The organism is Pseudomonas sp. P105, from assembly GCF_032614175.1.
In the GTDB taxonomy this organism is placed as follows: Bacteria; Pseudomonadota; Gammaproteobacteria; order Pseudomonadales; family Pseudomonadaceae; genus Aquipseudomonas; species Aquipseudomonas rhizophila.
Map to the genome: position 1 here is coordinate 4,320,094 of NZ_CP126693.1, position 57,671 is coordinate 4,377,764.

Sequence of the window (57,671 nt, forward strand, 5' to 3'; positions counted from 1 at the left end):
GCAAGTGATGTCTGGCAGCGCCCTTTGAATAATCAGGAGCTGCACCATGTTCAAGATCACCCCCAATCCCCCCGAAGACGATTCCAAAAAACTCAACGAAGCCGCCGACCGCGCCCTCGCCTTTTACCTCGACCCCAAACCTGAAAACCCCACTCTACCGCCGGGCCAGTTGTTCACCGTTGCGGAAGGTGCGGACCTGGAATGCCTGTTGGCCAACCTCAGCGAAACCCTTTCCTCGGTCAATGTCATGGCCAACGAACTGGCCTTTGATCTGGAAGGCGCGCGACGGAGTTTCGCCCTGGGGATCCAGCAGATGGTCGAGCTGAGTGAGCTGCTGGCGAACCGCGCCCTGGACATCGCAGTGCCGCGCTGACACCTCACAAAAATTCTCAAGCCAAGTGATACCTGTGGCGAGGGAGCTTGCTCCCGCTGGGCTGCGCAGCAGCCCCAATGGCCAGCACCTCGGTGGGTCAGATTTTTTTGAGGGGGCTGGTTTGGGGGCCGCTTCGCAGCCCAGCGGGAGCAAGCTCCCTCGCCACAAAAGCAGTCATTCACACAGCTCAGGTTCGGTCAGTCCAAGCCAGGGTTCACACCGGCTTACTCTTGAGATTACGCGCATACCACGGCCGCTGCGGCACGCGGCGGAACAGTTCGGAGAGTTTTTTGTCGTCGCTGCCGAAGGTGATGCGCAGGGCCAGTTTCATGGTTTCCGGGTCCATTTCCACCGAACGTCCGGGCTGCAAACCCGGCGTGGTGCTGCAGCCGTGGGTGACCGGGCCCAGCCAGGGGTCGGCGATTTCCACCCAGCGGCCGGGGGCGAACCAGGGCACGCCGTTGACTTCCAGCCGGCTCACTTCACCCGGATGGAAACGTTCGTGAGCGCGGAACCAGTCTTCGAGGCGGTCGTCGATCCAGCCGTGGAAGGCCCAGAACACCGGGTTCACATGGGAGGAAAACGGGTCGCCAAGAAAGTCGTTTTCCGGGGCGTACCAGCGCTGGGCGAAGTCCGCCGGGTCGCGGGCGAAGGGCACCGGGTGGCCGTTGGAAGGATCGCGGGGCACCGAAGCCCAGCGCATGTGCAGCCAGTCATGCAGGCCCAGTTCCACTTCCGAGCCAAACTGGCCAAGGGTCAGTTTCGACAGGTAGCGCGGGTCGCGGTAGCGCGATTCCCAGACTTGGAAGTTGCTGTGATAGGTCTCGGCAGTCTTGATGTCACTCACCCATTGGGCGTACTGCTCGTCGCCGCTGGCCAGCCAGGTGGGCGGCAAAGCTGTGCCATCGTGGTTATCGAAATACCGGGCAAAGCCCAGGCGATCACGCTCCAGCTCCGGTTGCGGCAACGGGAAGCGCGGCCACGACGGCAGCGGCTGGAACGAACGGGCCGTGCCGAGCATGTGCCGGTGCATGAAAAAGAAATCCACGCCCGAGCCGTTGCGATCCTTGCGCTTGCCACGAGCGTCACGTTCATGGTCCCGTGGGCCGGGCTGCCAGCCGATGCCTCGCAAGGCATTGCGCTTGTCTTCGTCCAGGCTGTGCCATTTGTCCCGCGAGGCGTGCCAGAGCTGATGGAACAACCGATGCTCCGGCGACACCAGCCAGGCCAGCAATGGCGGGCTCAGCGGCGTGCGTTCCCGGGCTTCGGGGAACGGCAGCTTGCGGGCGATGAACTGATTGTCGAGTTCCGGCAGCGCCAGCGGGCGATCCAGGCGCAACACGCGACCGCTTAGGGTGGCAGTGCCGGCATTGCCGAAGCCGGCCCAGACTTCGTCGAGGGTCATGATGAATTCGTAGACCGGCGCGTCCTGCCGGGTCCCGATCAGGCGCCAGCTCAATTGTTTCTTGTCATCCCCCGCCAAGTCGCCCAGCACTCGATAACGCGGCTCATCATCGGCGCGCAACCGCTCGGCGGTGTCGAGACAGCCCACCAGCCCACGGCCCTTGTGGGCGATGTCGAGGAACACTTGCAGACCGTCGCCGGGCAAACCGTCCAGGCCCGCGTCGCTTCCTGAAAAACGGATCGTCCAGATACCCCGCAGCGTATCGGCCCGGCGCTGCCCCGCCACGTCCGCCACATCGAATGAGGCCTCGCCGGGGGTGATGGTGGGGTCCGGCCGGGTCAGTTCGCGATGCCCGTAATACACCGCAGGCACGGCGGCACCGGTCAGCGCCAGGCCCGCCATGAACCATCGTCGAGAAATCGTCATTGCCTTACCTGTGTTCGGCCCTGGAGCGGGCTTTATCCAAGCTAGAACGATGGGGGGACTGACAAATTTATAGGGGCTGTGAGGGCCTCATCGCGAGCAGGCTCGCTCCCACAATGGATCTGGTACATCCGCGAGAGATCGGTCGACCGTCAGACCGCTATCGCGAGCAAGCTCGCTCCCACAGGTGAGCGCGTTCCATGTGGGAGCGAGCCTGCTCGCGATAGGGCCATTGGCCGCACCTAAATTTCCCCGCCGATCACTCGTTCTCCCCAGATAGCAAAGCCCCCCGCAGCGAACCTGACTGAGATCGGCAATGACAACACCACGTTCGAAAAAAGCTCTCTTCATCGGCGTGCCCCTGGCCCTTGCACTGGCGGTCGGTGGCGGCCTGGCGGCCTGGGACCACTGGTGGCGGGACAACCCTGGCTACCCGGTCAAGGTGATGAAAGAGGCCAGGGAACTGCACGAGCGCCTGCTGTCCTTCGACAGCCACATCTCCGTGCCACTGAATTTCGGCACCGCCGGTCACGAGGCGGACAAAGACGGTAAAGGCCAGTTCGATCTGGTCAAAGCCAGCCGCGGGCACCTGTCCGGCGCGGCCCTGACGATCTTCGGCTGGCCGGAGCTGTGGAACGGCCCCAACGCGCCGCACAAGCCCACCGCCGGCTTCGTCGAGGAAGCGCGCAATCAGCAGGAAGTGCGCTTCAAGATCATCACCGGCATGGTCCGCGACTTTCCCAACCAGGTCGCCATCGCCTACACCCCGGATGACTTCCGGCGCCTGCACGGCGAAGGCAAGTTCGCGATTTTCATCAGCATGCTCAACGCCTATCCTCTGGGCCATGACCTGAGCCTGCTGGATCTGTGGACGGCGCGGGGCATGCGCATGTTCGGCTTCAGCTACATCGGTAACAACGACTGGGCCGACTCCTCGCGCCCTCTGCCGTTCTTCAACGACTCACCTGACGCCCTCGGCGGCCTATCGGACATTGGCAAGCAAGCGGTGACGCGCCTGAACGACCTGGGCGTGATCATCGACGTCTCGCAGATGTCGACCCAGGCCCTGGAGCAAGTTGCGCAACTGAGCCGCACACCCTTGGTGGCCTCCCATTCCGCACCCCGGGCGATGGTGGATATCCCGCGCAACCTCAGCGACAAAGAAATGCAGCTGATCAAGGCCAGCGGTGGCGTGGTACAGGTCGTCGGTTTCTCCCAATACCTGCGCCCGCTGACGCAAAAAACCCAGGACAAACTCAACGACCTGCGCAAGCGTTTCGACCTGCCACCGCTGCCCAACCTGGCCATGGCGCTGATGCCGGGCGATCCGATCATCGCCGCGTGGCCGGAACAGAAATTCGGTGAATACGCCGGCCAGCTCTATGGCATTCTGGAGGAGGAACCCAAGGCCAGCCTCAAGGACCTGGGCGACGCCATCGATTACACCGTACGCAAGATCGGTATCGACCATGTCGGCATCAGTTCGGACTTCAACGAGGGCGGCGGAGTCAAAGGCTGGGAAGACGTGGGCGAGATCCGCAACGTCACCGCCGAACTGCTGACCCGCGGCTACTCCGAAGCGGACATCGCCAAACTGTGGGGCGGCAACTTTCTGCGGGTCTGGGATCAGGTCCAGCAAGCCGCGCGGCCTGCCGTGGCCTCGACCCGGGGGGCCGTCCAGCCATGAATGAGCGCCGGACCTTTCTCAAGCAGGCCGGGATCCTGGCAGCCGGCCTGCCGCTGGTCGCCAGTCTTCCTGCCCCGGCCATTGCCGATCCCCTGCCGCCATTGCCCCGGGACAAATGGGCGCAGTTGCGCTCGCTGTTCAACCAGGACCCGGACTATCTGCACTTCTCCAATTTCCTGGTCACCACCCACCCGCGCCCGGTACGTGAGGCCATCGACCGGCATCGCGCCGCGCTGGATAAAAACCCGGGACTGTTGATGGACTGGGACCTGGGCGTCACCGAGGAGCGCGAGGAAAACGTGCGGGCCTGGGCCGGCCGCTACTTGCAAGCAAACCCTGCGCAGATCGCCCTCACCGGCAGCACCACCGAGGGCCTGGCGATGATCTACGGCGGCGTCCATGTGGCAGCCGACCAGGAAATCCTCAGCACCGCCCACGAACATTACGCCACCCATACCATCCTTGATTTACGCAACCAACGCGACGGCACCCGGGTGCGCAAGATCAAACTGTTCGAGAACGCCCACAACGCCAGCCACGATGACATCCTGAGCGCCATCGACCGCAACATCCGTCCCGAAACCCGCGTACTGGGCATGACCTGGGTGCATTCGGGCAGCGGCGTGAAGCTGCCGATCGACAAGATCGGCGCGCTGGTGGACAAGCACAACCAGGGCCGCAGCGATACGCAACGCATCATCTACGTGGTGGACGGCGTGCACGGCTTCGGTGTTGAAGACCTGAGCTTCCCAGCGATGAATTGCGACTTCTTCATCGCCGGCACCCACAAATGGATGTTCGGCCCCCGCGGCACCGGCCTGGTGTGCAGCCGCAGCGAAGAGCTCAAGTACGTCACGCCGATCATCCCGACCTTCTCCGAAGCCACGGCGTTTTCCACAACCATGACGCCCGGCGGCTACCACGCCTTCGAGCATCGCTGGGCGGCGGACGAGGCGTTCAAGCTGCACTTGCAACTGGGTAAGGCCGACGTGCAGGCGCGCATTCACGCGCTCAACACCTACTTGAAAAAACAGCTGCTGGCGTTGCCGCAAATCGAGCTGGTCACGCCCATGAGCCCGGACGTGTCGGCCGGTTTCACCTTCTTCCGGGTCAAGGGCCGCAAGAGCGACGAGATCGCCGCCTACCTGATGCAGAACCGGGTGATCGCCGACGCCGTGCATCGCGACGCCGGGCCTGTCATTCGAACCGCGCCGGGCCTGCTCAACACCGAAGCCGAGATCGATCGCTTCATGGGCTTGCTGGGCAAGACACTCTGAACCTGACTTTATCGAGAGAGATGGATGAACAGTTTTTCGTTGAAGCTATTCCCGGCACTGGCCCTCGCCGCCCTGCTGCCCTCCGGCGCCCAGGCCTCGCAACCGGGCCAGGTCTTTCGCGACTGCAAGGACTGCCCGGAAATGGTCGTGCTGCCCACCGGCACCTTTCAGATGGGCACCCCGGAAGATGAAGTGGGCCGCGAGCCCGACGAAGGCCCGATGCACCCGGTGACCTTCGCCAAACCGCTGGCGATCAGCCGCTTCCAGGTCTTGAAGGGCGAATGGTTCGCCTACCTGCGCGACACCGGCTACTCGATGCCCGACGGCGATAAACGTCCCGGCCGCGCGTGCAAGGCCGGCATCCCGGACTATCAGGGCAGTGATCCGCGCAAGCAATACACCGACCGGCACCCGGCGGTGTGCATGAATTTCGAAGAGGCCAACGCTTACGTGGCCTGGTTGTCGAAAAAAACCGGCAAGCCATACCGCCTGGTCAGCGAGTCCCTGCGCGAGTACGCCGCACGCGGCGGCACCAGCGGGCCGTTCCCCTTCCCCTTCGACGAGGGCAAGGAATACAGCATCGCCCAACACGCCAACACCTATGGCGCGGCCGACGGCTACAACTTCACCGCCCCGGCCGGCAGCTTCGCGCCCAACGCCTTCGGCGTGTACGACATGCACGGCAACGTCTACGAGTGGACGGCCGATTGCTATAACGAAAACTACATCGGCGCCCCGAGCGATGGCAGCGCCTGGTTGACCGGCAAATGCGAGTTCAAGCGTATCCGCGGCAACGATTGGGGCGAGGCACCGGTGTTCTCCCGCTCCGGCAACCGCAACGCGCTGGTGCCGGGCAATCGGGGTGACTGGATTGGTTTTCGGGTGGCGCGGGATATGTAGGCCGAGCACAGCTCGGCCCCTGTGGGAGCAAAGCTTGCTCGCGATGCAGACACCTCGATTTCACAGAAAAGCGCGTCGCCTTCATCGCGGGCAAGCCTTGCTCCCACAGGATAAATTCCCCTGCCCTCCAATCGTTCTAAAGATGGGCACAACCCAATCCAGCGTGCCTGCGTCCTAAAGCCCTCCCGGCGACCACCCGCGATGGCCTTCGCCCTTTTCATCAAGCAGGGAAACCTCCATGAGCCAACCAAAACGCGGGGTGATCAATGAACTGTTCATCCTGCTCAAACCTTTCCGGCTGATTGTCGTAGGCTCCATCCTCTTGGGCATGCTTGGCGGCCTGAGCATCACCGCCCTGCTGGCGACCATCAACGACGCCCTGAACGCCGCGGCCAAACCCACAGCCCAGACGCTGGTAACGTTCGTGGTGCTCTGCGCGGTGGCGCTGCTGACCTCGATTCTTTCGGACATCGGTAGCAACCACGTCGGTCAGAACATCATCGCCGGGTTGCGTAAGTCCCTGGGCAAGAAGGTGCTGCTGGCGCCCATCGAACAGATCGAACGTTATCGCAGCCACCGGCTCATCCCGGTACTGACCCACGACGTCAACACCGTCAGCAACTTCGCGTTTTCGTTCGCACCGCTGGCCATCGCCTTCACCGTGACCCTCGGTTGCCTGGGTTATCTGGCCTACCTGTCACTGCCGATGTTCTTGCTGCTGCTGGTGGCGCTGGTGATCGGCACGGTCGTGCAATACCTGGCCCGGGCTCGTGGCATCAGGGGGTTCGAAGCCGCCCGCGAGGCCGAAGACGCGCTGCAAAAACACTACAGCGCGATCGCCGCTGGCGCCAAGGAACTGCGTATTCATCGCCCACGCCGCCAGCGCATGTTCAGCCAGCGCATCGAAGCCACCGCCGATAATATTTGCGACACCAATATTCGCGCGGTCAACACCTTCGTGGTGGCCAAGACCTTCGGCTCGATGCTGTTTTTTGTGGTCATTGGCCTGGTGCTGGCCCTGCAATCGCTGTGGCTGGGCACCGACAAGGCCGTGCTTAGCGGCTTCGTGCTGGTGCTGCTGTACATGAAGGGCCCGCTGGAATACCTGGTGATGACCTTGCCGGTCATCAGCCGGGCAAACATTGCCTTCAAGCGCATCGCCGAGCTGGACGAGCAGTTTTCCTCACCGGAGCCGCACCTGCTGCTGGACGACAAGAGCGTTTCCAGACCAGCGCTCCAGCAGCTTGAACTGCGTGATGTGCACTACGCCTTCCCGGCGGTTGAAGGCAGCCAACCCTTCGCCCTGGGACCGGTCAACCTCTCCATCGCCCAGGGCGACATTGTGTTCATCGTCGGTGAAAACGGTGGCGGCAAGACCACGCTGATCAAACTGCTGCTGGGCCTCTATTTCCCCCAGGGCGGCGAAATCCTCCTCGACGGCGCGCCGGTAGGGGCCGCGCAACGGGACGATTATCGCCAGTTGTTTACTACGATTTTTGCCGACTATTACCTGTTCGATGACCTGGTTCAGGGTGACCAGCAGGTACCTGACGACGCCAATCGCTACCTGGAGCGCCTGGAAATCGCTCATAAGGTTCGCATTCAGGACGGCGCCTTCAGCACTACCGATCTTTCCACCGGCCAGCGCAAACGCCTGGCGTTGCTCAACGCCTGGCTTGAGGAGCGCCCAGTGCTGGTGTTCGACGAATGGGCCGCCGACCAGGACCCGGTGTTCCGACGGGTTTTCTATACCGAACTGCTGCCGGAGCTGAAGGCGTTGGGCAAAACCATCATCGTCATTTCCCACGACGACCGCTATTTCGACATCGCCGATCAACTGGTCCGGATGCAGGCCGGTCAGGTCATCAGTGAAAAAGCCCCCGCCGCCTTTGCCTGAACCGCGAGAACACCATGAACCCAATGCTAGATGATGACCTGCTGACCCTGCTGCTGGAGGAGGACGCTGACGTCATGCAAGCCCGCTCCAGCCGCAGCCGGCCGGACCGCGCGCCCTTGTCCTTCGCCCAGCAGCGCTTGTGGCTGGAGCAACAGCGCGACCCGAACCGTTCGGCCTACAACCTGCCGCGCGCCCTGCGCCTGACCGGCGAACTGAATGCCGACGCCTTGGAACAGGCATTGAATCGCGTCATCGACCGGCACGACATCCTGCGCACCGCCTTCACTGAAATCGACGGCGCCGCCACCCAGGTGATCGAGCGTAACGCCAGCCTGATCGTGCACCGGGAGAACCTCGCCGCGCTCGATCAGCCAACACGGGAGCTGGCACTTTCACAGCGCATCGAACAGCACGCCCGACAACCGTTCGATCTGACCCAGGCGCCGCTGATGCGGGCAACGTTGCTCAGACTGGGCAGTGACGAGCATGTGTTGTTGCTCAACATGCATCACATCGTTTCCGATGCCTGGTCCAACACGATCCTCATGCAGGACCTGACCATGGCCTATGCCCAGGCCTTGCTGGGCGATCCGTCAACACTGCCGTCGTTGCCCCTGCAATACGCCGACTACGCGAGCTGGCAACGTGGCGACTATGTGCAGAGCCCGGCCTGCCAGCGCAGTGGCGCCTATTGGAGCGACTACCTGGGCCATGAGCTGCCGGCGTTGGAACTGCCTCAGGAGTTTGCGCGCACCGCCAATCAGCAACACATGGCCGGACGCGTGCAGGTGTCACTAGACCCGACAATGGTCCAGGCCTTGGATACGTTCTGTCAGCGGGAGGGGCTTACGCCTTTTGTCGTGGCGCTGGCGGCCTGGCAATTGTTATTGGCTCGGTACAGCAACCAGAACGACTTCACCGTCGGCGTCCCGAACGCCAACCGCAACAGCCACGAGAGCCAGGAGCTGGTGGGATTTTTCGTCAGCAGCCAGGTGTATCGGGCGCGGATCGACTCGAGCCGCAGCGCGCTGGATTTCCTCCGGGACCTGCGCGCGCAGTCGCTCGCCGCGCTGGAACATGCCGACTACCCGCTGGAACTGATCCTGGATCAGTTGCAACGTCCCGGCGCACAGGGCGCCAGTGCGCTGTTCCAGGTCTTGTTCAACTGGCGCACCGGGTCGTCTTCACCGTCGGCGCCAAACCTGGGTCAACTGACGCTGGAGTTTCTCAGTACCGGTGACAACCAGGCCAAGTTCGACCTGTCGCTGGATGTCGATTATTCCCAGCAACAGCTGCTGGCAACGTTCGAATACAGCCGTGATCTGTACCGCGCAGAGACCATCGAGCGCATGGCCGGCCACTGGCAGAACCTGCTGCGGGGCCTGGTCGAGACGCCTGGATGCGCGCTTGGCGAACTGCAACTGTTGAGCGCCGATGAACACCGAAAAACCTTGGGCGACTGGAACCGTCAGCCGACCCAACTGCGCAGCGAACAGTGTCTGCACCGGTTGATCGAAACCCACGCCGCCAGCACAGGCGACACCATCGCCCTGACCTTTGAAGGGCAGCACATGAGCTATGCCGAACTCAACCGACAGGCCAACCAACTGGCCCATCGGCTGATCGAGCAAGGCGTCGGGCCCGACGTACTGGTCGGCATCGCCGTCGAGCGTACGCCACAGATGATCATCGGCCTGCTGGCGATCCTCAAGGCCGGTGGCGCCTACGTGCCGCTGGACCCGGCCTACCCCGCCGACCGCCAGGCCTACATGATCGCGGACAGCGGCGTTACGCAGATCCTGACCCAGGCTCATCTGCGGGAATCGCTGGCGCTGCCCGCTGACATCAACTGTCTGTTGCTGGATTCGGTCGATGCCAATAGCCCCTATCCCGAGCACAATCCGAATGTGCCGATGGACCCGGATAACCTGGCCTACGTGATTTACACCTCAGGCTCGACCGGCCAACCCAAAGGCGCACTGCTGGCGCACCACAACGTCAGCCGATTGTTCCAGGCCACGGACCACTGGTTCAGCTTCGATCATCAGGATGTCTGGTGCCTGTTCCATTCCTATGCCTTCGACTTTTCCGTGTGGGAGATCTTCGGCGCCCTGCTGCACGGCGGCCGATTGGTCATCGTGCCCCACGCCGTGAGCCGTTCACCGCAGGATTTCCATGCCCTGCTTTGCCAGGAAAACGTCACGGTGCTCAACCAGACGCCTTCGGCGTTCAAGGCGTTGCTGCAGGTCGCCTGCGAGCCTGGGCAACCTCTTGCCCACCGGTTACGACAGGTGATTTTTGGCGGCGAAGCGATCGATGTACAGAGTCTTCGCCCCTGGTTCGAACGTTTCGGCGACCAGACGCCGCAACTGATCAATATGTATGGCATCACGGAAACGACTGTGCATGTCACCTGGCGGCCGTTGTCGATGAGTGACTTGCACAGCGAGGCCGCTAGCCCCATCGGCGAACCCATCGTCGACCTGTCCTGGTATCTGCTCGACGCTCATCTGAACCCGGTGCCCAAGGGTTGCATCGGTGAGCTATACGTTGGCCGGGCCGGCCTGGCCCGCGGCTATCACCGACGTGCCGACCTGACCGCTACCCGCTTCATCCCCGACCCGTTCGACCCGCTGCCGGGTGGCCGCCTCTATCGCACCGGGGATCTGGCCCGCTACCGCACCGACGGCAGCATCGAGTACATCGGACGCCTGGATCATCAGGTCAAGATTCGCGGGTTCCGCATCGAGCTGGGGGAAATCCAGGCGCGCCTGCAAACGCTGCCGGCGGTGCAAGACGGTGTCGTGTTGACCCATGAAGGCCCGGGCGGCCTGCAGCTGGTCGCCTACGTGATTGCCGCACAACCGGCCACGGCCGAGTTACGCGAAGGCTTGTTGAGCGCACTCAAAGCGCAGTTGCCGGACTACATGGTGCCCAGCCACCTGCTGTTCATCGATCATTTCCCGCTCAATGCCAATGGCAAGCTCGACCGCAAGGCCTTGCCGGAACCCGACGCCGGTCTTTGGCATTCCCTTTACCTGGCGCCTCGCACTCAGTTGGAAGCAGCCCTGGCACAGCTCTGGCAACAGTCCCTCAAGGTTGCGCGCGTCGGTGTCAACGACAGCTTCTTTGAACTGGGCGGGCATTCGATCCTGGCGATCGAACTGATTGCCAACCTCAAGGCACGCCTGAATATCAGCGTGCGGCTGCAAGAGTTGCTGGCCAACCCGAGCGTCGCCGAGCTGGCCTTGTTCATCTCGCAAAAACATCGGGAACAGGCCCAATGCCTGGTCGAACTGAACAACGCACCGGCCAGCGCACCGCAGCTATTTTGCCTGCACCCCAGCGGCGGCATCGTGTTCTGTTACCAGCCATTGGCACGCAAACTCCAACAGCGGGCGCGCACCGTTGGCGTCATGCACCGCGGCTTCAGTGAACCGCATGCCGGGCCTGAAGCCTGGGGCGAGATGGTCGCCGATTACAGCCGGGAAATCGTCAAGGCCCAGCCGCAAGGTCCCTATTACCTGATGGGCTGGTCGTTGGGCGGCGCCATTGCGCTGGACATCGCCGCGACGCTGGAAAGCCTGGGCCACACCGTGAGTTTTCTCGGTTTGGTGGATAGCACGATCCCGGAGCATCTATATCCGGCAACGTTGTCGCGTCATCGGCATTTACCAGGCGCTGAACAAGCCGACCCGGCCTCTCAGGATCTGCTGGAGGCCATCGAATACTTCGACCTGCTGTTTCCGACCCTCACGGAACGCACGGCGACTTATCGGCGTGAGCAACCCGAAAGCACGGTCAAGGCCTTCCATGAGTGGGCCGCCAGCCAGATCGAGCCGGGACGAGGCGACTTGCTGGCGATCGTGCAGAGCGTCAAGGATGAAGTCATGAACGCCCAGGCGTTCTCGGTGCATGATCGTTTGCTGGAAGCCTTCGACGGGTTCACCTTCAAACCGGTACGGGTTCGGCCTAGCTGCTGGTGGACACAGGTAGAAAAAACCCCGGAAGAATTGGCATTCTGCGAAGGTTTGATCAAGAGCTACAGCCTGACCGGGGAGCTGCAATGCTCGATGCATTCGGCGTTGCGTCACCGCAGTATGATTTTTGATGATGGGTTGCTTGATTCGTTGGTCGAGGGTTTTTTGGCCAGTGCGATAGAAGGGGAATAGCGCTTGGGGTCGGTGTGTATATCCGTTGCTGCGGTAACCGCCACTTAGGGTTCCGCCGTTACGGCGGGTCACTTTCGAAAATCCGCAAGCCGGCCCAGGCGAAAGTAGCCAAAGCGCTTCTGCCCCACCACTCGGCACCTCACTTAGGCTCGGTGTGCCTGAACCACCGCTATCGCGAGCAGGCTCGCTCCCACAGGTTTTTGTGTCGTTTGCAGATGCTGAGGACACCAGCAAACTCATGTGGGAGCGAGCCTGCTCGCGATGACGTCGGCACATCCAACATCAACGCAAACTGACCCGCCGCTTTCGCGAGCAAGCCCGCTCCCACAATTGGATTGAGTCCCCCCGCAAGAACAGGTCGGCTATAAGGCCGCCTCGCGAGCAAGCTTTGCTCCCACAGCTACTGCTCAAACAGGTCGGATGGGTGTATACCCGAAAGAGTCAGGCCGCCTCGCGTCGGACGTTGATCTCGGCGCCCCGTTAACCACGCTGGCCGAACGCAGGCGTTGCGCAGTGGGCACCTTGGCAAAGAAAACGGCGCTTTCCCGTCTCGAAAAGCGCCGTTTCCTTAAGTGAACAGCACCACCCACAAGGCAGGTCTATTCATTCCCGCGAGGATCAGAACTGCGGTTTGTACGTCACGCTGAACATCAGGTTGCGTGGATCACCGAAGTTGTTGTTGCCATTGAGCTGGTTGTAGGCGGACGTAATGTACGTCTTGTCGAACAGGTTGTTGGCGTTGACCGCCAAGGCGATTTCCGGCGTCAGTTGGTAGCCGACGCGGGCGTTCCATACGGTGTAACCCGGGACTTCACGATCGTAGTCGTAAACCATCGTGTGGCTTTGGCTGGTGAAGCCCAAGCCGGTGCTGACACGGCTCCAGTCGCCGGTGAACTGGTAGTTGCCCCACACGCGCAGCATGTGTTTCGGCGTCCAGGTGCTGAAAATACTCCCTTCATTGTCCGGGTCCTCCAGGTACTTGGTGGTGTTGTAGGTGTAACCCGCGAACAGCTGCAGGTTGTCTATCACTTCACCACTGATTTCGGCGTCGATACCCTGGCTGCGCACTTTGCCCGAGGCTACCGAGCAACCCGAGCCGCCACACCCCGAACCACCGTCGTTGATGGCACGGTTCTCATGGTCGTAGCGGAAGATTGCCAGGGAGGTATTGACCCGACCGTCCATCAACTCGCCCTTGAGGCCGACTTCGTAGTTGGTGCCGACTATCGGCTTGAGCACCGAACCGTTGGCATCGCGATTGGTCTGCGGCTGGAACACGTCGGTATAACTGGCATACACGGCCCATTCACGGCTCAGGTCATAGATGATGCCCGCGTAGGGCGTGACCACTCCGGTTTCAGTTCCGGTGCTTGGCGCGTTGCCTGTGATACCGGCTGAGTTTTCGGTTTTCGACTTGTAGCTGTAGTCATACCAGCTGACCCGGGAACCCAGCACCAGCGTCAGATCGTCCACCGGCTTGACGCGCCAGGTGCCGTACACGCCCTTCTGGCGGATATCGTATTTGCTGAGGGTGCCCTGGCCACCCGCGGCGATCAAACTGTCGTAGCTGATGTCCGGACGGTCATTGTCGATGTCGAAGATGGAGTCGCTGGTGTTGTTGAATGTACGGGCGTAGCGGTCATCGGTTTCCAGCTGGGAGTAGTTGCCGCCCAGCATGACTTCCTGCTCCATCGACAAGGCTTCGAACTTGCCGGTCAGGTTCATGTCGAGACCGGCCTTCGTGGACTGGAAATCGGTCAGGAAGTCGGCATATTGCACGCCGCTGCCATCAGGCAGGAGACCACCTCCCCTTTGGACGCGCTGGTTTTTCGCCTGGTTGTCTTCGCTCATGTGCACCGCGCCGACCTTGAACGCCCAGTCCTCATTGAAGCGGTGCTCCAGATCGGCGTAGAGGGTGGTGACGTCGATTTCGGAGCGGTTCCAGCGCGCCCCCGTGTAGGTCGAGCGCGACACGTCCGGCATCCTGCCATCGGCGTAGCGTGGCAGGCCGCGGATGTTGCCCCGCGATTCGCCGTTGGATTGGCTGACCGCGAAACCCAGAGTGGTGTCTTCGCTCAGGTCGACGTCCAGCGCGCCGTACAGCGAGTGAGTCTTGCTCCACGCATGGTCGACGAATGAATTGCTCTGGTCTTCGTCGACGACGATGCGACCGCGGATGTTGCCGGCCTGGTTCAGCGGGCCGCCAGCGTCCAGTTGCAGGCCGTAGTGATCCCAGGAGCCGGCCTTGCCGGTCAGGGTCACGGTCGGTGCGTTCTGGCCACGCTTGCGCACCAGATTGACGGCACCACCGGGGCTGCCGGTGCCTTGCAGCAGGCCGGAGGCGCCGCGCATGATTTCCAGGCGGTCGAAGAAGATCAGGTCCTGGGTCGCCCAGTTGCCCAGCGAATAATTGTTACGCAGGATCGGCACACCATCGTATTGCCAATCGTCGATCTGGAAGCCGCGTGACGACAGGATCATGCCTTGGCCAACGCCCTGCAGGCCGACGATGCCGGTGGTCTGGTTGACGGCGTCCTTGAGGTTGACCAGGTTCTGGTCATCCATCTGCTTACGCGTCATCACGGTGATCGACTGAGGAATTTCCTTGAGGGTATGGGTGCCCTTGCCGATGGTCACGGCGTTACTGGTGTATGACTTGCTGCCTTCGGTCGTCGCAACCAGCTCCTGTGCCTTGACGGTGGTCGCGCCCAGCTCAAGGGACCCAGTGGCAGAACCGCGCAGCAGCATCAGGGTATTGCCCTCAACGCTGTACCGCACCCCCGTGCCCTTGAGCAATTCGGTGAGGGCCGCCTGCGGGCTCATCTTGCCGCTGACGCGGTTGCTTTTCAGCCCGGCCATATCGCCGGCGTTGTAGATCACTTGCTGGTTGGTCTGCTGACCGAACGCTTGCAGTGCCTGGGGCAGCGATTGCGCAGGGATGTCGATGCTGACGTCTTCAGCCATCACCTGAGCGCTGAGTGGCAGCAGGCAGACCAGCCCCAGACCGGTCAACACCCGGCGCGAACGCAGGCCGCGGGACATGACGAGTGCCTTGAACAGAGGTTTCAACTCATGAATGGATGACATCGTGCTCTCTATTATTGGTAGAAGTAAAAGTCCATGGGGCCGAAGGGCCCGCCGCTCGCCAGCACGAGAGAACCCGCACGGTCGATTGCCCCAAGGGCAATGTGTCAGTGCGGGGCCGACCGGCCCCTCCCCGGGCACGGTCATCCGGCTGGACGACGGCGAAATTTTTGCTGAACACATCCGGTGCCTGAGCGTCCTGCCCGACCCGATTTGTCCACATACCTAAGTAAGACGCAGCACCTGCCAAAAACCGGAATGAGTTTATTTATCATTCGCGTAAAAAGTTAAAAAAAAAGCCGGCGCAGAGGGGCGCCGGCCTTTTGTTTCATGCGAGTGTCAGCTGCCTTTCGATCGTTCCCACGCTCCCGCGTGGGAATGCCGCCAGGGACGCTTCGCGTTCCGCCCCTGGAAGGTGACGCAGAGCGTCACGGAATGCATTCCCACGCAGAGCGGGGGAACGAGAACTTAAAAAAGGCCTTTTTGTTCATGCCATGTCAGCTGCCTTGGGCCGCCTTGGCGGCTTGCAGCTGCCGAGCCTGTTCGGTCAGGAGGGCCTTTTCCTCGGGACTCATCGCCTCCATGCGCAGGCGCACCTGGGCCATTTTTTCCAATTGCCCCGGACTGCTCTCCAGCACCCGCAAGGCCAGGGCCAACGACGCCACGGTCGGATGATCGAAGACCAGTCCCGGATGAATTTCGCACTGCAACAACTTGCGAATACCGGCCACCAGTTTGATCACCAGCAACGAATGACCTCCGGCGGCGAAGAAGTCGCGATCGATGCCCAATCGCTCAAGCCCAAGCAACTGCGCCATGCGCGCGGCGAGCAATTGCTCCAGCGCATCGCGTGGCGCGGCGTCTTCATCGTCCGCTGTAGCCACCGCCAACTGCTGCAGTGCGTGGCGATCGATCTTGCCGTTGGCCAGTCGCGGGAATCGTTCGATCAGATGCACGTGCTGCGGCACCATCACGCTGGGCAAGCGGGCGCTCAGCTCAGCGCGCGCGGCGTCGAGCAAGCCCGTCGACAGTCCCTGCTGCGCCACGACAAAAGCCAACAGCCCCTGCTCGGCCGACGCTGCCGGCAACACCAATGCTTCGGCCACCTGTGGCATGCGCACAAGCACGGCCTCGATCTCCGCCAGTTCAATACGGAACCCACGCACCTTGACCTGCTGATCGCGCCGTCCATATAGCTGGATCGCCCCGTCCGGCCGATAACGCGCCAGGTCACCGGTGCGATATAACCGCTGCGCCGGATCAAAGGGACTCTGGATGAACGCCTGCGCATCGGCCTCGGCATTCAGATAGCCCCGGCACAACTGCGCTCCGCCCAGGTACACCTCACCCAGCATGCCCACCGGCGCCAAACGCAGATCGGCGTCCAGCACGTAAACCTGGTTGTTGCCCAGCACCTGGGTCAGCGCCGAACAGTCGCCGGCCGCGCCGTTCAGTGACAGCGGATGAATCATTACCCCCACCGTGGCTTCGGTCGGCCCGTAGTGGTTGAACACCCGGCAATCGCTGCGCAACCGGGCGATGCGCTCGACCAAGGTCGGCGCAATCGGCTCACCGCCAAGCACCAGCGTACCCGGCAGCCTCGCCCGCTCACTGTCGAGCAGCGCCGCGAGGTGCGAGGGCACGATTTTCAAGCAGTCGATCTGCTGCTGTTGCAGGTACTGGGCAAACAACACGCCGTCCTGCATCTGCTCATCGCTGGCCACATGCAGGGTCGCGCCGTTGAACAACGCGCCAAACAACGCCGTATTACCCAGGTCCGCCGCCACGCTGGAACTGAAACCGACGTTCTTGCACTGGGCAAGCCCCAGCGCCTGACTGGCCTGGGCGGTGTAGTTGAGCAGTTGCCGATGCTCGATCACCACGCCTTTGGGCACACCGGTGGAGCCGGAGGTAAACAACACATAGGCGATATCGTTGCCCTGGGTGGCGAGCACGGGAAGTGGCGTAGCCGGATGGCTCAGCTCAGCCGCGGTCAGCGCCTTATACGGCTGATCCTGCCAGGCCGGCAGATGCGCCGCATCGGTCAACAACAACGCCGCGCCGGCCTGTTCCAGCATCAACGCCTGACGCGCCTGGGGCCACTGCACATCAAGGGGCAGATACGCCGCACCAAGGCGCCAGCTCGCCAGCATTGCAATCACCAGATCCACCGAGCGCGGCAACGCCAGCGCGACCATCGAACCGGCGCCCACGCCTTGCTGCTTGAGGCCCTGCGCCATGCTGTCGACCCGGGCTTGCAACTGGCCGTAGCTCATTTGCTGACGGGCGTCGGTCAGGGCAATGGCGTTCGGTGTATGCGACGCCAGATCGGCGATGCGCTGCGGCAGATAACGGCCATCAGCTAACGCGTGCATGGCGGGGTTGATTGCCAGCAAGCGCTGCTCTGCGGTGCGACTCAACAGATCGAGCCGCGCCAATGCGGTGTGTGGAGCGGCAAGGATCGACGCCAACAGCACGCCGTACTGTTCCAACACGGCGCTGGCCGAGGCCGGCGAGTAACGCGAGCTGGCGTAATGCAGATTGACCGCGGCAAGCTGCTGGGCAGCGTTCAATTGCACCTGCAACAGCAACTCGAATGGATCTGCCGGCACCCGCACGGACTCTGCAACAGCCCAGTTAAGGCCGCCACTGTTGCCGGCCCGGTTCGCCTGCGCCAGCGTAAAGCCGTAGGCCGGGCGCGCCGCCTCAGGCGACAGTTCCGGCGCCCAGTATTCCTGCCAGGTGCGATGGGCTTCCAGGCGCGCCGCCAGCTCGTCCAGCCACTCGCTGAACGACACCGTCGCGGGCAATGAAACGCTAAGCGGCAGGGTTTTCTCGAACACGCCCACAGCATTGGCGAAGTATTCATAGTCGCCACGGCTGTCATGACGCACGCCCACCAGCGCCTGCTCAAGGCCGCTCAAACGTCCCAGCAACACCCACCACGCGCCTTGCAGCAGCGTGGCAAGCGGCTGACCGAGCTGCTCGGCCAACCGTTGCAACGCATCGCGCTGGGCCGGTTCCAGGGTCAGCGACACACAGGTATCAGCGGCCCCCGTCTCACTGCCGGCGCTGCGCGCAGCCAACCACGGTGTGGCGATGTCCGTCTGCACGCCTTGCAGGTAATGCTGCCAATAGGTTCGTCCGGTGGCGGCATCTTCATCAAGCACCACCTCACTGCGCCATTCCAGGTACTGGGCAAACTCGCCCGGTGCTTCGTCTTCCGACGCCTGAACTGCGGCGTACGCTTGCTGGATTTGCTCCAGCAGCAGATTCAGCGATTGCGCATCGGCACTGTAGCGAGCGATACCCAGCACCAGTTGCCATTGCTGCGACGCCAGACGATAAAGCACGGCCTGGACGTTTGGCGATTCGCCCACCACAAAAGCACAGCCCAGCGAATCCTTGATCTGCGCCTGGACATCCTCGGTCCGTTGCGCGCCTGCCTGTATCGTCAGCGGGAAACGAGCGGCGCCGCTGGCGACCTGACGCAAGCCGTGGAAACCGGCCACTTTGTCCAGCCGCGCCAGCAGCATTGGCTGCTGTGCCAGGAGCGTATCGAACGCGATCTGCAATCGCTGCGGATCGAGATCGCCGTCGATGACCACGTTCAGCCAACGCAATGCTTCGCCACAGGTCGCCGTGCTCGACAGTTGCTCGAGCATCGCTTGTTGTTCGGGGGTCAAGGCAAAGCCGGGGTCCTGCTGGTCCATCAATACCTCGTTCATGCTCCGGTTTCCTCCAGGTTGCGGATGCCCTGGATGGCGAGCCCGGCATCGGCCTGGCCCTCCAGCGCGCTGCGCTCATACATATCGCCCATGGCAACCACGATCTTGCGGGGGCCCTCGAACGGGTCGCGGGCGTGGGCCACCAGCATGTTGTCCAGCAGGATCACATCGCCCTTGCGCCAGTCGAAACGCACCGCACAGGCTTCATACAAATCACCGATGCGCGCCATCACCTCATCCTCGATGGGTGAGCCATCGCCGTAATACACATGCCGAGGCATGCGCTCCAGACCGAACATCGACAGCAGGTCCTCCCGCACATCCGGCTCCAGCCAATAGATGTGATGCAGTTGCACCTGATTGAAGAACGACTTCTCCCCGGTGATCGGGTGCGTGATGATCGCCGGCCCCGGTGTGCGGGTCTGCAACTCGTCGTTGTCGAGCCAGCGCCACTGGATACCGCCCGCCCGACACCGGGCCTCAACTTCGCGGCGGTCCTCGGTCTTGAAAAAGTGCTGCCACGACACGTCGAGTTTGTCGGTGAAGGTGCGCACATACAGCAGCCCTTTGTCTTCGAACTTCTCGCGAAGGTCCGACGGCAGTTTTTCGTACATCAACCGGCAATCCACCACGGGAGTCGCACCGCCCACAGGCGCGGCTTGCTCGCAATAGAACATCTGCTTGCGCGGCCAGCGGTCCTGATGGGAGCTTTCGTTGTGGAACAGAATCATCTTGCGCTCCGGGTACGGCGTGGAACGGTAGGTGTTCTTGCCCCCTTCCTTCTTCGGCAAATCGCCGTACTGACCATAAAGGCCGGGCTGGATCGCTTCGGCGAACGCTTCAAAGCCCTGGATGCCGTCCAGTTCAAAACCGCGGAACAGAATGCCCGCATGTTCGGCCAGCTTTTGCTCGATCAGCGGCCGGTTCTGATGAATCCACTCGATGACATCCAGCTGGGGTTCACCCGGTTCCAGCATCAACGGGAATCGCTGCGGTGCTGCCACCAGTGATTCACGCACCCGCGCCGGTCGAGGCTTGGCGAGCGGTGTCACCGAGCGTTTGAGAAACTTGCCCAGCTTATCGGCCTTGGGCCCCGGGACGGTGGCAGGCTTGGCGGCGGCCGCCAAGTTGTCGACTGGCATGCTGATAGCTCCCAATTGAATGTCCTGATCAGCGACGATCTGTTCCAACAGGGCGGTCCAGGCCTGAATCAGGTGCTGAATGTGCTCATGTCCGAACAAGGTTGTGGCGAATTGCCAAGTGCCGCGCAATTGCCCTTCTTCTTCGTCAACGAACAACGCCATGTCGAATTTAGAATGGGTCTCCAGCGCCGGCAGCAATTCCACGCTCAACCCCTTTATGGAGCGGGTGCGCACCGGCACGTTGTTCATCACGAACAACACCTGGAGCAAGGGATTCATGCCCTTGTGTCGCGGAACGCCCGAGGCCTCGACAATCTGGTCGAACGGCAAGTCCTGATGCTCCAGGGCGCCAAGCAGGTTGTCCTGGGTTTGCGCCAAAAAGCTTGCGAACGTGGCATCGGCGTCCAGACGCGAACGCAGGGGCAGCACGTTGACGAAGAAACCGATCAGCCGCTCCAGCTCCGGCTGTTCACGACCCGCCACGTCGGCGCCAACCACCAGATCTTGCGCAGCGCAGAGCCGATGCAATAACACCTGGAAGGACGCCAGCAGCGTGCTGTACAGCGTGACCCCGGCTTCGCTGGACAACCGGCGCAAGGCTCCGGTCAGCGCGGTGGGAAGCTGGAACTGCAGCGCATCGCCGTCATAGGAGGCGGTCTGGCCCCGAGGACGGGCCAGCGGCAGGTTCAGGCGCCCCTCGTAGCCACTGAGCCGATGTTTCCAGTAGTCGGCCTGACGCGCCAGTACGCCCTGCTCTTCCAGCGCCTGCTGCCACAAGGCGAAGTCATGGTACTGAATCTCCAGGGGCGCCAACGGCATCGGTTCACCCTTGAGGGATGCCTCGTAGACCTGCACCAGTTCGTTGATCAGCAGCCCCATCGACCAGCCATCGGAGATGATGTGATGCATGGCGTACAGCAACACATGTTCGGTCGGCCCCAGGTGCAGGATCCGCCCGCGCAGCAGCGGTGCCTGCTCCAGATCGATCGGGGTGCGGGCATTTTCCAGCGTCGCCTGGGCTACCTGTTCCTGCCGGGCACTGGGCGACAGACCAGACAGGTCGATCACCGGGAAGTCCAGTCGGACCTCATCGGCAATCAGCGCCACCGGATCCCCTTCTTCGTTTTGGCGATACGCAGTGCGCAATACGTCATGACGGCGTACCACGTCGGCAAAGCTGCTCATCAGACGCTCCACCGACAACTCGCCGCACAGGCGCAGCGCCATGGGCATGCCATACGCCGAAGTGCCGCCGGACAATTGTTCGGCGACCCACAAACGTCGCTGCACCAACGACAGCGGCGCGGAACGGCGTGGCCCATGGGCCTGGAGCCGCACCCCACGGGAATCGCCCGCCCGGACCGGTCCATCGACGGTGCCGGCCATCAGCGCCGCCAGCGCCTTGAGCTGCGGGTGATCGAACAGGTCACGCAGGCTCAGCGGATAGCCGGTCAGCTTGCGCAAGCGTGAAACGGCCTGGGTCGCCAGCAATGAGTGACCACCGCGCTCGAAGAAGTGGTCGTTGCGACCGACCTGTTCCAGCTCCAGCACCTCTTGCCAGACACCGGCAATCTGTTGCTCCAGCGCCCCTTCCGGCGCCACGAAGCCTTGCTGCGACTGGCTGGCGTCGAACCGAGGCAGTACCTTGCGTTCCAGTTTGCCGTTAGGGCTCACCGGCATGCGCTCAAGCAATACCCAGTGCTGCGGGACCATGTAGTCCGGCAAATGCTGGCTCAAGTGGGCCTTCAATGCCTGCTCGAATTCGTGGCGGATGTCGTCTTCGGCACTCAACAACGCCTGACGCTGTGGCACCACATAGCCCACCAGCACCGCACCGTCCTGGGCGATCACTACGGTTTCGCGGACCTGCGCATGCTCGGCCAGCCGCGCCTCGATCTCCCCCAACTCGATGCGCAGGCCACGGATTTTCACCTGATGGTCCATGCGCCCGGCGTACTCGATGACGCCGTCGGCACGGTAGCGCGCCAAATCGCCGGTCCGGTACAGGCGCGAGCCGTCTCCGAACGGGCTGGTGACGAAGCGCTCAGCCGTCAACGACGGGCGAGCATGGTAACCGCGAGCCAGGCCTTCACCGCCCAAGTACAACTCGCCCGTCACCCCCACCGGCAACGGTGAAAGGTTGTGGTCGAGGATAAACGTACTCAGGTTGGCAATCGGCTGACCGATCGGCACCGCGTCGCGGCCCTCGTCCACGCACGTCCAATGGGTCACGTCGATGGCCGCTTCGGTGGGACCGTACAGGTTATACAGACCGGCCGCCGGCAACTTGGCGAACACCTGCAATTGGGCGTCCACCGGCAAGGCTTCACCACTGCAAATAATCCGCGTCAGGCTCCGGCAACTGCCGACTGCGGGATCTTGCATGAACACCTGCAACATCGAAGGCACGAAGTGCAAGGTGGTGATCTGCTGCGTGGTGATCAGCTCGATCAGTTGCTCCGGATCGCGGTGGGCACCCGGTGGCGCCATGACCAGGGTCGAACCGGTCAGCAATGGCCAGAAAAACTCCCAGACCGATACGTCGAAACTGAACGGTGTTTTTTGCAGCACACGGTCGCTCGCGTCCAGCTGATAGGCGTCCTGCATCCAGCACAACCGATTGACCAGGGCCGAATGCCGGTTGCCCGCACCCTTGGGTTTGCCGGTGGAACCGGAGGTGTAGATCACATAGGCCAGGTTTTCGCCGCTGAGTTCGACCACCGGATTGGCCTCGCTGCGGCCAGCCAGCCAGTCGCCCGGCTGATCCAGCACCAGGCTGCGCAGGCCCGCCGGCAGCGGTAATTGTTCAAGCAAGTGGCGCTGGGTCAGCAACAAGCCAATGCCGCTGTCTTCGAACATATAGGCCAGGCGATCCTGTGGATACTCAGGGTCCAGCGGTACGTAGGCGCCACCGGCCTTGAGGATCGCCAGCAGGCCGACCACCATTTCCACCGAACGCTCCACGGCGATACCCACCAACACATCCGGCCCGACGCCTTGCTCCATCAGTACATGGGCCAGTTGGTTGGCCTGGGCATTGAGGGCCGCATAGCTCAGCCGGTGCCCGGCAAATACCAGGGCACACGCATCAGGCGTCTTGACCACCTGCGCTTCAATCAGTCGCTGCACGCTGCAATCGAGCGGGTACGGCGTCGCGGTGGCGTTCCAAGCCTGCTGAACCCGTTGCTGTCCTGCATTGAGCAACGACAGTTGCCCCACCAAGCGCTCGCCGCCGAGCACCATCTGCTCCAGCAGATAACGCAGGGACTGGCCGATACCGACAATGTCGTCTGGCGCGAAGCTGGCGTGGTTGTAGCTCAAGAGCAACGACAGCGTGTCACCCAGGTTCACCGCCAGGGTCAGTGGATAGTTGGTTTGTTCATGATTGGCGACTTCACCGAAGCGCAACGTGTCCGGGGCGCCCTGCTGCAACGCCTGGGACACCGGATAGTTCTCGAACACCAGCAACGTGTCGAACAGCGCCGCACCGCCCTGCCCGGCCCAGCGCTGGATGTCGAACAGCGGCGTGTGTTCGTGCTCGCGCAGGCTCAGGTTCCGCCCCTGGACCTCTTGCAACCACTGGCCGATGCTCTGCTCCGCCCGCGGGCTGCCAACCAGCGGCAAGGTGTTGATGAACAGACCGATCTGTTGCTCCACGCCGGGAATATGCGCGGGACGTCCGGCCACGGTGGCGCCAAAGGCAACTACTGACTGCCCGGTGCAACGTTGCAGCAATAGCTGCCAGGCCGCTTGCACCAGTGTGTTGACCGTCACTTTCTGCTCGCGGGCAAAGGCATGCAGCCGGGCCGTGGCATGGGTATCGAGCACCTGCTCATATTCGCCGTGGCCGTCGCTTGCCTCGCCGCGATGGTCCCGGGCAAAGGCCCCCGCAAGGTGGGTCGGCTCGTCCAGTTCGGCCAGTTGTGCCGTCCAGAATTGCTCGCTGGCCTGTGGGTCCTGAAGCGACAACCAGTCGATGTAGTCCCGGTAACGTCCAGACGGTCGGGCCGGTGACTGGCCGCTGTAGCGTTGCAACACTTCCCCCAGCAACTGCGAGTTGCTCCAGCCGTCCATCAGGATGTGATGGCTGGTGTAGATCAGGTGATAGCGGTCCTCTGCCACGCGCACCACCAGCAAGCGCAACAGCGGCGCCGCATCCAGCTCGAAACCCTGCTCGCGCTGCGCCAACGCCAGGGCGTCCAGGTCCTGGGATGGATTCGCTGCGGCACCCCCATCGTGGAACAGGAACGCAACCTCCATCTGTTTGTGTACAACCTGCAACGCCCGCTTGAAATCACCGTCCCAGACGAAACTGCTGCGCAGCACTTCATGGGCGTCCATGGCCGCCTGCCAGGCCTGGCGGAAGCGCTCGACGTCCAAGCCTGCGACATCAACACGCAGTTGATTGATGTAATTGCCGGCCTGTTGCTCATACAGCGTATGGAACAGCATGCCTTGCTGCATGGGCGACAACGGATAGATGTCTTCGATCTGCCGCGCAGCCAGCGGCAACGTGTCCAGCTGGGCCTGAGTCAACCCGGCCAGCGGGAAGTCCGACGGTGTGAAGCCCTGATGCTGGATCTGGCAGCAGTGCTCGCTCAACGCCTGCAGCTCCTGAGCGTAATCCAGGGCCAGCGCCTGGATCGTCGACTCATCGAACATCTGCGTACTGAATGTCCAGTCGATGCTCAATTCGCCCGCGTAGACGCTGCCATTGAGCGTCAGCCAATTGTCCAGCGGCGCCAGCGGGCTCTGTGGCGCGCCCGCCGGTTCGCCAGCCGGAACAAACAGCCCAGCGGCGTCATCAGCAAATCCGCTGTCGAACTGGCCCAGATAGTTGAAGGTGATGCGTGGCACCGGCAACGCCTGCAGGGCACGCCGCGTCGACTCATCACCCAGGTAGCGCAACACGGCGAATCCGAGGCCCTTGTCGGGTATCGCGCGCAATTGTTCCTTGATGGCCTTGATCGAATCCTCGGTGGTCGCGGCCGGTGTCAACCGGACCGGAAACAGACTGGTGAACCAGCCGACGCTGCGGCTCAAATCCAGGTCATCGAACAGAGCCTCGCGACCATGGCCCTCCAACTGAATCAAGGTCGAGGCCTCCCCGGTCCAGCGACCGATCACCCGGGCCAGGGCCGTCAGGAGCAGATCGTTGACCTGGGTGCGATAGGCCGCTGGCGCTTGCTGCAAGAGCTGGCGGGTCTGGTTTTTATCCAGCCGCGTCTGGACCTGCGCCCCATGACACCTGCGCAGTTCGCCCTGCGGCCGGTCACAGGGCAAATCGCCGCGAGCGCCCTCAAGTTGCCCTTGCCAGTACGCCATCTGGGTTTGGAACGCTGCACTGCCCGCATGGGTTTTCAAGCGTTGCGCCCAGGCCTGGGTGGCGCTGGTCTTGGCCGGCAGTTTCGGGGTCTGGCCGGCCTGCAATTGTTCATAAGCCTGTTGCAGGTCTTCCAGCAGAATGCGCCAGGACACCCCGTCTACCACCATGTGATGGATCACCAGCAACAGCCGTTGGCTGCCATCGGCCAGGTTCGCCAGGACACCGCGCAACAACGCACCGCTTTCCAGGTCCAGGCTGCGCTGGGCTTGTTCGGCCAAGCGCTCCAGCGCCGGGGCATCTGCCACCACAGCCGTCCACAACAGCGGTGAGCGACGCCAGATCGCCTGCTGTTCAGCGAGTGTTTGATGGCGAGCGGTCCAGGCGTCGTCCTCACGCCTGAAGGCCAGGCGCAAGGCATCGTGATGGGCAACCAATGCCTGCAACGCCTGCTCCAGATGCCCGGCGTGTAAAGGCCGCAACCCCTTGAGCAGCACCGACTGGTTCCAGTGATGAGGCTCGGCCATGGGCTGGTCGAAAAACCATTGCTGGAACGGCAGCAGCAGCGTCTCTCCCGTCACCGGCCCCTGATCGATAGCCAGCCCGCTGTCACCCAGGGTCGCCACGCTGGCCAGACCCTGGATGGTCTGATGTATGAACAGATCCTTGGGGCTGAAATGGATGCCTGCCTGACGGGCCCGGCTGACCATCTGGATGGAGACGATCGAATCGCCCCCCAGCTCGAAGAAGTTGTCGCTGAGCCCCACTTGCCCGCGCCCGAGCACGCTTTGCCAGATACCGGCCAACGCCTGTTCGATGGCAGTGACCGGTGCGATGTAAGCCTTGGGGCTGACAGTGATATCGGCCTTGGGCAGCGCCTTGCGCTCCAGTTTGCCGTTGGGGCTGACGGGCATTTTTTCCAGCCACAACCAGTGCTGCGGCACCATGTAGTCGGGCAAGGCCTGGCTCAAATGCTCCTTGAGATGACCTTGCAGTGTCTGGCGAACGATGTCTTCGGCGGCCAGCAACTCGGCGCGCGCCGGCACCACGTAGGCCACCAGCAAGGTGCCGTCCTGAGCGATGACAACGGCTTCGCGCACGTCGTCGTGCTCGGCCAGGCGCGCTTCAATTTCACCCAACTCGATGCGCAAGCCACGGATCTTCACCTGATGATCCATCCGCCCGGCATACTCGATCACGCCATCGGCGCGGTAGCGCGCCAGGTCGCCGGTGCGATACAGGCGCTGACCATTGCCGAAGGGGCCGGTCACGAACCGCTCGGCCGTCAGCGCCGGACGTCGATGGTAACCACGGGCCAGGCCCTCGCCCGCCAGGTACAGCTCGCCGATCACCCCTACTGGCACCGGTGACAGTTCATCATCGAGGATGCAGGTGCCCAGGTTGGCAATCGGTTGACCGATCGGCACGCTGTCGCGCCCCTCCTCGACACAGGTCCAATGGGTCACGTCGATGGCCGCCTCGGTCGGACCGTAGAGGTTGTACAGGCCGGCGTTCGGCAGTTTGGCGAACACCTGCTGCTGCGCATCCACCGGCAAGGCTTCGCCGCTGCACACGATGCGTTTCAGGCTGGTGCATTCGGCCACGTGTGGGTCTTGCAGGAAAGCCTGCAACATCGACGGCACGAAGTGCAGCGTGGTGATGCGCTGCGCGGTGATCAGTTCGATCAGTTGTGTCGGGTCGCGATGAGCGCCCGGCGCGGCCACCACCAGTGTCGAGCCGGTCAGCAGCGGCCAGAAAAACTCCCAGACCGACACGTCGAAACTGAACGGCGTTTTTTGCAGCACGCTGTCGTCCGCGTCCAGCCGATACGCGTCCTGCATCCAGCACAGCCGGTTGACCAACGCCGAATGACGATTACCCGCGCCCTTGGGCTTGCCGGTGGAACCCGAGGTGTAGATCACATACGCCAGGTTTTCGCCGTCGAGTCTGACGTGCGGATTGGCGTCGCGGCCTGCTTGCAGCCCGTCATCGGGCAGATCCAGCACCAGGCTGCGCAGCCCCGGCGGGATCGGCAATTGTTCGAGCAAGTGGCTTTGGGTCAGCAGCAAACCGATACCGCTGTCTTCGAACATATAGGCCAGGCGCTCCTGCGGATATTCCGGGTCCAGCGGCACGTAGGCACCGCCGGCCTTGAGAATCGCCAACAGCCCCAGCACCATTTCCACGGAACGCTCCACGGCAATGCCCACCAGCACATCCGGACCGACACCCTGCTCGATCAGCCGGTGAGCCAAGCGATTGGCCCGGGCGTTGAGCTGGGCATACGTCAGGCGTTGCTCGCCGAAAACCAGCGCCGGGGCGTCCGGGGTTCGCCGCACCTGTTCTTCGATCAACCCATGCACACTGCGATCGAGGGGGTATTGCGCCGTCGTCGCGTTCCAGTCGAGCAGCATCCGCCGCCGTTCGTCAGCGTCCAGTAGCGCCCACTGCGCAACGGGCCGATGCAGGTCCTGCACCAGGCCTTGCAACAGGTTGAGCCAGTGCCGGCCCATGCGCTCGATGGTGGCCGGCTCGAACAGATCCGTCGCGTAGGTCAGGGCGGCGTGCAGGCCTTGCGGGCTGTCGCTGGTATCCAGGCTCAGGTCGAATTGTGCGGTGCGCTGTGCCCAGCCAAGCGGTTCGACCGCCAGGCCTGGCAAGGCATTGGCCAGTGCTGCACCGGTTTCGTTGCGGTGGTTGAACATGGCCTGGAACAACGGGCTGTGGCTCAGGTTGCGCTGCGGTTGCAAGGCATCGACCAATTGCTCGAACGGCAGGTCCTGATGCATCTGCGCCGCCATGGCTGTCTGTTTGATCTGTTGCAGCAAATCCGCTCCGGTCAGATCACGGTGGAATTCGGCCCGCAGCACCTGGGTATTGACGAAGAAACCGATCAACCGCTCGGTTTCCAGGCGATGACGGTTGGCAATCGGCACCCCGACGCGGATGTCGGCCTGACCGCTGTAGCGATGTAGCAGCGCTTGGAAAGAACCGAGCAACAGCACGAACAGCGTGACGTTTTCCCGTCGGGCCAGGGCTTTGAGGGCGTCGCTCAGCGAGCGATCCAGCACAATCGGCAAACGCGCGCCGCGCAGGCTTTGCTGCGCCGGGCGCGGATGGTCCGTGGGCAGCTCCAACAGCGGTTGCTCGCTGCCCAGTTGCCCGGTCCAGTAGGCCAGTTGTCGCTCCCGTTCGCCGGCGGCCATCCATTGCCGCTGCCAGACGGCATAGTCGGCGTATTGCACCGCCAGAGGCGGCAACTGCGCAGGCTGTTCCTGAATGAACGCCGAATACAGGCTCATCAGGTCGTCGACCATCACCTGCAACGACCAGGCGTCGGCAACGATGTGATGCACGGTCAGGACCAGAATGTGCTCCTGCTCGCTCACATCCAGCAGCGCCACGCGCAACAGCGCCTCGCTCAGCAGATCGAACGGGCGTTGCGTCTGCTGCTCGAGGAACGCCTGAATACTGGCCTCGTCAGCCACTGCCAGGCGTTGCTCGACGAAGTGGACCTGCCCCTGTGGGCGAATCACCTGGCAGGTGCGGCCATCGTCCTCCACGAACTCCGTGCGCAGGCTTTCGTGACGTTGCAGCAGCGCTTCAAAACTGTGGCGCAGGGCGATTTTGTCCAGCGCACCGCGCATCCGCAGCGCAGTCGGAATATTGTAGGCGGCGCTGTCGGGGTCCATTTTCCACAGGAACCACTGGCGTTCCTGGGCAAACGACAGCGGCAGCGGTGCGTCACGCGTCACCGGCACCATCGCAGGCGCCTGCTCGCCTTGGCCGGCGTCGAGAGCATTGACGAAGTCCTGCAACGTGCTGTGTTCGAACAGGCTGCGCAGCGGCACTTCGATAGCCAACGCTCGACGGACCCGAGACACCACCTGGGTGACCAGCAGCGAGTGCCCGCCCAACTCGAAGAAGTTGTCCTCCAGCCCTACCCGCTCAAGCTTGAGCACCTCCTGCCAGATCGCCGCCACCTGTTGCTCACGCTGACTGCGGGGCGCCACGTAAAGCCGCTGCACTTCGCCCACATCGGGCGCCGGCAACGCCTTGCGATCGACCTTGCCATTGGGCGTCAGCGGCAGTTGTGCCAGGAACACCAGGTGCGCCGGAACCATGTACTCGGGCAATTGCGCCTTGAGCGCGGCCTTGAGCGAAGCGCGTAACGAAGCCTCGTCCGCTATTTCACTGGTCGCGGGCACCACGTAACCCACCAGTTGTGCACCGGTCGGGGCTTCATGGGCCACCACCACGGTTTCCCGCACAGTGTCCTGGGCCAGCAATGCGGCTTCGATTTCACCCAGCTCGATACGCAAGCCGCGAATCTTGACCTGATGGTCGATGCGTCCGATGTACTCGACCACGCCTTCGGCCCGATAACGGGTCAGGTCGCCGGTGCGGTACAGCCGCTCACCCGAGGTGGAGAACGGGTCCGGCACAAACCGCTCGGCGGTCAACGCCGGACGTTGAAAGTAGCCGCGGGCCAGCCCGTCGCCGCCGATCAGCAACTCACCCGGGGCGCCCGGAGGGTTGAGCGTCAGGTCACTGCCTACGATGTACAGGGCGGTGTTGTCCAGCGGCTTGCCCAGGAACGGACGGCTGTTTTCCAGACTCAGCGGATGCACCGCCGACCAGATCGTGGTTTCGGTCGGGCCATAGAGATTCCAGACCTTCGGCGAAAGCGCCAGCAGTCGTTGCGCCAACTCCAGGGGCAACGCCTCGCCGCCGCAGAGGAACGTGCGACCGGCCAGCACCGCCGAGTGCTCATGATCCAGCAACATGCGCCAGCTCGAAGGTGTGGCTTGCAGCACGCTCACGTCGTGACGCTCGATCAGCGCCAGCACCGCTTGCGGATCCTGGTGCACGTCCTGGCCGGTCAGCACCACGCTGGCCCCGGCCGACAACGGCCCGTAGATTTCCAGGCCAAAAATGTCGAAGGAAAACGTCGTCAGCGACAGCATGCGATCGCTGGCCGTGATGCCTGGCCGGGCGATCATGCTGGTGACGAAGTTGCTCAGCGCGCCATGGCGGACCATGACGCCCTTGGGTTTACCGGTGGACCCGGAGGTGTAGATGACGTAGGCCAGGTGCTCGGTGCTCAATGGCACCGCCGGGCATGTGGACGGTGCGGCCTGCCACGCGGCGTCCGGCTGGTCCAGCAACAGGGTGCGCAGGGTCGCCGGGATCGGCAGTTGAGCCTGCAAGCGGGCCTGGGTCAGCAGCAACTCGATGCCGCTGTCCTGGATCATGTAGGCCAGGCGATCCTCGGGGTACGCCGGGTCCAGCGGCACATAAGCGCCTCCGGCCTTGAGAATCGCCAGCAGGCCGACAAGCATCTCGGCGCTGCGCTGCACCGCGATGCCCACCGGCTGGTCCGGCGTCACGCCCAGGCCGATCAAGCGGTGGGCGAGTTGGTTGGCGCGGGTATCCAGTTGCCCGTAGCTCAGGGCCTGTCCATCAATGCTCAGCGCCAGTGCATCAGGCGTTATCCGCGCCTGTTCGGCGATGCGCTGGTGCACGCACAGGGCATCGCTGCCATGGTCGACCACGCGGTGCCAGTCTTGCTGTGTGCGGCGCTGCTGGGCGGTGTCGAGCAGCGGCAACTCACCGATGCGCTGCTGCGGCGCATCGACGATGCCCTGCAACAGGTTCAGCCAGTGGCGGGCCAGGCGTTCGATGGTGTGGGGTTCGAACAGGTCGGTGGCGTAGGTCAGCTCCGCCGCGACACCCTGCCCGGTTTCATAAGTGCCCAGGGTCAGATCGAACTGGGCGGTGCGCCCTTCCCACACCAGGTCTTCGACGTTCAAGTGCGGCAGTCGCAGTTGCCGGTCCTGGGTGTCGCTGGCGGTCTGGTGGTTGAACATGACCTGGAAGATCGGACTGTGGCTGAGGCTGCGCTCAGGTTGCAGGGCCTCGATCAACTGCTCGAACGGCAAGTCCTGATGAGCCTGGGCGGCCATGGCCGACTGCTTGACCTGCGCGAGCAAACGGTCGAACGGCAGTTGTCCATCCACATGAGCGTTGAGCACCTGGGTGTTGACGAAAAAGCCGATCAGGCCCTCGGTCTCGACCCGATTGCGGTTAGCCACCGGCACGCCGACGCGGATCTGCGGCTGGCCGCTGTAGCGATGCAGCAAGGCCTGGAACGAGGCCAGCAAGACCATGAACAGACTGGCACCTTCGCGCTGGGCCAACTGCTTGAGCGCCGCGCCCAGTTCCGGCGGCAGGTTCAGGTCCAGGCGCGCCCCGCGAAAACTCTGCACGGGCGGGCGCGGATGATCGAGGGGCAACTCCAATACCGGTTGTTCGTCGCCCAGGGTCTGCACCCAATAGGCCAACTGCCGCTCACGCTCACCGGCCTCGAGCCAGTGACGCTGCCAGATCGCATAGTCGGCGTATTGCACACTCAGCGCTGGCAACGCCAACGGCTGGCTGGCGGTGTCGGCCGCGTAGTGACGCACCAGCTCATCCACCAGCACCTGCATCGACCAGCCATCGGCAATGATGTGGTGCTGGATCAGCGCCAGCACGTGGTCGTCCTCGGCGATTTTCAACAGCGAAACCCGCAGTAACGGCCCCTGGCGCAAATCGAACGGGCGTGCGGTTTCAGCCTCGACGAACGCCTTGATGGCGTCGTCCTCGCTGGCCAACGGAGCGGCGGTCAAGGCCTGCACGGCGATGCCCAGGGGCATGTGCCGGTGGATGACCTGCACGGTCTGCTCGCCGTTCTCGCCGAAGGTGGTGCGCAAGCTTTCGTGGCGCTCGAGCAGTGCGTTGAAACTGCGCTCCAGGGCCGGCACGTCCAACTGCCCTTTGAGGCGCAGGGCACTGGGGATGTGGTAAGCCGAGCTGTGGGGATCCATTTGCCAGAGGAACCATTGACGTTCCTGTGCGTAGGAGAGCGGGATGTGTTCGAACCCGAGACGGACCTGGGGAATCGGCAAATTGGCCGGCGAGACGCCCTCTTCGAGCATCTTCTCCAGGTACAGCTTACGTTTGTCCAGCGGCAGAGTGATAAAGCGCTTGGCAATCGTCAAAGCAACACTCTTGTCCATCAGACTTCCTCCATTTCATCAAGCAGGGCTTGCAGCTTGCTGAGTTTCTGTTCATTGATTGGCGCGTCCCCGGTGTCCAGTTGCGCGACAAAATCCCTCAGGACGGGGTGCTGGAAAATCAGTTGCGGGGTCAGGGTCAACCCCAGTTCGAGCGCCATGCGCGAGACGACATTGACTGCCAGCAGCGAATGGCCGCCCAGCTCGAAAAAGTGATCGTTCAGGCCCACGCGCTGCACCGTGAGCACCTGTGCCCAGATCGCCGCGACCTGCTGCTCAAGCTCAGTGACCGCAGCGACATAACCGGCCTGCAACCAGCCAGTGTCCACAGCCGGCAGGGCCTTGCGGTCGAGCTTGCCGTTGGGGGTCAGCGGCAATTGCTCGAGGAACAGCAGATGGGTCGGGATCATGTAGTCGGGCAGGTGCTCCTTGAGCCTGGCCTTGAGTTCATCGCGCAGTGCGCGTTGCTCCTCGGTGTCATCCAGGTTCAGGGACGGAGCGACCACGTAGGCCACCAGTTGCTGGCCGCCCGACACGTCCTGGGCCAGCACCGCCACTTCACGCACCTGGGGTTGTTGCAGCAGCCGTGCTTCGATTTCTCCCAACTCGATGCGGAAGCCGCGGATCTTCACCTGATGGTCGATGCGGCCCTGATACTCGAGCACGCCATCGGCGCGATAACGGCTCAAGTCACCCGTGCGGTACAGCCGTTCGCCGTTTGTGGAAAATGGGTTGGGCACATACTTCTCGGCCGTCATCGCGGCGCGGCCGAGGTAGCCACGGGTGATGCCCGCGCCGCTCAGGTACAGCTCGGCTGAAACGCCCTGGGGCACCGCTTGCAGGTTGGCGTCGAGCAGGTAGCTGGCGGTGTGCTTGACGGGCCGGCCGATGTTCGCCGTGCCGCCGGCAGTGCGGCGGGTCCAGGTGGAATAAGTGGTGTCTTCCGAGGGACCGTAAAGGTCGTAGACGTGCTCAATGCCGCTCTCACAGTACAGAGAGTCCACCAGGCTTTGCTTCAGCGGTTCCCCGGCCAGGTTGATGATGCGCACGCTGGCCGGAATCTCGCCGCTGCGCTGCAACGCGGCGATGGCCGAGGGCACGCTGTTGATCAGCCGTACTTGATCGCGGGCCGGCAGTTGCGGCAGCTCCAGGGCGTTGCGGGCGATGATCAGCGAACCGCCGTTGGCCAGGGTCACGAACAGCTCCCACACCGACAAGTCGAAGCACACCGAGGTCGAAGCGAGCACGCCCTGAATGTCATCGCGACTGTAGACCGATCTGGACCAGTCGATCAGCGCCAGCACGTTGCGATGGGCAATCGCCACGCCCTTGGGCTGGCCGGTGGAGCCGGAGGTGTAGATCACGTAGGCGAGGTTGTCGGGCGTCACGGTTGTGTGGGGTGCGCTCAATGGGTAGTGCGCCAGGTCGAGCTGATCCAGCATGAGCACGGCGGTTTCGGCCGGTACGCTCAGCGTTGCCGCCACCGATTGTTCAGTCAGCAATACCCGCGCGCGGCTGTCGTCGAGCATGTAGGCCACGCGCTCGGCCGGGTAATCCGGGTCCAGCGGCACGTAGGCGCCACCGGCCTTGAGCACCGCCAGCAGGGCAATCAGCAGGTGCTCGGAGCGCGGCATCGCCACGCCCACACGCACTTCCGGGCCCACGCCCATTTCGATGAGCTGGTGAGCCAGGCGATTGGCGCGGCCATCGACTTCGCTGTAGCTCAGTCGGGTATTGGCGAAGGTCACCGCCAGGGCATCCGGTGTGGCCTCGGCCTGGCGAGCAATCATCTGGTGAATGCACAGCGCTTGTTCGAAGGGCGCATCAACCGGGTTCCAATCGTGGGTCAGACGCTGATGCTCATCGAACTCCAGCATCGACAGTTCACCCAGGCAACGCTCGCCGCTATCGGTCATCTGGCCCAGCAACTGAGCCAGATGGGTCGCCAGTCGCGTCACTGTGGCGGGTTCGAAACTGGCCCGCTGGTAGCTCATGTGCACCGACAACTGCCGATCCAGGCCCACCAACAGCGTCAACGGGTAGTTGGTCTGCTCTTGGGTGGCCGCCGGACCAAAGCGCAGGCCATCCGGCGCGCCCTGTTCCAAGGCCTGGGCAATCGGATAGTTTTCGAACACCAGCAAACTGTCGAACAGCGCTTCACCGCCCTGCCCGGCCCAGCGCTGGATGTCCAGCAACGCGGTGTGCTCAAACTCGCGCAGCGCCAGGTTCTGTGCTTGTAGCGCTTGCAGCCAACTGTCCAGGGACTGCTCGGCCCGAGGGCTGGCGATCACCGGCAGGGAGTTGATGAACAGGCCGATCTGCTGCTCGATACCGGGCAAGTCCGCCGGACGACCAGCCACCGTCGCGCCGAAGGCCACGGTGTCTTTGCCGGTGTAACGCTGCAACAGCAGCAGCCACGCGGCCTGCACCAGCGTGTTGACGGTGACTTTCGAGGCACGGGCGAAAGCTTCCAGACGGCGGGTCAGCGTCTCGTCCAGGACCTGCACGTGATCGCCGTAGCCCGTGTCGGCCTCCCCGGACTGCGCAACGGCATCGGCCAGCCTCGTCGGGACCTCCAAACGTTGCAGCGCAGGCTTCCAAAACGCTTCGCTGGCGGCACCATCCTGGCGTTGCAGCCAGGCGATGTAGTCGCGGTAACGACTGCCGTGAACCGAGACGCTCTGGCCGCTGTAGCGCTGCAACACTTCCCCCAGCAACTGGGAATTGCTCCAGCCGTCCATCAGGATGTGATGATGGGTGTAGATCAACTGATAGCGCTGCTCATCGAGCCGCACGATCAGCAGTCGCAACAGGGCCGGCGCGCTCAGGTCCAGCTGCCGACGCTCGGCTTCGGCCAGGGCCTGCAAGGTTTCATCGCGCTGCGCATCGTCCCGCAAATCATGCAAGCGGTAAGGCAAGTCCAATTGCTTGCTGACGATCTGCACCGGATCTGGCAGGTCACCCTGCCAGACAAACCGTGTGCGCAGGATGTCATGGGCGTCCACCGCCGCCTGCCAGGCTTGACGGAAACGTTGCGGCTCCAGACCTTCAACGTCCAGGCGCAATTGGTTGATGTAGTCGCCCGTGGCGTCGCCGTAGACGCTATGGAACAGCATCCCTTGTTGCATCGGCGACAGTGGATACAGGTCGGCGATCTGCGCCGTCGCCACCGGCAAATCATCGAGTTGCTGCTGGTTCAGGCGGGCTAGGGGGAAGTCCGACGGCGTCACGCCGCCATGCTCGCCGTGGCAGCAATGTTCGATCAAGCCTTGCAGCTCGCGGGCGTAATCGTCGGCCAGGGCCTGAACGGTGGCTTCGTTGAACTGCTCGCGGCTGAAGGTCCAGCCCAGGTTCAGTTCGCCGCCAAACACTTGGCCGTTCAGCGCCAGGACGTTGGCCAGCGGAGCCTGGGCGTTCAATTCATCGCCGGCGCCTTCGCTGGCCGGCACGAACAAGGCACCTTGCGCTTCGCTGAAGCTGGCATCGAACTGCCCCAGGTAATTGAAGGTCAGCTGCGGTACCGGCAGCCGGGCAAGGATCGCCTGCGTCGGGTTATCCGCCAGATGAGCCAAGGCACCGAAACCCAGGCCTTTGTTGGGGATCGAGCGCAACTGCTCCTTGATCTGCTTGAGAGAGCTCCCCAGGTCCATCGACGGCGTCAGTCTGGCCGGGTACAGGCTGGTGAACCAACCGACGGTGCGGGTCAGGTCCACGTCATCGAACAACGCTTCGCGGCCATGGCCTTCGAGCTGGATCAACGCGCTGTCGGTGCCGGTCCAGCGCACCATGACCCGGGCCAAAGCGGTGAGCAGCAGATCATTGACTTGGGTGCGATAGGCCTTGGGCGCGTCTTGCAGCAGTTGGCGGGTCAATGAAGCATCGAGCCGGGTGCGTACCGTCAGCGCGAGGTGGTTGTGCTGGCCGCCCTGGGGATTGTCCATCGGCAACCGCCCATCGACACCCTCCAGCCGGGTCTGCCAGTAGGCCAGTTCTTCCTGCAACGACGCGCTGCGGGCATAACCTTGCAAACGTTCGGCCCAGACCTGTGCCGAGGTGGTTTTCGCCGGCAACTGCAGCATCCCGCCGTCGGCCAGTTGCCGGTAGGCGCTTTGCAGATCGTCGAACAGAATCCGCCACGACACGCCATCCACCACCAGGTGATGGATCACCAGCAACAGCCGCTGGCTGCCATCGGCCAGCGTCGCCAGCACCGCCCGCAGCAGTGGCCCGTCTTGCAGGTCCAGGCTGCGTTGCGCGCGGTTGGCAATGTTTTCCAGCGCCTGGGCGTCAGGCACGTCCACCGCCCAAAGCAGCTCTGCGCAGTGGCTGGCCGGGGACCGGTAACTGGCCTGCCAGCCCTCGCTGCGTTCGCTGAAGCTCAAGCGCAGGCCATCGTGGTGCACCACCAGCGCGCTCAAGGCTTGCGCCAGCACGCGGGCATCCAGAGCATGCGTGGGTTTGAGCATCACCGCCTGGTTCCAGTGCTGACGCTCAGGGATCGCCTGCCCGAAGAACAGCCGTTGCACCGGCAACAGGGTCAGCGTACCGCTCACCGGCCCTTGATCGATGACGTGCGTGGTTTCACCCGAACGCGCCACCACCGCCAACGCTTCGATGGTCTGGTGCTGGAACAAGTCTTTGGGGGTGAAGTGAATACCGGTCTGACGGGCGCGGCTGACCACCTGGATCGAGACGATGGAATCGCCCCCCAGTTCGAAGAAGTTATCCCGCAGGCCGACTTGCCCGAGCTTGAGCACGTCCTGCCAGATGGACGCCAGTTGCTGCTCCAGGGTGCTGCGCGGTGCCACGTAGCGTTGCTGCAATTGACTGACGTCAGGCTTGGGCAGGTTCTTGCGGTCGAGCTTGCCGTTGGGGGTCAGTGGCAGGCGTTCGAGCAGCAGCAGATAGGCCGGAACCATGTGCGCCGGCAGGGTGGCCTTGAGTTGGTCGCGCAGGTGCTCGGTGAAATCGGCACGCGGCGCCATTGATTCATCGGCCACCACATAGGCCACCAGACGCTTGCCGCTGCCGGCGCTGCCTTCCTGGGCGACCACCACCGCTTCACGCACGCCCTCGAGGGCTTGCAGGCTGGCTTCGACCTCTCCCAGTTCGATACGGAAACCACGAATCTTCACCTGGTTGTCGATGCGGTCCAGGTAATCGAACGTGCCGTCGGCGCGCTGGCGCACCAGGTCGCCGGTGCGGTACAGCAAGCCACCACCAGCACTGAACGGGTCGGCGATAAACCGCTCGGCCGTCAAGCCTGGGCGGTTGAGGTAACCACGAGCCAGACCGCTGCCGCCCAGGTACAGCTCACCGGCCATGCCTTGGGGCAGCAGGTTCAGGTCGGCGTCCAGCACGTAAGCGCTGCGGTCGCCGATGCGGCTGCCGATGGGCGCATACGCGGCGGCGCACACCTCGTCACGACCCGCTTTCCAGATCAGCGGCGTGACCACGGTTTCGGTCGGGCCGTAGCCGTTGATGATGAAATCTGGATTCAAGGCACGCTTGACCCGTTCGAAACTGGCGTTGGCCACCGCATCGCCGCCAAAGCAATAGATCCGCACCTTCGGCGGGTTGCCTTCGCGCTCGGCGTGTTCGGCCAGTTGTTGCAGGTACACCGGCGGGAACGCCACCACCGTCACAGCGTGCTCGCGCAGGGCGTTGTAGGTTTGTTCCGGGGTCCACAGGCTGTCATCGCGAATCAGCAAGGAGGCACCGTGGGTCAGGCTGGTGAGCCAACGCTCATGGGCACCGTCGAAGGCGAAGGACATGAAATGGAATTCGCAATCGCTGCTGTGCATTTCATAGCGCTCGCCGATGGCCTGGCAGTGCATCGCCAGCGGACCATGGGCCACACTCACACCCTTGGGATTTCCGGTAGAACCGGAGGTGTAGATCACATAGGCGAGGTTTTGCGGGTCGATCTGGACGGACGGTGCGCTCAGCGGTTGCTGGCTCAGGTCCAGGCGATCGAGCTCCAGCACCTGGGCGGCGCCTTCCAACGGCAACTGCGCCGACACCCGGGAGTCGGTGAGCAACAACGCCAGCCCTGAATCCTCGATCAGGTACGCCAGGCGTTCACGGGGATAGCCGGTGTCCAGCGGCACATAAGCACCGCCGGCCTTGAGCACCGCCAGCAGCGCGACAATCACCCCTTCGCTGCGCGGCAAGGCCACGCCGACCCGCGTTTCCGGGCCCACACCATGGGCCATCAGTGCGTGGGCCAATTGGTTCGCCCGCCGCTCGATGTCGCCATAGCTGAAACGCTGACCGTCAAAGATCACCGCCGTGCTGTGCGGGTTTAGCGCTGCCAGATGGGCGATGCGCTGGTGTACGGCAATGTCGGTCGGGTATGGCTGCGGATGGTTGGCCGCCTGTTGCCGAGCCTGCTCCTCGGCGCCGGCCAAGGCGATTTCCCCCAGGTTGCGCACCGCCGATTCGGCGAAGCGTTCCAGCAGTTGCAACAGGTGCTCGCTGATGCCGGCGATGGCCGCCGGGCTGAAATGCGCCCGGTCGAAACTGTAATGCAGCGCCAAGTTCTGGCCAATGGTCACCGCAACGCTCAACGGGTAATGGGTTTGCTCCTGGTGCGTGACCTCACCGAACACCACGCCCTGCCCGGCGCCTTCTTGCAGGGCCTGAGCGATGGGGTAGTTTTCGAACACCAGGATGTTGTCGAACAGCGCTTCGCCGCCCTGCCCGGCCCAGCGCTGGATGTCGGCCAACGGCGTGTGCTCGAAATCGCGCAGGCTGAGGTTCTGCGCCTGCACCGCTTGCAGCCAGGCGCCGACCGACTGATCCGGGCGCGGTGCGGCGATTACCGGCAAGGTGTTGATGAACAGGCCGACCTGTTGCTCGATGCCCGGCAAGTCCGCCGGACGCCCGGCCACGGTGGCACCAAAGGCCACGCAGTCGTGACCGGTATAGCGTTGCAGCAACAACAGCCACGCTGCTTGCACCAGGGTATTGAGGGTGACTTTCTGCTGGCGGGCAAACTGTTCCAGGGCCTGGGTGCGCGGGACGTCCAGGGTCTGGAAGTGATCGCCATGACCGCTGTGGATTTCGCTGGCGGACATCACTCGCGCCAAGCGGGTCGGCTCCTGCAAAGTCGCCATTTGAGCGCTCCAGAACGCCTCGCTCAATTGCCCGTCCTGACGTTGCAGCCAGGCGATGTAATCGCGATAGCGCCCGTTGGCGCTGGCCGACGTGCGGCCGCTGTAGCGTTGCATCACCTCACCGAGCAGCTGCGAATTGCTCCAGCCGTCCATCAAGATGTGGTGATAGGTGTAGATCAAATGCCATTGCCCGGCGCCGGTCTGCACCAGCACCAGGCGCAACAGCGGCGCCTGGCTCAGATCGAAACCTTGCGCGCGCTCGCTATCGGCCAGCGCGGCAAGGGCCTGCGACGGATCGCGATGCTCGCGCCAGTCCAGCACCGTGAACGGCAATTGCACCTTTTTGTGGACGATCTGCAGCGGCTGCTGCAATTGCCCCTGCCAGACGAAGCCGCTGCGCAAGATGTCCTGCGCATCGACGGTGGCTTGCCAAGCGGCGCGGAAACGTTCGGTGTCCAGGCTTTGCACGTCCACCCGCAACTGGTTGACGTACTCGCCGGCGGCCTGCTCGTAGAGGGTGTGGAACAACAGCCCCTGCTGCATCGGCGACAGTGGATAGAGATCGTCGAGCTGGCCGGCCGGCACCGGTAGCTCGTCGAGTTGCGCCTGAGTGACAGACGCCATCGGGAAATCCGACGGTGTGGCTTGCGGCGTGACCAGGTTGGCGCAATGTTCGATCAGCGCCTTGAGCTCCATGGCGTATCGATCGACCAGTTGCTGCACGGTCGCGTGGTCGAACATCTCACGGCTGAAACCCCAGCTCATCGCCAGTTCGCCGCCATAGACCTGACCTTCCACGGTCATCCAGTTGGCCAGGGGTGCCGTCGGGTCCTGGGCGACGCCACTGCCTTCGCTGGAGGGCACGAACAACGCCGCCTCATCGAACTGCCGGTCGAACTGGCCGAGATAGTTGAACGTGATGCGCGGTGGCGCCAGATCCGCCAGTTCGGCGCGCACCGAAGGTGCCGCCAAATAACGCAGCACGCCATAACCCAGGCCTTTGTCCGGGACGCCGCGCAGGTGTTCCTTGATCGCCTTGATCGACCCACCGAGATCGTCGCTGGCCGTCAGCTTCACCGCGAACAGGCTGGTGAACCAACCCACCGTCCGGGTCAGGTCGATGTCATCGAACAGCGCTTCACGGCCATGACCTTCCAGTTCGATCAGCGTGTCCGGCTGCCCGCTCCAGTGACTGATGGTACGGGCCAGCGCGGTCAGCAGCAGATCGTTGACCTGGGTGCGATACGCAGCAGGTGCCCGCTGCAGCAATTGTCGGGTCAGTTCGGCATCCAGACGCCATTCGATCTTCGCGCCGTGGGCATTTTCCAGGCTGCCTTGGGGCCGATCACACGGCAGATCCAGCGCGCCTTGGTGCTGGGCTTTCCAGTAGGCCAACTGATCGTCGAAGCGCGGCGCTTCGGCGTTCAGACGCGCGGTCCAGCTCTGGAATGCGCTGGTCTTGGCCGGCAAGGTCACGCCGCCACCCGCCGCCAGTTGTTCGTAAGCCTGCTGCAAATCTTCCAGCAACACCCGCCACGACACACCGTCTACCACCAGGTGATGGATGACCAGCGCCAGCCGCTGACTGCCGTCGGCCAGATTCACCAACATGGCGCGCAACAGCGGCCCTTCTTGCAGGGAGAGGCTGCGCTGCGCCTCGTCGCACAGCGCATTCAGTTGCTCGGCGGATTGGGCATCGCGCAACCACAGATCAGCGCTTTGCCGCAGCGGTCCGTGGCTCTGCTGCCAGCCGTCCGCGCCCGGCACAAAGCGCAGGCGCAGGGCATCGTGATGATTGATCACGCACGTCAGCGCCGCATCGAGCCATTGCCCATTCAAGGGCTCGCGAGCGGTCAGCAGCAGCGACTGGTTCCAGTGCTCACGGGCGTTCATCGGCCGCGAGAAAAACTGCTGCTGGATCGGCCCGAGGAGAACCGCGCCGGTGATGGGCCCCTGATCCACCGCACTGTGATGGTCGAGGCTGGCGATCAGGGCCAGGCTGCGCACGGTCTGGTACTGGAACAGATCACGCGGATTGATGCCGATACCGACCTGTCGCGCACGGCTCACCACTTGAATGGAGATGATCGAATCACCGCCCAGCTCGAAGAAATTGTCTTCGAGGCCGACCCGCTCCAGCCCGAGTACGTCCTGCCATATTTCAGCCAGCGCGATCTGCAGCGCATCCTGCGGCGCGACGAACGCCTGCTGCGGCGCCGCATCCGGTTGCGGCAGGGCCTTGCGGTCCAGTTTGCCGTTGGCAGTGACCGGTAATCTGGCCAACGGCATCAGGTAGGTCGGCACCATGTATTCCGGCAGACTGCCCAGCAGCCACGCTTTGAGGTCCTGCTGCCACTGCTCGTGCGGGTGGGTGTTTTCCAGCACCAGATAACCCACCAGATGCTTGCCGTCCTGCACCAACACCACCGCCTCGCGCACCAGTGGGTGCTGCATCAGGCGGGTTTCGATTTCGCCCAATTCGATGCGCAGGCCACGCAGCTTGACCTGATGGTCGAGGCGGCCAAGGTATTCGATCACCCCGTCGGCACGCTGGCGCACCCGGTCGCCGGTGCGGTACAGGCGCGCGCCGTCATGGAAGGGGCACGGCACAAAACGCTCGGCGGTCAGCGCCGGGCGCTGGTGATAACTGCGCGCCAGCCCCGCCCCGCCCAGGTACAACTCGCCAGGCACGCCGTACGGCACCGGCGCCAATTGGGCGTCGAGCACGTGGGTGCGCAGGTTGGCGATCGGCCGACCGATCGGTACGCAATCGGCACCTTCGTCGACGCATGTCCAGTGGGTCACGTCGATGGCCGCTTCGGTCGGCCCGTACAGGTTGTAGAGGCTGGCGTTCGGCAGTTTGGCGAAGACCTGTTTCTGCGCATCCAGCGGCAAGGCTTCGCCGCTGCAGACGATGCGCCTTAACCCTTCACAGGTTTGCACGCCCGGTTCATGGATAAACGCCTGCAGCATCGACGGCACGAAGTGCAGCGTGCTGATGCGGTAACGGTTGATGATATCGATCAGTTGCAGCGGGTCGCGATGCGCACCCGGCGCAGCCACCACCAGACACGCACCAGCCATCAGCGGCCAGAAGAATTCCCACACCGACACGTCGAAGCTGAACGGTGTTTTTTGCAACACCGCATCGCTGTCATCCAGGCCGTACGCCTGCTGCATCCAGCACACACGGTTGACCAGTGCCGCGTGACTGTTGCCCGCGCCCTTGGGTCTGCCAGTGGAACCGGAGGTGTAGATCACATAGGCCAGACTCAACGGATCAACCGTCACCTCGGGGCGACGCTCGCTGTAACCGTCGAGCCAGCCGCTCGGCTGATCGAGCAAAATCACGCTGACGCCATCGGTTGGCAGCTCCGCCGCCAGCGAGCGCTGGGTCAGCAGCAAGGCGATGCCGCTGTCTTCGATCATGTAGGCCAGGCGATCCTGCGGGTACTCCGGGTCCAGCGGCACATAGGCGCCGCCGGCCTTGTGAATCGCCAGCAGACCGACCACCATTTCCACCGAACGCTCGACGCAGATCCCCACCAGCGTGTCCGGCCGCACACCGCGCTCACGCAGCAAATGGGCCAGGCGGTTGGCGCGGGCATCGAGTTGCGCGTAGCTCAGGCTTTGTTCGCCAAACAACAACGCCGGAGCCTCCGGGGTGCGCGTCACCTGGGCTTCAATCAGGTGATGCATGCAGCGGTCGGTCGGATAGCGTTGGGCCGTGGCATTGCCACCGTGCACCAGGGTTTTGTGCTCATCGGCGTCGAGCAGCGGCAATTCGCCGATGCGTTGCGACGGATCGGCGACCATCGCCGCCAGCAAACGCAACCAATGCCGGGCCATGCGCGCGATGGTTGGCGCTTCGAACAGGTCGTTGGCGTACGTCAGCGCGGCGTGCAGCTTGCCGGCCTTTTCGTAGGTGTCCAGGGTCAGGTCGAACTGGGTGGTGCGACCCTGCCAGTCGAGCATGCCGAGTTCCAACCCGGACGCGGTGCTGACCGTGGTGAGGTCGGCTACGTGCGGCTGATGGTTGTACATCACCTGGAACAGCGGCGTATGGCTGAGGCTGCGCTCCAGCTTCAAGGCTTCGACCAGACGCTCGAATGGCAGGTCCTGATGGGCCTGGGCACCGAGCGCGGTCTCTTTGACTGCGCGCAGCAAATCGGCAACCCGCGTCTGCCCGTCCAGTTCGGTGCGCAGCACCTGGGTGTTGACGAAGAAGCCGATCAGGCCTTCGATTTCATCGCGATTGCGGCTGGCGATCGGCACACCGACGCGGATATCGGACTGGCCGCTGTAGCGATGCAACAGCACGTTGAACGCGCCGAGCAACAGCATGAACAGCGTGATGCCATGCTGCTGGGCGGTGCTGCGCAGTTGCTCCGCCAAAGCGGCATCGATGGCAAACTCATGACGGCTGCCGCGATAGCTCGGCATGGCCGGGCGCGAGTGATCGGTCGGCAGCTCGAGCACCGGATGCTCGCTGCCCAGTTGCGCCTGCCAATACTCGAGTTGCCGCGCCTGCTCGCCCGCTTCGAGCCAGCGGCGCTGCCACAGGGCGTAGTCGCTGTACTGGATCGGCAGCGGCGCGAGTTGCGGCGACTGCCCCGCTTCATGGGCGTCGTAGCAGCGGATGAATTCGTCGATCAGCACGTTCATCGACCAGCCGTCGGAGACGATGTGGTGCAAGGTCAGCAACAGCACGTGTTCCTGCTCGTCGAGCTTGAGCAGCTTGACCCGCAGCAGCGGCCCGACCGCCAGATCGAACGGCAGCAGTGACTGTTGCTGCGCCGCCTCGGCCACCGCCCGTTCGCGCTCGGCGACCGGCAAGGCACTGAAATCCTGTTGCTCGATCAGCAGCGGCGCGCAGGTCGGCACTTGCAACAGGCTATCGTCCGCCTGACGCTGGAACACCGTACGCAGGGTTTCGTGACGCGCGACGAGGCTGGCGAAGGCCTGCTCCAGCGCCGTCAGGCTCAATGCGCCCTTGAGCCGCACCGCCCCCGGCAGGTTGTAGGCCGCGCTACCGGGCTCCAGTTGCCAGAGGAACCACATGCGCTGCTGGGCGTAGGACAAGGCTTGGCGATCTTCGGCTTCAACGCCCTGGGGGATGGGGAAACCGCTGAACTCGACGCCCTCCTTGTCCAGCGCCGCCAGGAACATCCGGCGCTTGTCCAGGGGCAACCCGATAAACCGGCGAGCAAGTTTCAAGGCGTCTTCAGCATTCATTTCTGGGTATCCGGAATCAGTGGGCACAAGGCACAAAGGCATGTCGTCCCTATAAAACGAATGCAGACCGGAAAAATTAGCGCTTGAGAATAGAGGTCAGGAAAGAGGGAAATCCGTGGCGAGGGAGCTTGCTCCCGCTCGACTGCGCAGCAGTCGCAGAAGCTCCCGGCCGCAAAAGAACCGACGCCTGGTAGGGGTCGCTTCGCAACGCAGCGGGAGCAAGCTCCCTCGCCACAAAAGCAGATTGTTTGTGAATCAGAGCATCAGGCGCTGATTGCTAACCCATGCCGTCGATGATGCACGCTCAACTGATCCTTGATCAGGCGCAGCACCCTGGCCTCGTGCTCATGGATAAAAAAGTGCCCGCCCGCCAGCATGTCCACCGAAAAGCTGCCGGAGGTTTCCCGGCTCCAGCCGATCAGTTGCTCGGTGCTGGCCTTGTCGGTGGTGCCGCCGAGCACGTGCACCGGGCATTTGAGCGGCGTTCGGGTTCGCGGCTGGAAGCGCCCGCACAGAAGAAAATCCGCCCGCAGCACAGGCAAGGTCAGGGCCATCAATTCTTCATTGGCCAGGACTTCTTCGCTGGTGCCATTGAGGGTGCGCAGTTGTTCGATCAATTCAGTATCGGTTTTCGGTGTGGCAAAACCGCGGTCGTAATCGGCGCGCATCGTCGGCGCCGCGGTGCCCGAGGCGAACAGCGCTACCGGTTCCGGGCAGCCCAGCTCACGCAAGGCATGGGCGATTTCGCAGGCCAGCAATGCGCCCAGGCTGTGGCCGAACAGCGCATAAGGGGCCTGGAGCGTGGGGCGCAGTTCCCGGGCCAGTTGCATCGCCAGCGGGCCCATGTCGGTGTGCAGCGGCTCGCCGAAACGCGCCCCGCGCCCTGGCAGCTCAACCGGCTGCACCTGCAGCCATTGCGGCACCTTGCGCCGCCAGCGGCTGTAAACCATGGCGCTGGCGCCGGAATACGGCAGGCATAGCAAGGTCAGTTGAGTCACCGCGGTTTTCTCCGATCAGTTGTGTATGGAAGATAACGAACTGGCGACAGTCTGAATTAGTCAGTGTCGCCGTACCTGCCCCATGGCCTCACACGCCCCCTATACTGGCGGCATCTCGGCTCGCCCATCGCAAAGGAGAACGCCATGACCTGGTCTGCCAAGCAATACGTCACGTTTGAACAGGAACGCACCCGTCCGGCCCGGGACCTGCTGGCGGCCATCCCGCCGGGGCAGGCGCGCTCGGTGATCGACCTGGGGTGCGGCCCCGGCAATTCCACAGAATTATTGGTGGAGCACTTTCCCGGGGCAACGGTGCGTGGCCTGGACAGTTCCAGCGACATGATACAGGCCGCCCGCCAGCGCCTGCCCGAAGTGGCCTTCGACACCGCAGACATCGGCCAATGGGACGAACCCGGCCCCTTCGATGTGATCTTCGCCAACGCGGTGCTGCAATGGCTGCCTGACCACGCAACCCTGCTGCCGTCACTGGTCAGCAAACTGGCCGAGGGTGGCAACCTGGCGATCCAGATGCCCGACACCCTGCACCAGCCGTCCCACCGCTTGATGCGGGAAATCGCCGCCAATGGGCCCTGGGCCAGCCAACTGGCCGGAGCCGCCGATACGCGCACGGAAGTGGCCGATGCCAGCCTGTACTACTCGATCCTCAAGCCCCATTGCACCCGCGTCGATGTGTGGCGCACCACCTACCATCACCCGCTGGCCGGGGGCGCCGCCGGCGTGGTGGAGTGGTTCAAGGGCAGCGGCTTGCGGCCGTTTCTCGACCCGCTGGATGAGGTGCAACGCGGGCAATACCTGCAACAGTATCTCAACGCCGTTGAACAGGCTTATCCGGCCATGGACGATGGAACGGTACTGCTGCCCTTCCCCCGTGTGTTCATGGTCGCGACCCGCTAAACGAAGCAGCGCGGGTTAAATTTCCGGTCCCGGCCCTCGTTACCTGCTCAGACCAAAACCCACAAGAGTGACCGCCGTGGACCTGCAAACCATTCTGGGCAAACTGTTCGCCAACGCGGGCGCCGTTGGTATCGAAGGTGTTTTCCAATTCGTGTTCGGCCCCCAGCAGACGTACTGGTCCGAGGTCAGAGCCAGCAGCCGCACCCAGGCCGGTCGGCACAGCAGCCCCGACGTGACCATTGAAGTGGCGGAAAAGGACTTTCTCGGGATCATGGCCGGCCTGGCCAATGTCGAGGAGCTGTTTGCCAGCGGACGCCTGAAGATCGGCGGCAACATGGGCCTGGCGACGTTGTTGCCGCAGATCATCGAGCATGCCCGCCACGGCAGTGGCGCGGTGGAAAAGGTCGACATGAACAAGCGTTATCCCACCCCGCCGCGCTTCAGCGAAAAGCTCACCGCCAGCCTGCCGACCCAGCGCAGCGTGGAACGTCGCCCGCGCAGCGAGCTGTCGGTGCAAGCGTTTCAAGCGCGCTACCTGCCCCATGGCATTCCGGTGGTCATCAGCAATGCCTTGCAGGACTGGCCGTTGTTCAAGCTCAGTCGCGAAGAATCCCTGGTGCATTTTGCCGAGCTGCAAGGCATCACCCGCCACGGCGACTACGTGAAGAAAACCTTCTCCACCGAGCGGGACTTCCGCTCCACGTCCATGGCCGATTTCATTGCTTCTCTGGACAGCCCGGCGGTCAAGGGCGCCGATGGTGAACCGCCGGCCTACATGGGCAACAACATCCTGCCGGCGCAATTGATGGAGCAAATCAACTACCCGCCCTACTTCGACCCGTCGCTGTTCATCCCGCCACGCATCTGGATCGGCCCAAAGGGCACCCTCACCCCGCTGCACCGCGACGACACCGACAACCTGTTCGCCCAGGTCTGGGGCCAGAAAATCTTCACCCTCGCCGCCCCCCATCACCGAGAAGCCCTCGGCACCTGGTCCACGGCGCCCCAAGGCGGCCTGGACGGTTGCGATTTCAACCCGGACGCGCCGGACTACCAGCGCTTCCCCCGCGCCCGTGACGTGACCTTCCTGCGGGTGGCGCTGGAGGCCGGGGATCTGCTGTTCCTGCCTGAAGGCTGGTTCCATCAGGTGGAGTCGGTGTCCACTTCGTTGTCAGTGAACTTCTGGGTGAATTCGGGGCGGGGTTGGTGAGCGCTGATTTGAGGCGAGCGGCCTTTGTGAAGATCGCTTCACCCAAATGAACTCCACGTACCTCATACCAGTCAGCAGGTAAAGCCCTCAACTCAAGGTGCTAGACCATGCAGATATCCCTCGCCCGACAGGTTGCCCTGGTCACCGGCGCCAGTTCCGGCATTGGTGCAGGCGCGGCCAGGGTATTGGCAGACGCCGGTGCCGCGGTGGTGCTCAACTACCACTCCAGCGCCGGCCCGGCGCAAGACCTGGCCCGTGAAATCAACGCCAACGGTGGACGCGCCATCGCCGTCGGTGCCGATGTATCGAAGGAGCCGGATGTCGAGCGACTGTTCGCCCAGACTGTCGAAGCCTTTGGCACGCTGGACATCCTGGTCGCCAACTCCGGCCTGCAAAAAGACGCCGCCGCCGTCGACATGAGCCTGGAGGACTGGAACACCGTGATCGGCACCAACCTGACCGGCCAATTCCTCTGCGCTCGCGCCGCCCTGCGGATTTTCAACCAGCAGGGCATTCGCCAGGGCGTGTCCCGGGCCGCCGGCAAAATCATCCACATGAGTTCAGTGCACCAGCGCATCCCCTGGGCCGGTCACATCAACTACGCTGCCTCCAAGGGCGGCGTCCATCTGCTGATGCAGAGTCTGGCCCAGGAAATCAGCCACCAGCGCATCCGCATCAACAGCATCGCGCCCGGCGCGATCCGCACGGCCATCAACCGCGAGGTCACTGAAGGCGAACAGGAGCAGAAATTGCTGGAGCTGATTCCTTACGGGCGTATCGGCGATGTGGAAGATGTCGCCAACGCGGTGGTCTGGCTGGCGTCGGACTTGTCCGATTACGTGGTAGGCACCACGTTGTTCATCGATGGCGGGATGAGCCTTTATCCGGGGTTCCACGGCAATGGCTGACTATCACGAAACCCAAAGCCCCATCGAGAACCACGGCATCATCGGCGACATGCGCAGTGCTGCGCTGGTGAATGACCGAGGCAGTGTCGACTTTTTCTGCTGGCCGGAATTCGACAGCCCCTCGATTTTCTGCTCGCTGCTGGACACGCCGGACGCGGGGATCTTTCAACTGGCGCCGGACCTGCCTAATGCCCGTCGCCAGCAGATCTACCTGCCTGACACCAACGTACTGCAAACCCGCTGGCTGAGTGATGACGCCGTGGTGGAAATCACCGACCTGCTGCCCATCGGCGACAGCGAGGATGACCTGCCGGTATTGATCCGCAAAGTGAGCATGACCGTCGGCAGCGCGACGTTTCGCATGCGCTGCGCGGTACGCCACGACTACGCCCGCAGCCTCACCAGCGCACACCGTGACGGCGATCACATCTGCTTCGAAGCCCCGGGGCAACCTGGCTTGCGTTTGTGTTCCGATCAGGCCATGACCCTGGACGACCGGGCGGCGGTGGCCGAGTTCACGCTGGAACAAGGCCAGAGCGCCGAGTTCCTGCTGGGCGGGATTGACGACCCGCGGCTTCAGGATGACATCAGCGCAATATGCCTGGAGCGAACCCTGGCGTTCTGGCGCGGCTGGATTGGCCAATCCACCTATCGCGGGCGCTGGCGGGAAATGGTCAACCGCTCGGCCTTGGCGCTGAAACTGCTGACCTCACGCAAACACGGCGCCATCCTTGCCGCCGCGACCTTCGGCCTGCCGGAAACCCGTGGCGGCGAGCGCAACTGGGACTATCGCTACACCTGGATCCGCGACGCTTCCTTCACCGTTTACGCGTTCATGCGCCTGGGCTTTGTTGAAGAAGCCAACGCCTACATGCGTTTTCTGCGGAGCCGGGTCAGCGACTGCTGCGATCAGCCGATCAAACTCAACATCCTGTACGGCCTGGACGGCAGGTTGGAGCTACCAGAAGTCGAGCTGCCCCACCTCAGTGGCTTTGGTCATGCCAAGCCGGTGCGCATCGGCAACCTGGCCTACAAACAAGTGCAACTGGATATCTTCGGCGAATTGATGGACGCGGTGTACCTGGTCAACAAATACGGCGAAGCCATTTCCCATCAGGGCTGGAAACACGTCGTCAATGTGGTCGATCAGGTCTGTGATATCTGGCAGGACAAAGACGTGGGCATTTGGGAAATGCGCGGGGAGAAGCACCACTTCCTGCATTCGCGGCTGATGTGCTGGGTCGCTGTCGATCGCGCCATCCGCCTGGCGGTCAAACGCTCCTTGCCCGCGCCTTTCGCCCGCTGGGACCAGACTCGCCAGGCCATCTATGAAGACATCTGGACAAATTTCTGGAGCGAGGAACAACAGCATTTCATCCAGCGTCTGGGCAGCACCGCCCTCGACGGTTCGATGCTGTTGATGCCGCTTGTGCGCTTCGTCAGCGCCCGCGACCCGCGCTGGCTCTCGACCCTCGATGCCATTGAAAAAGACCTGGTGCGCGATGGCATGGTCTACCGCTACCGCAACGACGAAAGCCCCGTCGACGGCCTCAGCGGCATTGAAGGCTCGTTCGCCGCGTGTTCGTTCTGGTACGTCGAATGCCTGGCCCGCGCCGGCCGTGTGGAAAAAGCCCAGCTGGAGTTCGAACAACTGCTGCGCTACGCCAACCCGCTGGGCTTGTACGCCGAGGAGTTCGACAGCCACGGCTACCACCTGGGCAACACCCCCCAGGCCTTGACCCACTTGGCGCTGATCAGCGCCGCCAGTTTCCTGGACCGCAAATTGAGCGGGGACAAAACGCATTGGCAGCCGTGAGTCGCACGTGTGAATGAACATAAATCTTTTGTGGCGAGGGAGCTTGCTCCCGCTCGACTGCGCAGCAGGCGCAAAATCTCCAGGACACAAGGGGGGTCGCTTCGCAACCCAGCGGGAGCAAGCTCCCTCGTCACAGAGGACAGGGTGCAATGACTATCGCGTAGGCTCCGCCACTTCAATGTCATCCAACGCACGGTCAGCCAGCAACGTACCCAGCTCAATCAACTGCTGAATCCCCAGCGCAACATGCCGCCGGGAACCTTCCAGCTCGAATGCCAGGTCACTGACCATGGCGTTGGCCGAAGCCAGGGTTTCGCTGAGGCTGGTCAGCACGGATTCGGTGTTGAGGCCGGGGACCACTGAAAATATCTGGCCGTCCTGGGTGTCGGGTTTGGCTGGGGGAGACAAGTGGACATTCAGCGCCCAGTCAGCGGCTTCGCGGAGTTTTTTGGTGTCGAGGGTGGTGTAGGCGGACAGGTTTTCGGCGCGTGGAGGGTTGGGGGTGATCTTGACCATTTGTGAAGCTCCTGACTTGAAATTGAGCCCACTCACCTCGTGACCAAACGAGGGGTGGTGGGCTATACGCAGGTTGGTCAACCGGGAAGTCAGGCACCCGGCGCACTCGAAAGTGCCCCGCGCACAGCCCACCGCAAAGCATACCGACAAGCACACAAAAAAGCGCCGACATGCTGAGGTTGGCGCGTGTGCGCCTGACATTGGACGGGTGACCAAACCCGATCGCTGATTTTGCAGCGACCGGCACAGCCTAGCCCCGCCGTTTCCGAACCGGCAACCGCCACGACTCGTCGGAAAATTCCGGTTCACCTATTTTTTTGTAGGAACTCCACACCCTTGTGGCGAGGGGATTTATCCCCGCTGGGCTGCGTAGCAGCCCGTCCATAGGCCAATCCACTTTGCCAGACAGACCGAGTTGACCGTTTTCGGGGCTGCTACGCAGCCCAGCGGGGATAAATCCCCTCGCCACAGAAGCGGGCACCAACATTTCTCCATCTATCGCTGCCGCCGGTTTCAGGTTGCCAGCCCTGTAAACCCCTCCTAAGATCGATGCACTCAAGGGTGCAGCGGAGCTGCCCGACAAAACCCGATTCAAGGATCTGACATGACCCATGTAAAACGCTCTATCACCACCCCGCCCCGAACAGGCCTGACCCGGGAAGACCTCTGGGAAGGCCAGGACAAGGGCCTGATCAAGTGCTGGGAAATCGGCCGCGACCGGGCGCTGAAGTTTCCCGAGCTGGCGCAGCGTTGCCTGGCCGGTGAATTGCCGGTGCTCGGCTGGAAAGGCGGTGTCAGTCGCAGCCTGAAGAAAAACGAAAAGTTCGGCTGCCTCAAGTACCTGGCCCAATGGCAGGGCCTGCGCGGTGAAGACCTGGACATCGACCTGTCCCAGGACCGCACCCTGACCTGCTCCAGCACGAACATGATCGTGACCTTCACGCCGGATCGGGCCAAATATGTGAATCAGGAACCCGCATAACGGCAACCGAGCCGTGCAGGAGACCGACATGAACCAGGCGCCCAGAATCAACTTCGCGGTGACGCCTCTGCTGCGCATCGCCTACGAAGAGCACGGCCCCGCCAGCGGCGCCCCAGTGATCCTGCTGCACGGTTTCCCTTACGACCCCAGGGCCTTTGATGAAGTCGCACCGGCCCTGGCCCAGCGCGGCTATTGGGTCATCGTGCCGTACCTGCGCGGCTACGGCCCGACCTGGTTCAATAACCCGAGCATCCTGCGTTCCGGCCAGCAAGCGGCGCTGGCCCAGGATCTGCTGGACCTGATGCAGGCACTCGCCATCCCCCAAGCAGCGTTGTGCGGCTACGACTGGGGCGGGCGGGCCGCGTGCATCGTGGCGGCGCTGTGGCCCGAACGGGTTCGCTGCCTGGTGACCGGCGATGGTTATAACATGCAGGACATTCCCCGATCGACTCAGCCGCTGGACCCTGAGACCGAGCACAGATTGTGGTACCAGTATTACTTCCACAGCGCCCGGGGCGTCGAGGGCCTGACGCAGAACCGGCGCGAACTGTGCCAGTTGCTCTGGCGCCTGTGGTCACCGACCTGGACACGCGGCACAGCGCTGTATCCCCTCAGTGCCCCATCCTTCGACAACCCGGATTTCGTCGAGGTGGTGATTCATTCCTACCGCCATCGCTTCATGTACGCACCCGGCGACCCGACGCTGGAGTGGATGGAGGAACGACTGACCGCGCAACCGGCCATCAGCGTGCCGAGCATTTCCCTGTGCGGTGCCGACGACGGCGTTGGGCCTGCACCTGAGTTCGACGAAGACGCCGAACATTTCAGCGGTGTCTATGAGCGTCGAGTGCTCGCTGGTGTCGGCCACAACATTCCCCAGGAAGCCCCCCAGGCCACGCTCAGGGCATTGCTGGATCTGCTTGAAGGCTGACCGCGAAACGCTCGCGATACGCCTGGGGCGTCACGCCCATGGCCCGCAGGAAGCTGCGGCGCAGGGTTTCTTCGCTGCCAAAGCCGCATTGCACCGCGACCCGCTTGATCGGCAGCGCAGTGTCGGCCAGCAGCCGGCGCGCGGTCTCCACACGAATCAGCTCCACCGCCCGCGCCGGCGTCTGGCCGGTGTCGGCACGGTAGTGACGCACGAAACTGCGCTCGCTCATCCCCGCCTCTGCCGCCAGATTCGGCAAGCCCAGGTCCAGGGTGAGGTTTTCCGCGATCCAGGCGTGCAGATCGTCAAAACGACTGCCCTGATTCTGCAGTGACAAGGTCACGCTGAACTGCGATTGACCGCCTGGACGCTTGAGGAACACCACCAGTTGCCGGGCGACTTCCAGGGCGATGGCGCGACCCAAATCGTCCTCCACCAGGGCCAACGCCAGGTCGATGCCGGCCGTAACGCCCGCCGAAGTCCAGACCGGGCCGTCGTTGATAAAAATCGGGTTGGGTTCGACCCGCAGTTGCGGGTGCTGCCTGGCCAGTTGTTCGCAACGGGTCCAGTGCGTGACCACTCGGCGTCCGTCCAACCAACCGCTGGCGGCCAGCAGGAACGCCCCGGTGCACACCGACGCCACGCGCCGCGAGCGCAGGCCATGGTCCCTGACCCAGGCCACCAGCGCCGTGTCCTGCGCCGCCTCGTACACTCCCCAACCGCCGGCGATGAGCAATGTGTCGCTACCCTCGCTCGGCAGCGGCTCGGCCATAAGCGCGAGCCCCGCCGACGACATCACCGCCCCGCCACCGGCAGCTATCACGGTGGGTGCGTAAGGCAACGGCAAGCCTTGCTGGCGTGCCAGGTCGTTGGCCGAAGCAAAAACCTGCAAGGGCCCGGTGACATCCAGCACCTGCACGTTGGCGAAAGCCAGTACATGAACGGTTTTCGGTGGATTTGGCATATTGGCGTAATTCGTGGGCTTATTGGCGTATACGCCAGAGCCTACGAGCCTAAAGTTAAACCGTCCACCCCCTCAGGCATCACTTCAGGAGAAAGCGCCATGGCGTTGCAGATCGGTTTTCTGTTATTCCCCCAGGTTCAACAACTGGACCTCACCGGCCCTTATGACGTGCTCGCCTCGCTGCCAGACGTGAAGGTGCACCTGATCTGGAAAGACCTGGCCCCAGTCACCGCCAGCACCGGGTTGGTACTCCTACCGACCACCACGTTCGAGAAGTGCCCCAAGCTCGACGTGATCTGCATCCCAGGCGGCAGCGGCGTCGGGCCGTTGATGGAAGATGAGCAGACCTTGGCGTTCATCAAGCAACAGGCGGCCCACGCGCAGTACATCACCTCCGTGTGCACCGGTTCGCTGGTGCTTGGCGCGGCGGGTTTATTGCAGGGTAAACGGGCCACCACCCATTGGGCTTATCACAGTCTGCTGCAAACCTTGGGCGCCACACCGGTCAAGGACCGTGTGGTACGCGACGGCAACCTGCTCACCGGTGGTGGCATCACCGCCGGGATCGATTTTGCCTTGACCCTGGCGGCCGAACTGTTCGACCAGGACACCGCCGAGCTGGTCCAGCTACAGCTTGAATACGCCCCGGCCCCGCCGTTCACCGCCGGCGGCCCGGACACTGCACCGTCCCAAGTGTTGGCAGAAGCCAACCGACGTGCAGCAGAGTCGTTTCGAGTGCGGTCGCAGATTACTCAACGGGCAGCGGCGCGATTGGCACTGCAATAACGATTAACGCCAATCAGGCCCCCCAAAAAAAGTGGTGAGGGGTTTTATCCCCTCACCACACAAGACATGGAGAGTCTCCCGCCGCATCGATTCAATTCAGAATGGGCTGGCCGTCGGGCGCACCACCAGTTCGCTGACGTCCACATCGTCCGGCTGTTCAATGGCGTAGGCAATCGCCCGGGCAATCGCCTCGGCGGGAATGGCGATCCGGCGAAACTCGCGCATCTCGGCGCGCCCGCCTTCATCGGAAATGCTTTCGGCCAACTCCGACTCGGTTACGCCAGGGGAAATCACCGTCACCCGCACGTCACCACCGACCTCCTGGCGCAACCCCTCGGAAATCGCCCGCACGGCGAACTTGGTGGCGCAGTACACCGCCGCCGTCGGACTGACCGTGTAGGCACCAATGGAAGCAATGTTGATGAACTGGCCACTGCGCTGGCGTTGCATCAAAGGCAAACCAGCGGCGATGCCGTGGAGTACGCCGCGAATGTTGACGTCGATCATGCGATCCCACTCGTCAACTTTCAGCGCCTCGAGTTTGGAGAGCGGCATGACCCCGGCGTTGTTGACGATCACATCGACCTTGCCGAATCGCTCGACAGCGAAGTCGATCAGGCTCTGCACATCATCACGGCGCGTCACGTCCACAGCTTTGCAAGCAGCCTGCTGGCCGTCGGCTTCAAGTTCCTGCACCAGCGCCTGCAAGCGATCGACGCGTCGCGCACCCAGCACCACTCGTGCGCCCCGGGCGGCCAGCAAACGTGCGGCGGCTTCGCCAATACCGCTGCTGGCGCCGGTGATCACCACAACTTTGTTTTGAATAGCGGACATGATGGTTTCCTCGTCTGGATGTATGGCCCCCCGATGGGAGCGTTTTGACAGGTCCAGATTAGGGAGCAGATCCGTGTCTGGGTTAGCCGGATCCTCCTGCGCCCTTGCACGATCCTGTAGCGATAAAACCGCCTCTGGTCGCCGGGCGCACAATCGGCTTTACTAGCGCGGTCCACCCATTTGGCCAGGGAGATAGATCGGCATGTCGGTATCCACGTCCATACACGTAACGCCTGAGGACGGCGTCAACCAGCGCCGCACCGAACTGGCGGAACTGATGAAGCGCTTCGCCCCGGAATTCGGCGTTCATCCCACCGCCATCGAGACCTTGCACCTGATCCGTAGCGACCAGCCCACCGAAGCCCTGCACACGATCCACAAGCCCGGTTTGTGCGTGATCGTCCAGGGGCGCAAAGAGGTTCGGCTGGCGGATGAATGCTACGTCTATGATTCGCTCAACTACCTGGTGGTCTCGGTCACCCTGCCGCTGGCGGGTCAGGTGATCGAAGCCAGCCCCGAACGCCCCTACCTGTGCATTCGCCTGGATATCGACCCGGCGCAGATCTGCCGTCTGATCGCCGACGCAAGCCCCATTGGGGTACCGGCCCAACGGACCGATCGAGGACTATTCCTGGACCGCATCGACGCGCCGCTGCTCGATGCGGTGTTGCGTTTGCTGCGGCTGCTGGAGAGTCCGGACGATATCGCCACGCTCGCGCCCTTGGCCCAACAGGAAATTTTCTACCGCCTGCTACGGGGTGCCCAGGGCCAGCGCTTGCACGAAATTGCCATCCCCGACACGCAAACCCACCGTATCAGTCGCGCAATCGAGTGGCTCAACAACCATTATGCCGAGCCGCTGAGCATCGATAGCCTGGCACAAATGATCAATCTCAGCCCTTCGGCATTGCACCATCGCTTCAAAGCCGTGACCGCCATGAGCCCGCTGCAATACCAGAAACAGCTGCGCCTGCAGGAAGCCCGACGGCTGCTGCTGGCGGAGAACAGCGACGTTTCGTCAATCGGCTACAAAATGGGCTATGAAAGCCCCTCGCAGTTCAGCCGCGAATACAGCCGTCTATTCGGGGCCTCGCCGAGCAAGGACATCGCCCGGCTACGTGCCGAGGCCTTGCAGATGAGTCGCGCCTGATCCTGCACACAAACAGGATCAGGCAAACCAAGGGCAGTATCCGTCTAACGGCGTCCCCCTCCTCGCCCCTACTCTGAACCCATGCAGCAAGACTACCGTCCGGGCTGCAACGGGTTCAGCAGATCGCGACATCTGAACGACCCGGCACTCAACCCCTTTTGATATGACCGGAGTCATCGCCATGAAAACTTTCAGTTCCTTGATCGCCGTTACCACTTTCGTCCTGAGCGTCAGTGCCTTTGCCCTGCCCAGCCAGCAGCAGGACCGTTTCTTTACGCAAACGCTCGGATGTCAGCAGCCTGTGGCCGCTGATGGTTCGGACCGCACGCCTGGGCAGAGTCTTGCCGCTGATGGTTCGGACCGCACACCTGGGCAGGCACTTGCCGCTGATGGTTCCGACCGCACACCTGGGCAGGCACTTGCCGCTGATGGTTCCGACCGTACCATGGCGCGACGCCTGGCTTGATAGGTCGGCTTTTCTGCAGACGAAAAAAAACCCGCCGAGGCGGGTTTTTCCAAGACCATCACGACTCCCTGTCGTTAGCCATCCTTGCAAGGTCGATCGTCCCTGATCCTGAAGCACTCCCTGTGCTTCAGTGGTTGAGTACAGATTACGCATCGGATCCAAAGCGCAACAGACGATATAGCAACCATGGCGTGTAAGACATTCGCTATAGCAGCCCTTCCGTAAACCCTTAGAGTGCTCAAACACTGAGGATCAGGCCTTGGCCAGGAATGCTTCGATATTAGCCATCTGCTCGTCCCAACCACGGCTGTCCATACGAAAAGCCTTAAGCCGACGCGCCTCCGGGATATCGTTAAAGCCCGACTCCACCACTTTG

The 57,671-nt window shown here is 63.0% G+C and carries 25 protein-coding genes (1 of these 25 running past the window's edge); 15 read left to right on the top strand and 10 right to left on the bottom strand.

The window, feature by feature from the left end:
• The first annotated feature begins 46 nt into the window (after positions 1-46).
• Positions 47-373, top strand: coding sequence for a DUF6124 family protein (locus QOM08_RS19370; RefSeq protein ID WP_188251379.1), 327 nt, complete (start codon positions 47-49; stop codon positions 371-373).
• 214 nt (positions 374-587) lie between these two features.
• Here the strand turns inward: QOM08_RS19370 and QOM08_RS19375 are convergent, their stop codons facing one another.
• Complete coding sequence (locus QOM08_RS19375) at positions 588-2,204, bottom strand: PvdJ/PvdD/PvdP-like protein (protein WP_305466375.1); 1,617 nt, start codon at positions 2,202-2,204, stop codon at positions 588-590.
• A 313-nt stretch (positions 2,205-2,517) separates the two neighbouring features.
• On the opposite strand from QOM08_RS19375, the gene pvdM reads away from it, so the two are divergent.
• From pvdM to QOM08_RS19400, 5 genes are all read left to right on the top strand, one after another.
• Entirely contained in the window at positions 2,518-3,888 is a 1,371-nt protein-coding gene (gene pvdM / locus QOM08_RS19380; protein ID WP_316912007.1) for a pyoverdine-tailoring dipeptidase-like protein PvdM, read from the top strand.
• On the top strand, positions 3,885-5,165 hold the full coding sequence (locus QOM08_RS19385) for an aminotransferase class V-fold PLP-dependent enzyme (RefSeq protein WP_316912008.1): 1,281 nt from the start codon (positions 3,885-3,887) through the stop codon (positions 5,163-5,165). The genes pvdM and QOM08_RS19385 overlap by 4 nt, the downstream gene beginning before the upstream one ends.
• Positions 5,166-5,189: 24 nt before the next feature.
• Positions 5,190-6,065, top strand: coding sequence for a formylglycine-generating enzyme family protein (locus tag QOM08_RS19390; RefSeq protein ID WP_047229293.1), 876 nt, complete (start codon positions 5,190-5,192; stop codon positions 6,063-6,065).
• A gap of 238 nt (positions 6,066-6,303) precedes the next feature.
• The gene (locus QOM08_RS19395; protein WP_274090774.1) at positions 6,304-7,962 is read left to right on the top strand and encodes a cyclic peptide export ABC transporter; all 1,659 of its coding nucleotides are present in this window, start codon (positions 6,304-6,306) and stop codon (positions 7,960-7,962) included.
• Between the two features lie 14 nt (positions 7,963-7,976).
• Positions 7,977-12,134, top strand: coding sequence for an amino acid adenylation domain-containing protein (locus QOM08_RS19400; protein ID WP_316912009.1), 4,158 nt, complete (start codon positions 7,977-7,979; stop codon positions 12,132-12,134).
• A gap of 618 nt (positions 12,135-12,752) precedes the next feature.
• Here the strand turns inward: QOM08_RS19400 and QOM08_RS19405 are convergent.
• The 5 genes from QOM08_RS19405 to QOM08_RS19425 all read right to left on the bottom strand — a co-directional run bounded on the left by QOM08_RS19405 (position 12,753) and on the right by QOM08_RS19425 (position 45,820).
• Complete coding sequence (locus QOM08_RS19405) at positions 12,753-15,221, bottom strand: TonB-dependent siderophore receptor (protein WP_316912010.1); 2,469 nt, start codon at positions 15,219-15,221, stop codon at positions 12,753-12,755.
• 494 nt (positions 15,222-15,715) lie between these two features.
• Positions 15,716-18,946, bottom strand: coding sequence for an amino acid adenylation domain-containing protein (locus tag QOM08_RS19410; RefSeq protein WP_316912011.1), 3,231 nt, complete (start codon positions 18,944-18,946; stop codon positions 15,716-15,718).
• The gene (locus QOM08_RS19415; RefSeq protein ID WP_316912012.1) at positions 18,943-32,472 is read right to left on the bottom strand and encodes a non-ribosomal peptide synthase/polyketide synthase; all 13,530 of its coding nucleotides are present in this window, start codon (positions 32,470-32,472) and stop codon (positions 18,943-18,945) included. The genes QOM08_RS19410 and QOM08_RS19415 overlap by 4 nt, the downstream gene beginning before the upstream one ends.
• Complete coding sequence (locus QOM08_RS19420; RefSeq protein ID WP_316912013.1) at positions 32,472-44,822, bottom strand: non-ribosomal peptide synthase/polyketide synthase; 12,351 nt, start codon at positions 44,820-44,822, stop codon at positions 32,472-32,474. Before QOM08_RS19420 ends, QOM08_RS19415 begins: the two co-directional genes overlap by 1 nt.
• 263 nt (positions 44,823-45,085) lie before the next feature.
• Positions 45,086-45,820, bottom strand: a complete 735-nt coding sequence (locus tag QOM08_RS19425) for a thioesterase II family protein (RefSeq protein WP_316912014.1) — start codon at positions 45,818-45,820, stop codon at positions 45,086-45,088.
• Between the two features lie 144 nt (positions 45,821-45,964).
• Here QOM08_RS19425 and tam point away from each other — a divergent pair, with 144 nt between their 5' ends.
• The 4 genes from tam to QOM08_RS19445 all read left to right on the top strand — a co-directional run bounded on the left by tam (position 45,965) and on the right by QOM08_RS19445 (position 50,669).
• Positions 45,965-46,735: a trans-aconitate 2-methyltransferase gene (tam, locus tag QOM08_RS19430; protein ID WP_047230458.1), complete on the top strand. Its 771-nt coding sequence runs from the start codon at positions 45,965-45,967 to the stop codon at positions 46,733-46,735.
• 76 nt (positions 46,736-46,811) lie between these two features.
• On the top strand, positions 46,812-47,945 hold the full coding sequence (locus tag QOM08_RS19435; RefSeq protein ID WP_316912015.1) for a cupin-like domain-containing protein: 1,134 nt from the start codon (positions 46,812-46,814) through the stop codon (positions 47,943-47,945).
• Between the two features lie 107 nt (positions 47,946-48,052).
• A complete protein-coding gene (locus QOM08_RS19440) occupies positions 48,053-48,853 on the top strand; it encodes an SDR family oxidoreductase (RefSeq protein WP_316912016.1) in 801 nt (266 codons plus the stop codon).
• The gene (locus tag QOM08_RS19445) at positions 48,846-50,669 is read left to right on the top strand and encodes a glycoside hydrolase family 15 protein (protein WP_139049522.1); all 1,824 of its coding nucleotides are present in this window, start codon (positions 48,846-48,848) and stop codon (positions 50,667-50,669) included. The genes QOM08_RS19440 and QOM08_RS19445 overlap by 8 nt, the downstream gene beginning before the upstream one ends.
• A gap of 153 nt (positions 50,670-50,822) precedes the next feature.
• On the opposite strand, the gene QOM08_RS19450 is transcribed toward QOM08_RS19445, so the two are convergent.
• Complete coding sequence (locus tag QOM08_RS19450; protein WP_316912017.1) at positions 50,823-51,185, bottom strand: DUF6124 family protein; 363 nt, start codon at positions 51,183-51,185, stop codon at positions 50,823-50,825.
• 604 nt (positions 51,186-51,789) lie between these two features.
• On the opposite strand from QOM08_RS19450, the gene QOM08_RS19455 reads away from it, so the two are divergent.
• Entirely contained in the window at positions 51,790-52,167 is a 378-nt protein-coding gene (locus QOM08_RS19455) for a hypothetical protein (RefSeq protein ID WP_139049520.1), read from the top strand.
• Between the two features lie 28 nt (positions 52,168-52,195).
• Positions 52,196-53,098 carry an alpha/beta hydrolase gene (locus QOM08_RS19460; protein WP_316912018.1) on the top strand — a complete coding sequence of 301 codons (903 nt, stop codon included), beginning with the start codon at positions 52,196-52,198 and terminating at the stop codon, positions 53,096-53,098.
• Here QOM08_RS19460 and QOM08_RS19465 read toward each other — a convergent pair.
• Complete coding sequence (locus tag QOM08_RS19465; protein ID WP_316912019.1) at positions 53,067-54,059, bottom strand: GlxA family transcriptional regulator; 993 nt, start codon at positions 54,057-54,059, stop codon at positions 53,067-53,069. The genes QOM08_RS19460 and QOM08_RS19465 overlap by 32 nt on opposite strands.
• Before the next feature lie 99 nt (positions 54,060-54,158).
• Between QOM08_RS19465 and inhA the strand changes: the two genes are divergently transcribed.
• Positions 54,159-54,845 carry an isonitrile hydratase gene (gene inhA / locus QOM08_RS19470; RefSeq protein ID WP_316912020.1) on the top strand — a complete coding sequence of 229 codons (687 nt, stop codon included), beginning with the start codon at positions 54,159-54,161 and terminating at the stop codon, positions 54,843-54,845.
• A gap of 96 nt (positions 54,846-54,941) precedes the next feature.
• On the opposite strand, the gene QOM08_RS19475 is transcribed toward inhA, so the two are convergent.
• Positions 54,942-55,679, bottom strand: a complete 738-nt coding sequence (locus QOM08_RS19475) for an SDR family oxidoreductase (RefSeq protein ID WP_047230449.1) — start codon at positions 55,677-55,679, stop codon at positions 54,942-54,944.
• A gap of 202 nt (positions 55,680-55,881) precedes the next feature.
• Here QOM08_RS19475 and QOM08_RS19480 point away from each other — a divergent pair, with 202 nt between their 5' ends.
• Entirely contained in the window at positions 55,882-56,829 is a 948-nt protein-coding gene (locus tag QOM08_RS19480) for an AraC family transcriptional regulator (protein ID WP_076383875.1), read from the top strand.
• 181 nt (positions 56,830-57,010) lie between these two features.
• The gene (locus QOM08_RS19485) at positions 57,011-57,295 is read left to right on the top strand and encodes a hypothetical protein (RefSeq protein ID WP_316912021.1); all 285 of its coding nucleotides are present in this window, start codon (positions 57,011-57,013) and stop codon (positions 57,293-57,295) included.
• A gap of 252 nt (positions 57,296-57,547) precedes the next feature.
• Here the strand turns inward: QOM08_RS19485 and QOM08_RS19490 are convergent, their stop codons facing one another.
• On the bottom strand, positions 57,548-57,671 hold the 3' end of the coding sequence (locus QOM08_RS19490; protein WP_316912022.1) for an SRPBCC family protein. Its footprint extends 335 nt past the window's final position; 124 of the gene's 459 nt are visible here — the last part of the coding sequence; its start codon lies off the right edge, out of view; its stop codon occupies positions 57,548-57,550.

Coding starts and splice junctions, on each gene's coding strand:
- QOM08_RS19370 (WP_188251379.1), top strand. CDS start 47: ATGTTCAAGATCACCCCCAATCCCCCCGAAGACGATTCCAAAAAACTC.
- QOM08_RS19375 (WP_305466375.1), bottom strand. CDS start 2,204: ATGACGATTTCTCGACGATGGTTCATGGCGGGCCTGGCGCTGACCGGT.
- pvdM (WP_316912007.1), top strand. CDS start 2,518: ATGACAACACCACGTTCGAAAAAAGCTCTCTTCATCGGCGTGCCCCTG.
- QOM08_RS19385 (WP_316912008.1), top strand. CDS start 3,885: ATGAATGAGCGCCGGACCTTTCTCAAGCAGGCCGGGATCCTGGCAGCC.
- QOM08_RS19390 (WP_047229293.1), top strand. CDS start 5,190: ATGAACAGTTTTTCGTTGAAGCTATTCCCGGCACTGGCCCTCGCCGCC.
- QOM08_RS19395 (WP_274090774.1), top strand. CDS start 6,304: ATGAGCCAACCAAAACGCGGGGTGATCAATGAACTGTTCATCCTGCTC.
- QOM08_RS19400 (WP_316912009.1), top strand. CDS start 7,977: ATGAACCCAATGCTAGATGATGACCTGCTGACCCTGCTGCTGGAGGAG.
- QOM08_RS19405 (WP_316912010.1), bottom strand. CDS start 15,221: ATGTCATCCATTCATGAGTTGAAACCTCTGTTCAAGGCACTCGTCATG.
- QOM08_RS19410 (WP_316912011.1), bottom strand. CDS start 18,946: ATGAACGAGGTATTGATGGACCAGCAGGACCCCGGCTTTGCCTTGACC.
- QOM08_RS19415 (WP_316912012.1), bottom strand. CDS start 32,472: ATGGACAAGAGTGTTGCTTTGACGATTGCCAAGCGCTTTATCACTCTG.
- QOM08_RS19420 (WP_316912013.1), bottom strand. CDS start 44,822: ATGAATGCTGAAGACGCCTTGAAACTTGCTCGCCGGTTTATCGGGTTG.
- tam (WP_047230458.1), top strand. CDS start 45,965: ATGACCTGGTCTGCCAAGCAATACGTCACGTTTGAACAGGAACGCACC.
- QOM08_RS19440 (WP_316912016.1), top strand. CDS start 48,053: ATGCAGATATCCCTCGCCCGACAGGTTGCCCTGGTCACCGGCGCCAGT.
- QOM08_RS19445 (WP_139049522.1), top strand. CDS start 48,846: ATGGCTGACTATCACGAAACCCAAAGCCCCATCGAGAACCACGGCATC.
- QOM08_RS19450 (WP_316912017.1), bottom strand. CDS start 51,185: ATGGTCAAGATCACCCCCAACCCTCCACGCGCCGAAAACCTGTCCGCC.
- QOM08_RS19455 (WP_139049520.1), top strand. CDS start 51,790: ATGACCCATGTAAAACGCTCTATCACCACCCCGCCCCGAACAGGCCTG.
- QOM08_RS19460 (WP_316912018.1), top strand. CDS start 52,196: ATGAACCAGGCGCCCAGAATCAACTTCGCGGTGACGCCTCTGCTGCGC.
- QOM08_RS19465 (WP_316912019.1), bottom strand. CDS start 54,059: ATGCCAAATCCACCGAAAACCGTTCATGTACTGGCTTTCGCCAACGTG.
- inhA (WP_316912020.1), top strand. CDS start 54,159: ATGGCGTTGCAGATCGGTTTTCTGTTATTCCCCCAGGTTCAACAACTG.
- QOM08_RS19475 (WP_047230449.1), bottom strand. CDS start 55,679: ATGTCCGCTATTCAAAACAAAGTTGTGGTGATCACCGGCGCCAGCAGC.
- QOM08_RS19480 (WP_076383875.1), top strand. CDS start 55,882: ATGTCGGTATCCACGTCCATACACGTAACGCCTGAGGACGGCGTCAAC.
- QOM08_RS19485 (WP_316912021.1), top strand. CDS start 57,011: ATGAAAACTTTCAGTTCCTTGATCGCCGTTACCACTTTCGTCCTGAGC.